The sequence below is a fragment of the Achromobacter sp. 18P8.1.1 genome, assembly GCF_057799415.1.
Map to the genome: position 1 here is coordinate 1 of NZ_JBYOKH010000044.1, position 56190 is coordinate 56190.

A 56190-nucleotide genomic window follows, 5' to 3' on the forward strand; every position below is an offset into this window, starting at 1 on the left:
CCAGCAGGGGGCCGGCCGGGGCGGCGGCCGCCCCCTCCACGCTGATCGAGCGCGGGCGCTACCTGGCGCTGGCGGGCAACTGCATGGCCTGCCACACCAGCCGCGGCGGCAAGGCGTTGGCCGGCGGCACGCCGATCCCGACGCCGTTCGGCACCGTGTACGGGCCGAACATCACGCCGGACGACAAGACGGGCATCGGCACCTGGACCGCCGACGATTTCTGGCAGGCCCTGCACAACGGCAAGTCCAAAGACGGCACCTTGCTGTATCCGGCCTTCCCGTACACCGAATACACGCGCGTCACGCGCGCCGATGCCGACGCCCTTTATGCCTACCTGCGCAGCGTGGCGCCCGTCAGCCAGCCCAACCGCCCACCCGAACTCGACTTCCCCTACGACCAGCGCGCCTTGCTGGCCGCGTGGCGCGCGCTGTACTTCAAGCCGGGCGTCCAAGAGCCCGACGCGGGCCAGTCGGTGCAGTGGAACCGCGGGCGCTACCTGGTGGAAGGGCTGGGGCATTGCGCCGCCTGCCATACCCCGCGCAACAGCCTGGGGGCGACGCGTTCGTCCGAATCGCTGACGGGTGGCGTCATTCCCGTGCTGGACTGGTATGCGCCGCCGCTCACCAACGACATGCAGACGGGCATGGGGCGCTGGACGGCGGCCGATATTGCAGCTTTGCTCAAGACCGGCATTTCGGCGCATTCCAGCGCCAGCGGCCCGATGGCCGAAGTGGTGCTGGGCAGCACGCAGCATCTGACGGACGACGACGCGATGGCGATCGGCGTGTACATCAAATCGCTGCCGGCCACGCCGGCCTCCACGCAGCGGCAGAAGGTGGCGGCGGCGCCAGCCGCGATGGAGCTGGGCAGCAAGATCTACGAACAGCAGTGCGCGCAATGCCATCAGGCCAAGGGCGAGGGCAGCGGCACCGCCTGGCCCGCGCTGGCGGGCAATCCCACGGTCACGGCGCCGTCGCCGGTCAACGTGATACGCATGGTGCTCGACGGCGGCTATGCGCCGGCAACGGCCGCCAATCCCCGGCCGCACGGCATGCCGCCGTTCGGGCAGATCCTGAACGACAACGATATCGCCATGCTGGTGTCCTACTTGCGCAATAGCTGGGGCAACGAGGCCGGCGGCGTCACCGCGCTGGAGGTCAAGCGGGCGCGGGCGGCATCCACGTTGAATTGACGCCGGGCTAGCTAGATCGGGCGGCGCGCGCGCAAGCTTGCCGCGCCAGTTCGCCCAGCACGCGGATAGCGGTGTCGTGAGCGGCGTCCCAGGGGTGGCCATAGTTCAGGCGCAAGGCGCTGGCGAACTGGCCGCTTGCCGAAAATATCGGGCCCGGCGCGACGCTGATGCCGCGCGTCAGCGCATCGCGGTGCAAGGCCAGCGCGTCCACCGCGGCGGGCAGTTCCAACCACAGGAAGAATCCTCCTTGCGGACGCGTCACGCGCGTGCCGGCCGGGAACTCTCGCGCAATCGCGTCGGCCATGCGCTCCTGCTGCGCCTGCAACGTTTCGCGCAGGCGGCGCAGATGGCGGTCGTAGCCGCCTTGTTCCAGGTATTCGGCGATGGCGCCTTGTGCGGGGCCGGAGGCGGACAGGGTGGAGGTCAGCTTCAGCCGCTGCACGCGCTGCGCATAGCGGCCGGCGGAGGCCCAGCCGATGCGGTAGCCGGGCGCCAAGCACTTCGAGAACGACGAGCAGTGCAGCACCAGCCCCTGCTTGTCGTAGGCCTTGGCGGGCACGGGCCGCGCGGCGCCGAAATACAGTTCGCCGTAGACGTCGTCTTCGACCAGCGGGATGTCGTGGCGCGCCAGCAATTCGACCAGTTGCCGCTTCTTGTCGTCGGGCATCAGGCTGCCCAGCGGGTTCTGGAACTGCGTCATCAGCCAGCACGCTTTGGGCGCATGCCGCTGGATGGCGGTTTCCATCGCGTCCAGGTCGATGCCGGTGCGCGGGTGGGTCTGCACTTCCAGCGCCTTCAGCCCCAGCCGCTCCAGCGCCTGCAAGGCGCCATAGAACGTGGGCGCTTCCACGATGACGGTGTCGCCCGGCTGCGTGACCGCTTGCAGGCACAGGTTCAAGGCCTCCAGCGCGCCGTTGGTCACGACGATATCGCTGGCGGGCACATTGATGCCGCCGATCAGGTAACGCAGCGCGATCTGGCGGCGCAGGCCGGGATTGCCGGGGCTCAGGTCTTCGACGGTATCCAGCGGGTTGTGGCGTTTCAGGTGTGAGGCCATCGCTTGCGCCAGCCGCGGCAGCGGAAACAGCAGGGGCGAGGGGAAGGCAGAGCCGAGCGGCGTCACGTCGCGGTTGCGCACGGAACCCAGGATGTCGAAGATGCGTTCGCTGATTGCCAGCTCGGTGGAGTCACCGCCGGGGCACGACGCCCCGGGTTCAGGCGGCAGGGATTCCGCGGGGGCGTGGACGTAGTAGCCCGAACGCGGCTGGGCGCGAATGAGGCCCTGGGCTTCAAGCAGGTAGTACGCCTGGAATACGGTGGAGGGGCTGACGCCGCGCGCGGCGCAGGCGTCGCGCACGGACGGCAGCTTGTCGCCCACGCGCATCACGCCGTCGCGGATCGACTTGGCGATCTCGGCGGCAAGTGTTTCGTACAGGCTCACGGTGCCGCGTGGCGACGCGCGTTCATTTGCTGCTTTGCAGGATCGCCATGGCTTGGCGTTCCATGAACTCGCCCAGCGTATCGATCCCGCGCAGCTTGAGTATCGTGTTGCGCACGGCGGCCTCGACCAGCACCGCCAAATTGCGGCCGGCGGCCACTTGCAGCATCACCTTGCGCACGGGCAGGCCCAGCATGTCTTGCGTGATGTCCTGCAGGGGCAGGCGTTCGAACTTGTCTTGCGCGGTGGCGCGCACCAGATGCACGATCAGCTTCAGTCGCATCTTCCGGCGCACCGAGGTCTCGCCGAAGATGGTGCGGATGTCCAGCAAGCCCAGGCCGCGCACTTCCAGCAGGTTCTGCAGCAGCTGCGGGCAGTGGCCTTCGATCATGTTGGGGGCGGTGCGCGAGAACTCCACGGCATCGTCGGCCACCAGGCCGTGTCCGCGCGAAATCAGTTCCAGCGCCAATTCGCTTTTGCCCAGGCCAGATTCACCGGTGATCAGCACGCCCAGGCCCAGCACGTCCAGGAAGACGCCGTGCACGGTGGTGGTGGGCGCAAGCTTCTTGCCCAGGTAGATGCGCAGCAGGTCGATCAGCTGTGCGGCCGCGACCGGGGTGGACAAGAGCGGCACCTGATGCTGGTCGCATTGGTCGATCAGGTCCTGCGGCGGCGTCAGGCCGTCGGCCAGCAGGATGGCGGGCACGCCGCCAATCAGCAGCTCGTCCATGTGGTGCATGCGGCGACGCAGGTCGAACCGCGTGTAGTACGCCAGTTCTTCCTGCCCGAACACCTGGATGCGCGACGGGTGGATCAGGTTCAAGTGGCCGACGAGGTCGGCCGCCGCCATGCCGTCATCGGGAATCGCGCGGTCAGCGGCGCCTTGGCCCGAGATCCAGTTGAAGGGGATTTTGTCGGCGTTGTCGTCGACGAGTTCCTGCACCGTGAGCATGGCAGCGTTTCCGCGGAGGGGTCAGAGTTGGCCGGTCGTGAGCATCTTGTGGACGATGGCCGGGTCGGCCTCCGTAGCCAGGGCCTCGCGCAATGCCTTGTTGGACATGAGTTGAGCGAGTTCGGCCAGGATGTCCAAGTGCTGCTGGGTGGCCGTTTCCGGCACCAGCAGGCAGAGCAGCATCGACACCGGTTGCCCGTCGGGCGCGTCGAAGGTGATGGGCTGCGCCAGGCGGATGAATGCCGCCAGCGCCTGCTCCAACCCCTTCACGCGGCCGTGGGGAACGGCTACGCCCTGCCCAAGGGCAGTGGAGCCAAGACGTTCCCGGGCAAACAGGCTGTCGAACACGAGCGCGCGTGCCAAGCCATGGTTGTTTTCAAAAAGAAGGCCAGCTTGTTCGAACGCCCGTTTCTTGCTCGTGGCGAGCATATCGAGCACGACGTTGCCGGCGGGTAGGATGCGCGACAAATGATTCATCGGATCATTATATGGTTATATGACGCAGTGCAATAAATTGGCCTTGCGCCGCGCCCATTGCGTGGGCGGACGACGGCACGGCAAGAGCGACAGCATAGACTGATCACGCGGGATTGTGGGCATTCCAGGGGGCAACGCGGTGTCCAAATGGCCGGATTCGGCCCGAAATGCCGGAAAACGACAACGCGCCTGCGATTCGCCGGAACAACCGGGAATTCGGGGACAAAGCTTCGTGGGGAGTGACGCGGGAGGGGTAGTGCGGGGAGTTTGCCGATGCCCCGGCTGGACTGACGTCTAGCGGGACACCGGGACTTAGGCAGGATTTTTACAATCGCTGTTTAGCTTGATCGCTCAGGGCGAGTGATCATGAAGCGCATTACTGCTGGGGTGGCGAGAGGCTCGCCGCTTGCCGCTTCACGGACTCCGCTGAGTGACTTCGTACCTTGTCCTTGTGCTTGATGACCTGACGGTCGACTTTGTCAGCAAGAAGGTCTATGGCTGCATAGAGGTTTTCATCGGTTGCTTCACAATGAATGTCCTTACCGCTTAGACGCATGGTGATTTCGGCTCTATGCCGCAGGGGCTCTACTGAGAGCATGACCTGGGTATCGATGACGTGATCGAAATGCCGCAGCACTCGCGCCAATTTGTTCATGACATATTCCCGGATTGCCGGGGTGACGTCGAGGTGACGACCGCAGATGCTCAGGTTCATAGTGTGCTCTCCTTCTAAAAGAGAAAAAAGGGTGCGCAAAATGCGCGGTGAGGTCGTTAGGCGTTCTCCTTGATTGGGTGGCTTCGTTAAGTACTAGTGTATAGACTCGGGCCGATAAAACAAGCTGACCTAGCGCAAGAACATGGCATTTTTATGGCGGAGTCCTTGCCCCTTGCCCGAGAGAGGGCTAGGGGTCTTCCCCAGGTGCCTGTTACATGCGGAAGTGCTCGCCCAGATAGACGCGGCGCACGGCCGGATCGCCCACGATTTCGTCGGGGTGGCCGTCGGTCAGCACCTTGCCTTCGCTGATGATGTAGGCGCGGTCGCAGATGCCCAGCGTTTCGCGCACGTTGTGGTCGGTGATCAGGACGCCGATGCCGCGGCCCTTCAGGAACCGCACAATGCGCTGGATTTCGATGACGGCGATGGGGTCGACGCCGGCAAAGGGCTCGTCCAGCAGGATGAAGCGCGGGCTGGTGGCCAGCGCACGCGCAATTTCGACGCGGCGGCGTTCGCCGCCCGACAGCGAGATGGCGGCATTGCTGCGGATGTGGCCGATCTGGAGCTCTTCCAGCAAGGACTCCATCTGCTCGTTGATCTTGGGCGTGGACAGCGGGCGGCCGTCCTCGCCGACCTGCAATTCAAGCACGGCCCGGATGTTCTGTTCCACCGTCAGGCGGCGGAACACCGAGGCGTCCTGGGGCAGGTACGACAGGCCCATGCGCGCGCGCTTGTGGATCGGCATAGCGGTGATGACCGAGCCGTCGATTTCGATGCGGCCGGCGTCCGCGGGCACCAGGCCCACGATCATGTAGAAGCTGGTGGTCTTGCCGGCGCCGTTGGGGCCCAGAAGGCCCACGACTTCGCCGCTGACCACGGACAGGGAGACGTCCTGCACCACGGTCCGGCCGTTATAGGTCTTGCGCAAACCGGTTGCGCGCAGGCTGCCCTGCTTGACCCCCGAGGGGGTGGAGGTCACGGGGGTCGGCACAGAAGGTTGGTTCATCGTGGCTGCGAGTGGTGTTGCGTGGGGAGCGGCTTAGCGCCCTTTCTTGGCGGCTTGCTGCTTGCGGCATTCGGCGACTGCCGCGTCCGACTTGGCGCGCGGTTCGGCAACCGAGCGGACCCGGCCTCCCGCTGCAGCGGAATTGGGGCCACCCTGGGCCTCGTACGTGCCGGTTTTCTCGTTGTAGCGTACCCGTTCGCCGCGAATGGTGTCGAACGGTTTCCCACAGACGTAACGGATGACGACGGCTTGGCCGATCAGGTCAAAGGTGCTCTTGGTGCCGTCGTATTCGGCGCGCAGGCCCTTGCCTTCGATCAGTTCGAAGGTCTCGGGGCGCTCCTGGCGGATGGTCACGACCTTGCCCTTGTTGGCGGTGGCCGTGCCGTATTGGCCGCCCTGGGCGTCCTCGTGCATTTCCAGCGTGTCGGAGGTCAGGGTCATCAGGCCGCGCGTCATGTTGACGTTGCCCGTGAAGACGCTTTGCTTCTTCACGTCGTCGTAGTGCAGGGTGTCCGACAGGATCAGCGTGCTGGGCTCCTCGGCGGGGGTTGCCGCCTTGCTGGCGCCGGCCGCGGGCTTGGCGGCGGCATCCTGCGCGTGCACCGGCGCAAGCACCGATGCCGTCAGCAGGACGGCGCCAATCAGGCGGGTCGTCGGGGCAAGGAGAATCCGGAGGTCGGTCATGGTTTCTTCTGGTCAGGGTTGTTGGCGGGTATCTCGGTCCGGCGCTGTTGCTTGCCTTCGGAACCGGCGATCTCGACGTCCGTCGACGCGGATACCTGCAATTGGCGTGTTTTGTTGTTGTAGTGCATGCCCTTGCCGTTCATGCGCGAACGGCCTTTGATGACTTCGGCGGGCAGGTCGGTAAAGACCACGTCATCATCGGGCAGGATAATCAACTGCTGGCTGCGCACGTCCAGCATGTCGTTGTTGGCGTCGGGCTGGCGATGCACGTGGGCGTCGCCGTTCATGACGATGCGCTTGCCGCCTTGCTCCATCACGGCGGTCTTCGAGACGCCCACCGTGATCGGGTTGGCTTCGCGCTGGCCCACCGCGCGGGGCGCGGTGATGTGGTACGAATCATCGTCCGGGAAGTGCTCGGCGTACTCGCCTTCCAGGCGGTTGATGGGGCGCCCCGACGGGTCGGTACGCAGCATCACGAAATTGCGCGACCACGCGTCCATCTCGTGCGTGAGGCGCCGCGGCGGGTCCACCTGGATGGCGCGCTGCGCGTAATCGGCCGCCCACCACGAACTGGTGACCAGCACCAGCAGGAGGAACAGCGCGATCAGTGAGGGGAAACGTTCTTTCATCAGGTTCGCCGCAAAGGCGTATGCGTATTCAAGAGGATCATTGGATGGCGCCCGGGCCTAGCAGGCCTGGGGCCGCCAGGAACGCGCCCAGGCGTCCTTGCGAGGCCAGCAGCAGGTCGCAGCATTCGCGCACCGCGCCGCTGCCGCCGGATTGCGTCGATACCCAATGCGCCGCCTGGCTGACGTAGCCCGGGGCGTTGGGCACGCTGGCGGCGAAGCCCGCGCGCTGCATGGCCGGCAGGTCGATGATGTCATCGCCCATATAGCCGGTCTGGTTCAGTTGGACACCCAGGCGCTGCGCAAGTTCTGCTAGGGCGGCGCCTTTGTCGCGCACGCCCTGCGTGACTTCCGCAATGCCCAGCTCCGCGGCGCGGCGCGCCACGATGGGGCCAGAGCGGCCGGTCATCAGCGCCACCGTCAGCCCGCCTTCCATCAGCAGGCGCAGGCCGTGGCCGTCCAGTGCGTTGAAGCGCTTCTGCAGTTCGCCGCTTTCGCCATAGTAAAGGCTGCCGTCGGTGAGTACGCCGTCGACGTCGAACACCATCAGGCGCACGGCCGCGGCGCGGTCGCGCACGGTGGCGGGGATACGGGCAAGGACCAGCGCTTCGGCCGGGTGAGTCACGGAAGCAGGAAGATTCATAGTCATACCACTTTAGCGGCCATCAGATCGTGCATGTGCAAGGCGCCGAGCAGCGCGCCGTCATTGTCCAGCACCAGCATATGGTTGAGCCGTTGTTCGTCCATTTGCTGGGCGGCCTCGACGGCAAGCGCGTCGGGGTTGATGCTGCGTGGCGACCGGGTCATGCCCGCCTCCACGGTCAGACTGCGGATATCGCCGTGCCGGGCGATCAGGCGGCGCAAGTCGCCGTCGGTGAAGATGCCCAGCGGGCGGTGCTGCGCGTCGGTCACGACCGTCATGCCCATGCCCTTGGCGGACATGACTTCCAGCGCCTGGGACACGGGGGTGCCGGCCAGTACGATCGGCAGGGCGCTGCCGTGGCGCATCACGTCGCGCACGTGGGTGAGCAGGCGGCGGCCGAGGGCGCCGCCCGGATGCGACCGCGCGAAATCCTGCGGGCCGAAGCCGCGGGCTTCCAGGCAGGCGACCGCCAGGGCATCGCCCAGGGCGAGCGCGGCCGTGGTGCTGGCGGTGGGCGCCAGGTTCAGCGGGCAGGCCTCCTGGGCCACGCTGCCGTCCAGGTGCACGTCGGCCAGCAGCGCCAGTTCCGATTGGGGGTTGCCGGTGATCGCCACCAGCTTGGCGCCCATGCGGCGCGCCACGGGCAGGATGGTCAGGAGTTCCTGCCCAGCGCCCGAATACGAGATGGCGATGACCACGTCATCCTGCGTGATCATGCCCAGGTCACCATGGACGGCCTCAGCGGCATGCACGAAAAAGGCGGGCGTGCCGGTCGAGGCGAACGTCGCCGCGATCTTGCGGGCGATATGGCCCGTCTTGCCGATGCCGGTGACGACCACGCGTCCGCGGCACGCCAGCAGCAGGGCGACGACCTGGGTGAAGGTGTCGTCCAGTCGCGCGGACAGGTCCAGCAGACCCTGACTTTCGATTTGCAGCGTTCTGCGCGCAGATGCCAGCGCGGTGTCGGACGATGTGGTGGGATGATCAGTCATGCGGCGATTTTAATATCAGTATGCGGGTTTGCCCCCGGCAGGGGCGTATGGCATCCTGGCGGCTGTTTTCAACGGCTTTCAATCCTTCTATCCAGGCCCGCTCCATGTCCAGCATTTCCAGCCCCGTCCTTGGCACGCCCCTGTCCCCCTTGGCCACCCGAGTCATGCTGCTCGGATCAGGCGAATTGGGCAAAGAGGTCATCATTGCCCTGCAGAGGCTGGGCGTGGAAGTCATTGCGGTGGACCGGTACGCCGACGCGCCGGGCCATCAGGTGGCGCATCGGGCACACGTGGTTTCGATGACCGACGCGGACGCCCTGAAGAAGATCATCGAACAGGAACGGCCGCACGTTATTGTCCCCGAAATCGAGGCCATTGCCACCAGTTTGCTGGTGGAACTGGAAGCCGCCGGCGTGGCGCGCGTCACCCCGACCGCCCGCGCCGCCCAGCTGACCATGAACCGCGAGGGCATCCGCCGCCTGGCGGCCGAGACCCTGGGCCTGCCTACCTCGCCCTACAAGTTTGTCGATACCGAGGCGGAATTGCGCGCCGCTATCGATGGCGGCATCGGCTACCCCTGCGTCATCAAGCCGGTCATGTCCTCGTCGGGCAAGGGCCAATCCGTGATCAAAAGCGCGGATGACGTGGCGCAATCCTGGCGCTACGCCCAGGAAGGCGGCCGGGTTGGAGGGGGCCGCGCCATCGTCGAAGGCTTCATCCGCTTCGACTACGAAATCACGCTGCTGACCGTGCGCGCCCGCGGCGCCGACGGCAAGATCGAGACCCGTTATTGCGAACCCATCGGCCACAAGCAGGTCGACGGCGACTACGTCGAAAGCTGGCAGCCACACCCCATGTCGCCCGCCGCGCTGGCCCGCGCCCGGGAAATCGCCCTGGCGGTTACGTCCGACCTGGGCGGGCTGGGCATCTTTGGCGTCGAGCTCTTCGTGGCCGGCGACCAGGTCTGGTTCTCGGAAGTCAGCCCGCGTCCACACGACACCGGCATGGTCACCATGATCACGCAGGCCCAGAACGAGTTCGAACTGCATGCCCGCGCGCTGCTGGGGCTGCCGGTGGACACCACCCTGCGCCAGCCGGGCGCCAGCAGCGTCATCTATGGCGGGGTGGACGCCGCCGCGGTCACGTTCCACAACGTGGCCGAAGCGCTGACCGAATCCGGCACTGACATCCGTCTCTTCGGCAAGCCGGAATCCTTCGTGAAACGCCGCATGGGCGTGGGCCTGGCCGTTGCCGAGGACGTGGCGACCGCGCGCGCCAAGGCCAAGCGCGTATCCGCCGCCGTGTCGGTCAAGGCCGGCTGACGGCGGCGGGCCTGGCCCGTCCCCTTTAATTGCTGCCGGGGGCGCCGTCCTCCTTTACAGCCACCCGCCTCACAAGCCGGTGGCTGTCTGCATTGGGGCGCCTGCGGCGGTCATATCCGGTGGGTAACTTAGCCAGTGCGGCCCGCGGGGCGGGCTTGCGCCATTACCCCTGCGGGCAGTGTGGTTTGCGCTTTCTCACAGTTTGTTCGATAATTTCAGGAATTACTGAAAACGGTGTAACTGTGTATATCAGCCAAGCCGCTGTCCTGACCTGCTGGCGTCGATACTCATGGTTCTTACCCCCCAAAACGAACGTTTCGTGCTGCACTTTGGCGAAATGGGCAGCCGTTGGGGCGTGAACCGCACCGTCGGTCAGATCTACGCCTTGTTGTTCCTGCACCCTGAACCGTTGAACGCGGACGACATTGCCGAAACCCTCGGGTTTTCGCGTTCGAACGTCAGCCTGGGCTTGAAAGAGCTGCAGTCCTGGCGGCTGGTCAAGCTGATCCATCAAGTGGGCGACCGCCGCGACTACTTCGAGACGCCTAAAGACGTCTGGGAGATCTTCCGCATCCTGATGGAAGAAAAGCGCAAACGCGAAATCAATCCCACCCTTACCCTGCTGCGCGACACCCTGCTCGAGACCCCCTCGGGCCCCAACGACGCCTACGCGCAGCAGCGCATGACCGAAATGCTGGAGCTCATCGAACTGTCTTCCGGATGGTTCGATGAGGTTCAACGCCTGCCCCCGGAGACCGTACAAAAGCTCATGCGACTGGGTTCGCAAGTGCAGAAAGTGCTGGGCTTCGCCGGCAAATTGCGGGGCAAGAGCTAAATCCCCATGCGCCCCGATTTTTCAGGAAACCTCTATGAAGTTGTATCCATCGCCCGTAACATGGCGCGAGAGACGGCCTGGGAACCATGCCGGTTGCCGCGGCACCTCAACTGCTTGGGAGCGCCCCAATGATTGATCTCGACGTCGTAAATCTGTCGCGATTCCAGTTTGCCGCGACCGCGCTTTACCACTTCCTGTTCGTCCCTCTCACGCTTGGCCTGTCGTTCATCCTGGCCATCATGGAAAGCGTGTACGTCATGACCGGCCGCCCCATCTGGAAGCGGATGACCATGTTCTGGGGCACGCTTTTCGGCATCAACTTCGCACTCGGTGTCGCGACCGGCGTGGTGATGGAATTCCAGTTCGGTATGAACTGGTCCTACTACAGCCACTATGTGGGCGACATCTTCGGCGCGCCGCTTGCGCTTGAAGGGCTGATGGCCTTCTTCCTGGAAGCCACCTTCGTCGGCCTGTTCTTCTTCGGCTGGAACCGCATGTCCAAGGTCAGCCACCTGGTGGTGACCTGGCTGGTGGCGTTCGGCACGAACTTCTCGGCGCTGTGGATCCTGATCGCCAACGGCTGGATGCAGAACCCGGTGGGCGCGATCTTCAATCCCGACACCATGCGCATGGAGATGACCGACTTCGCGGCGGTGATCTTCAACCCGGTGGCCCAAGCCAAGTTCGTGCACACGGTCAGCGCGGGCTACGTTGCCGGCGCCATGTTCGTGATGTCGATCAGCGCCTGGTACCTGCTGAAAGGCCGTCATACCGACCTGGCCAAGCGTTCGATGGCGGTGGCCGCCAGCTTCGGCCTGGCCGGCGCGCTGTCGGTCGTGGTGCTGGGCGACGAAAGCGGCTACCTCACGACCGAACATCAGAAGATGAAGATCGCGGCCATGGAGTCCATGTGGCACACGGAACCCGCGCCCGCATCCTTCAACCTGATCGCGATCCCCAACCAGGCCGAGCGCAAGAACGACTTCGCCATCGAGATCCCGTACGTCATGGGCATCATCGGCACGCGTTCCCTGACCACGCCGCTGCTGGGCATCGACGACCTGATCCTGCGTGCCGAGAACCGCATCCGCGACGGCATGGTGGCCTACGAGGCCTTGCAGAAGATCCGCGCCAACCCCAAGGACACGGATGCGCGCATGACCTTCGACAAGACCTGGCCGGACCTGGGCTACGCCTTGCTCGTCAAGCGCTACCAGGAAGACATGAGCAAGGTCACCGAGGCCGACATCAAGAAGGCCGCGGTAGACACCGTGCCCAATGTGGCGCCGCTGTTCTGGGCGTTCCGCATCATGGTGGCGGTGGGCATGTACCTGATCCTGTTCTTCGGCGTGGCCTTCTGGCTGGCGTCGCGCGGCCGGCTGGACAGCCGCCGCGGCCTGCTCAAGGTGGCGCTGTGGAGCCTGCCGCTGCCGTGGGTCGCCATTGAAAGCGGCTGGTTCGTGGCCGAATACGGCCGCCAGCCCTGGGTGATCGAAGGCGTGCTGCCGACGTACTACGCCGCATCCGGGCTGACGATTGCCGACCTGGCGATCAGCCTGGCTATCTTCCTGGTGCTGTACACGGTCCTCTTGATCATCGGCGTGAAGGTGATGTTGCACGCCATCAAGGCGGGTCCGAAATCCGATGGGCCGGTGGCGGGCAACGCCGCCGCCGATCCTGTGCGCGCCGCCGTGCGCGCCTGAGGAGGAGAAGCAGATGGATACCCTTATTCCTTTTGACTATGGCACCTTGCGCGTGATCTGGTGGGCGCTGCTGGGCGCCTTGCTGATCGGCTTTGCCGTCATGGACGGCTTCGACCTGGGCGTGGCCGCCTTGCTGCCGGTGGTGGCCAAGACCGACGCCGAGCGCCGCGTGGTGATCAACGTGGTGGGCCCGGTGTGGGAGGGCAACCAGGTCTGGCTGATCACGGCGGGCGGCGCGATCTTTGCCGCCTGGCCGCTGTTGTATGCCGCGTCGTTCTCCGGGTTCTACCTGGCGATGATGCTGGCGCTGATCGCGCTGATCCTGCGTCCCGTGGGCTTCAAGTACCGCAGCAAGATGGAAGGCACGCGCTGGCGCAACAGCTGGGACGGTGTGCTGTGCTTTTCGGGCGTCGTGGCCTCGCTGGTGTTTGGTGTGGCGGTCGGCAACATCATTCTTGGCGTGCCCTTCACGTTCCAGGGCTCGGCGCTGCGCATGGTGTACGAAGGGCATTTCTACCAGTTGTTCACGCCGTTCGCCCTGCTGTGCGGGGTGCTGAGCGTGGTGATGCTGGCCATGCACGGTGCGGTGCTGCTGGCCTGGCGCACGGAGGACCCGATTTCGTCCCGGGCCCGCAATTGGGGGCGCCTGCTGGCCTTGCTGACGGTGGCGCTGTTTGTGGCGGGTGGATTCTGGGTGGCGGGCGGCTTGAGTGGGCACGTCATTACCAGCGCGGTTGACATGAAGGGCCCGTCGGACCCCATGCTCAAGACCGTGACCGTGCAGGCAGGCGCCTGGATGGCCAACTACGCGAAATGGCCGCTGATGTGGATCGCGCCCGCGTTGGGCGTGACCGGTGCGGTGCTGGTGCTGCTGCTGTTGAGCGTCCGGGCGCACGTCCTGTCGTTCCTGGCGTCCGCGCTGTCGATCACCGGCGTCATCCTGACGGTGGGCTTCTCGCTGTTCCCGTTCCTGATGCCGTCGTCGACCAATCCCCAAGCCGGCCTGACCGTCTGGGACGCGTCGTCCAGCCACCTGACGCTGTGGATCATGGTGATCGCGGTGGCCATCTTCCTGCCGATCGTGACGCTCTACACCGCGTGGGTGTATCGCGTGATGCGCGGCAAGGTCACCCATGATTCCGTGGGCGACACGCCCAACTCTTACTGATAAAGGAGCCTCCACCATGTGGTATTTCTCGTGGATACTCGGCTTGGGTCTGGCGTGTGCGTTCGCTATCCTCAATGCAATGTGGTTCGAGCTGCGTGAAGGGCATTCGCATGACCCGCGCGCCAGCCGTAGCGACGAGTGAGCGGCAGCGCTAGCACCCTCGAGCACGACCCGTCCGCCAGCCTGCAGAAACCGCCGCGCGAACAGTCGCGGTGGCTGATGGCGCTTGCCAAGGCGGCGAGGGTTCCGCTGATGGTGGCGGGCGCTGCGCCGCTGGTCAGCGGCGCCTTGCTGGTCGTGCAGGCCTGGCTGCTGGCCAGCGTGCTGGATGCGGCGATCGTCCGCCAGGCGCCGCGCCAGGAATTGCTGGCAAGCATCCTGGGTATCGCCGGGTTGATGCTGCTGCGCGCATGCATCACCTGGGCGGGTGAACGCGCCGGGGCGGACGCGGCCGAACGCATCAAGCGCCATGTGCGCCAGTCGCTGTTTTCCCGGTTGGTCGCAAACGGCCCCTATTGGAGCCGCAGCAAGGCGTCTGGCGAACTGGCCAGCGCAGTCGTGGACCAGGTCGAGGCGCTGGACGGCTTTTTCGCCAAGTACCTGCCTGCGATGGCCGCTGCCGCCATGCTGCCCGTGGCGTTTTCCGTGTTGCTGTTGCCCGTGGACGTGATCGCGGGCCTGGTGCTGCTGATCACCGCGCCGCTGATTCCGCTGTTCATGGCGCTGGTGGGGTGGGGCGCGCAAGGCGCCAGCCGCCGTCATCTGCGTGCGTTCGCCCGCCTGTCCGGCTTCTTCGCCGATCGCTTGCGCGGGCTGTCCACCCTGAAGCTGTATGGCCGCGCCGAAGCCGAGGCGGCTTCCGTGGTGGCCGCCAGCGACGCGCTGCGCCAGCGCACGATGTCGGTGCTGCGTATCGCCTTCCTGTCGTCCGCCGTGCTGGAGTTCTTCGCCGCGCTGGGCGTGGCAGGCGTGGCCGTATATATCGGGCTGACCTATCTGGGGTTCCTGGATGTGCGGTGGTCGCCCCTGACCTTGCAGGCGGGCCTGTTCTGTCTGCTGATGGCGCCTGAAGTCTATGCTCCGCTGCGCCAGTTCGCCGCGCACTATCACGACCGCGCCACGGCACTTGCCGCCGTCACGCAGATCGCGGTGCTCTTCGATGGCCTGCCGCAAGACGACGCCGCCGAGCCGACGCCCACTGGGCGCGGAACCGTCGTGCCGCCGGCGTCGGAAGCCGGCGCGCCCGTCGAGGTGACGGGCCTGCGCGTGACGGCGCCGGGGCGTGGGCAGCTGGTGCTGGCCGACGCCGCGTTGCGGCTGGTGCCGGGCGAACAAGTGGCATTGATGGGCCCCAGCGGCATCGGCAAGTCCACGCTTATTGAAGCCATTGCGCGGTTGCGGCCATTCGATGGCGACGTGCGCATCGACGGCGTGCCGCTGGGCGATTGGGACGAAGCCGCCTTGCGCCAGCGCGTGGCGCTGATCGGGCAGAAGCCGCAATTGCTGGCCGGGTCGATCGCCGACAACATCCGGCTCGGCCGGCCAGGCGCATCCGACACCGATCTGCGGGAAGCCGCCCGGCGCGCCTGTGTGCTGGAGTTTTCGGACGCGCTGCCGCAAGGCCTGGACACGCTGCTGGGCAGCCGGGGCCATGGCCTGTCGGGCGGACAGGCACAGCGCGTGGCGTTGGCACGCCTGTTTCTGCGGGACCCCGGGCTGATCCTGCTGGACGAGCCCACGGCGCACCTGGACGAGGCGACCCAGGCCCGGGTGCTGGATGAAATCCTGGAATTCTCCGCAGGCCGCACCTTGCTGCTTGCGACGCATGCACCCGTGGTGGCGGCCCGCTTCGGCCGCGTGCTGCGAGTAGCGGGCGGGAAAGTGGAAGACGCATGAAGAATCTGTTGTTGCTGCTGCCGCTGTACGCACGCCGGAAAAGCGGGCTTTTACTCGCATTGTTCTGTGCGCTGGCCACGGTGGCCGCGGGCGTCGGCTTGCTGGGTGTGTCGGGCTGGTTTCTGACGGGCGCAGCCCTGGCGGGGGCGGGCGGGGTCTTCAACCTGTTCGCGCCTTCCGCGCTGGTGCGCGGCTTGTCCTTTCTGCGCATTGTGTCGCGCTATGCCGACCGCGTGGTGGGCCACTCGGCCACGTTGCGCCTGCTGGCGGATCTGCGCGCCACGGTGTTCGGGGCGCTGATCCGGCTGACGCCGCGCCAGTTGGCGAAGTATCGCAGCGGCGATCTGGTGGCGCGCATGACGGGCGACGTCGACGCGCTGGATACGGTCTTCCTGTTCGTGCTGGCGCCGTTGGCCACCGCGATCCTGGGCGGCGCCGTGCTGACGGCGGTGCTGGGCATGTGGGTGCCTGCCGCCGCGCTGGCGTTTGCGCTGGCGTTGCTGACGGCCTGTGTGCTGGTGCCGGCATGGTTGCTGCGGGCCGCGCGCAAGCCGGGCGCCGCCGCCCAGGAAAGTGCGGCCGGCCTGCGTGCGGCTACGCTGGACGCGGTGGATGGTCACGCCGACATGGTGGCGTTGCATGCGCAGGCGCCCACCGCCGCGCATTTCGAACGGCTTTGCGAAGCCAGCGCGCTGGCGCGCCGCAGCCAGGCCCGGGTGGCGGCCCGCGGGCAATGGTTCCTGCAAGTCGCGGCCGGCGTTTCGGTGTTGGCATTACTGTGGTTCGGATTGGGGACGCATGAAGCGGGGCAGATCGAGGGACCCGTGCTGGTGGGTCTGCTGCTGGCCGTCATCGGCATTTTCGAAGTGGCGGGGCCCATCATGCGCGGCGCGTCCCGCATGGGGTCGGCCATGTCGGCGGCGGCGCGGATCCGCGAGGTGACGCAAGCCCAGCCCGACATGCAGGACGCGGCCACGGTACGCGCCTTGCCGTCCGCCGGCGCGCTGGAGTTGGACGGGGTGGTGTTCCGCTATCCGGCCCGGGCGGAGGGTGCGCGCCCGGTCGTCCTGGACGGCATCGACCTGCGGGTGGAGCCCGGCGAACGCGTTGCCATCGTGGGGGCCAGCGGGCAGGGCAAGTCCACGCTGCTGCATCTGATCCTGCGCCTGGAAGACCCGCAAGCGGGACACGTGCGCTTTGGTGGCTGCGACGCGCGCGATTGCGCGCAGGCGGACTGGCACCGGCGCATTGCCTTGCTGTCCCAGGACGCGCCCGTTTTCCTGGGCACCTTGCGCACCAATCTGCTGATCGGGGACCCGCAGGCCGACGATGCGGCCCTGTGGGGCGCGTTGGACGCGGCCAGGCTGGGCGATTTCGTGCGCGGCCTGCCCGACGGGCTGGACACCTGGGCGGGCGAGACCGGTTCGCAACTGTCGGCGGGCCAGGCGCGCCGCCTGTGCCTGGCGCGGGCGCTGCTGTCGCCGGCGGCGGTCATCGTGCTGGACGAACCTACGGCCGGCCTGGATGCCGCAGCGCAAGCCGACTTCTTCAACGACCTGGAACGCGCGGTGCGGGGACGCACCGTGGTGCTGGCGACGCACGCGGCGTTGCCCCCCGGCGCGGTCGACCGCTGCTATGAATTGCGCGGCGCGCAATTACATGACTTGTCACCGGCGGCAATCCTGGATTAAGCGCGGTGGCAAGGTTATAGTTCGCCTTGCTTCAATTCTTCAGGGCCGCCTTCCATGCAGACCGACAACGCCGAGTACATCCGGCGCACCATCCGCAGCGTTCCGGACTGGCCCCAACCCGGTGTCGTGTTCCGCGACATCACGCCGGTTCTGCAAGACCCGCGCGCGTTCCGGGTGTTGATCGATCTGTTCGTCTACCGCTATATGCGCCAGCGCCTTGACCTGGTAGCAGGCGTGGACGCGCGCGGCTTCATCGTGGGCAGCGTGCTGGCCTATGAACTGAATCTGGGTTTCGTGCCGGTGCGCAAGAAGGGCAAGCTGCCTTACCGCACCGTAGCCGAGGAATACTCGCTGGAATACGGCAATGCCGCCGTCGAGATGCACACGGATTCCGTGCGCACGGGCCAACGCGTGTTGCTGGTCGATGACCTGATCGCCACGGGCGGCACCATGCTGGCCGCGATCAAGCTGCTGCAGCGCCTGGGCGCGAACGTGGTCGAAGCGGCCGCCATCATCGATTTGCCCGACCTGGGCGGCTCGGCCAAGGTGGCCGCCACCGGCACGCCGCTCTATACGGTCTGTCAGTACGGCGACGCAACGCCGTAAGCGACCCCGATTGCAGGGCGTAGGATGGGTGGAGCGCGAGGGTTCTTAAGCAAGAACGCGGGTGCTCAGCGCGCGAAACCCATCAAGCAGCCTGTGCGTTGTAGCTGACGCTGCCAAGAACCCACCGCTGCTTGATGGGTTTCGCGCGCTGAAGGTCGGAGTTCTTGGCACCGAACCCTCGCGCTCCACCCATCCTACGAATCCGATAAGCGGGGCTGGATGAAGTCCAGGAACGCCTTGGTCTTGGCGGGCAGCATGCGCGAGGGCAGCAACGCGAACAGGGGCAGGGGCGTCAGGCTCCAGTCGGGCAGCACCCGCACCAGCCCTGCCTGCTTGATGGCGCGTTCCATTGCATCGAATACCAGCAGCGGCGTGATGCCCAGGCCCTGGCCGGCCAGGCGTCCCAGCATGCCCACATTGTTCGCCGACAGGCGACCGGACACTTGCACGCGTTCCACCTTGTCGCCCGAATGGAGCATCCAGAAGGATGATTCTTCGCGCATGGTCGGCCGCAGGCATTCGTGGTGCGTCAGGTCGGCAGGCACCCGCGGTTCGCCGTGGCGGGCCAGATAGTCGGGCGAGGCATACAGTTGGTGCGCCATCAGCACGATCTTGCGCGAGATCAGGCTGGAATCCGGCTGCTGGCCGAAACGCAGGATCAGGTCGAACGGATTGCTGATGGGGTCGATCGGGCGCATGCTCAGATCGAAATCGCATTCGATGTCCGGATGCTGCTCGCGGAATTCGCTGATGACGGCGGGCAGGAACAGCTGGGCGAGGCTCGTGGGCAGCGAGATGCGCAGGCGGCCCTTGGGCTGCACCGCCATGTCCAACAGCTGGTCGTGCGCAATGCGCGCTTCTTCCACAATGTGCCGGCAGCGTTCGAAATAGATGGCGCCGGCTTCAGTCAGGTCGATCTTGCGCGTGCTGCGGTTCAACAGGCGCATGCCGACGCTGCGTTCCAGTTCGCTGACGCGGCGCGAGAGCGTGGAGGTTGGAATATTCAAGGCTTCCGCCGCGTGGCTGAAGTTCTTGCGCTTGGCGACTTCGACAAAAAGCGCGATGTCGTTAAGCTGGATATCCATAGTGCCCTCTAAACTCAAATTTCCATTTCTGGCAGATTTGTATGATAAATGGAATTATTGTCCCGCCAGCAGAAATGTCTATTTATCCACACGGAACATCCCATGCCTTGGGTGGTGGGCACATGTTCCGTCACCCAGCTTGCTTGTAGCTGAATGCCTGCAAGGCTTGCGCTACCTTGCTCTACCAGGGGACTGCGCAATAATCGCGCAGATTGCATCGGATACATCGTGCAATTGTCCCATCGGTGAAAATATGTTCACCAAAATAAGGGTTTTTACTAGGCGCCAATCGCCAGATACTTCGTCCCAGCAATCAAACAGTCACATCGCACCTGCCAGCCTGGCAGAAGACGGTGTGCAAGGTTTAGGATGGAGTCATCACAATGAAAGCCCTAGCAACTGCACTTATGGTTACCGCAACCCTGGTTGGCATGACCGCCGCCCACGCCGATGGCAAGACGCGTGAACAGGTTCAACAAGAACTGCAAGCCGCCAAGGCGGCAGGCCAGGTCACGTTCGGTGAACTGGACTACCCGCCCGCCACCGCGACGCAAACCAGCATGACGCGCGACCAGGTTCAGCAAGAACTGCAAAGCGCCAAGGCCGCCGGCCAGGTCACGACCGCTGAACTGGACTACCCGCCGCGCGCCGCCGTGTCGCAATCGGGCGGCAAGACGCGCGAACAAGTCCGCCAGGAATTGGCCGAAGCCAAGGCCCGCGGCGAATACACCTTCGGTGAACTGGACTACCCGCCCAAGGGCAAGTAAGTCTCGCCCCGGGATGGTCACGAGAAACCCCTTGAGACGCCGAGGGGTTTTTTATTGCCCGCAAGGCAGTGCGGGCGGCGACACAGTGTGGCGTTTTTGCCGCAAAACTGTGCGCTCGCGTCAACAAGTGTTGTCGATGAATCCAGGCTGCCGAGCGGGCCGAACGCATCGGTTGTTCGATTTGCGAGCAAAGATTCATATTTATTTTCAAGGCGTTAACGCAGGTTTCCCGGCAAGGCGAAGGGTCGGCCGCGCGCGATTATCCCAACCATGGAAAGTAGTTCGTCGAAATCCGTGTTACTTCGGGTTGCCGCAAGCCGGACACTAGATTCAGTGCAGACGCCGCCTGCTGGTTCGCAGCGGCACGCGAAGGCCCCGTCGTTCGGACGGCGCGTTTGCGGCTGCCTTTCATCTCGCCATTTTGGGGACTTATATGAAGAAGACGCTATTGGCCGTCGCGTTGCTGGCAGGCTTTGCCGGCGCCGCGCAAGCCGCCGACTCCGTAACGCTGTACGGCTTGATCGACGCCGGTGTCGGCTACGAGCAGGTGAAGTTCAATGGGGTGTCGCAAAGCCGCTTCGGCGGTGTGCAGGGCGTGAGCAGCGGTTCGCGCTTCGGCCTGCGCGGCACGGAAGATCTGGGCGACGGCCTGCGCGCCGTGTTCACGCTGGAAGGCGGTTTCGGTCCCATGAACGGCAATTCGCTGCAGAACGGCCGCCTGTTCGGCCGTCAAGCCACCGTGGGCCTGGACAGCGATTCCTGGGGCCGCCTGGAATTCGGCCGTCAGACGAACCTGGCGTCGAAATACTTCGGTTCGATCGACCCGTTCTCGATCAGCTACAACACCGCCAACATGGGTACCACGTTCGGCAGCGCCAACACGATGCGCCTGGACAACATGGTCCTGTACCAAACCCCGAGCCTGAACGGCTTCAAGGTAGGCGTGGGCTACTCGTTCAGCGCGGACGACACGCTGACGGAGAAGACTAGCTCGACGGGCGTGGTCACTCCGGGTCAAACCGGCTTCGCTACCGGCAACAACAACCGCGTTCTGACGGCCGGTGTTCAATATGTCAACGGTCCGGTGAATCTGGCGGCCGCGTACGACCGATTCGACCCGACCAATGATCGCGCTGGCGGCAAGAATGCCGCACGCATCCAGGAATACATCATCGGCGGTTCGTACGACTTTGAAGTCGTGAAGCTGGCTGCTGCTTTCGGCCAGACCCGCGACGGCTGGTTCGTGGGCCAGAACATGGGCACCACGCCCGCCGGCATGAACAACCTGGGTTCGTTCAAGCTGGCTGACGGCTTCCGCGCCAACTCGTACCTGATCGGCGCCACCGTGCCGCTGGGTCGCCACGCCATCTTCGGTTCGTGGCAGCGTGCGACGCCGGGCAACGACAAGCTGACGGGCGACGACGCCACGTTCAACGTGTACAGCCTGGGCTACACCTACGACTTCACCAAGCGCACCAACCTGTACGCGTACGCCTCCTACGGCGACAACTACGCGTTCCAGCACGATGCGCGCGACACCGCCGTCGCGATGGGTATTCGTCACCGGTTCTAAGCGGCAACGCGCCCGGTCGGACCTTGCTGAATGCGCGGCTTATCTCCGTGAGCCGCCGAGTGACAGCGAGCCCCCCCTACATGGGTCCGGTCGATCGCGCTTGACGGTCAGAAGGGAAGGGCCTCCGCAAGGAGGCCCTCTCGCATTGGGGCGGCGGTGGGATGCCTGGCGCCGCTGCTACAGGAACAGCTTGTAGGCGGGGTTGTCGGTCTCGTTCCAATGCGGATAGCCGAGTTCGGCCACGAACGTGCGGAACTGCTTCTTGTCGGCCGCCGGCACCTGGATGCCGATCAGGATGCGGCCGTAGTCGGCGCCCTGGTTGCGGTAATGGAACAGGCTGATGTTCCAGTCCGGGTTCATCGCGTTCAGGAAGCGCATGAGCGCGCCCGGGCGTTCCGGGAACTCAAAGCGGTAGAGCAATTCGTCGCGCGCCAGCGCCGAACGCCCGCCCACCATGTGGCGCAGGTGGGTCTTGGCCATTTCGTCGTGCGTCAGGTCCAGCGTGTCGAACCCGTGGCGGCGGAAGTTCGCGGCAATCTTGTCCGGTTCGGTGGCGGACGACACCTGGATGCCGACAAAGACGTGGGCGCGGTCCGCATCCGAAATGCGGTAGTTGAATTCCGTCACGCTGCGTTCACCCACCAGTTCACAGAAGCGGCGGAAGCTGCCGCGCTGTTCGGGCATGGTCACGGCGAAGACGGCTTCGCGCATTTCGCCCACTTCGGCGCGTTCGGCCACGAAGCGCAGGCGATCGAAGTTCATGTTGGCGCCGCAGGCGATGGCCACCAGCGTCTTGCCCTTCAGATGGTGTTCGGCCGCGTACTGCTTGGCGCCGGCAACCGCCATGGCGCCTGCCGGTTCCAGCACGCTGCGGGTGTCCTGAAAGACGTCCTTGATCGCCGCGCAGATCGAATCCGTGTCCACCACGACGAAGTCGTCGACGTACTTGCGGGTCAGCTTGAAGGTTTCAGCGCCCACCATCTTGACGGCGGTACCGTCCGAGAACAGGCCCACGTCGTTCAGTTGCACGCGTCGGCCGGCGCGCACGCTGCGCAGCATGGCGTCGGAGTCCTCGGTCTGCACGCCGATGATCTTGATCTCGGGCCGCAACTGCTTGATGTAGGCGGCCACGCCGGAGATCAGGCCGCCGCCGCCGATGGCGACGAAGATGGCGTCGATCGGGCCCGGATGCTGGCGCAGGATCTCCATGCCCACCGTGCCCTGGCCGGCGATCACGTCGGGGTCGTCGAAGGGGTGGACGAAGGTCAGCTTTTCTTTCTTTTCCAGAATCTGCGCGTGCGCATAGGCGTCGGTGAAGCTCTCGCCCGCCAGCACGACCTCGCCGCCCAGCCGGCGCACCGCGTCGATCTTTACCTGCGGGCTGGTCGTGGGCATGACGATGACGGCGCGGCAACCCAGGCGGCTCGCGGCCAGCGCCACGCCCTGGGCGTGGTTGCCGGCCGAGGCCGCGATGACGCCGCGATTGCGCACGGCGGGCGTCAGGTTGGCCATCTTGTTGTAGGCCCCGCGCAGCTTGAAGCTGAAAACCGCCTGCGTGTCCTCGCGCTTGAGCAGAACCGTGTTCGAGATCCGCTGGGACAGCTGGGGCGCTATTTCCAGCGGCGACTCGACCGCGACGTCATAAACCTTGGAAGTCAGGATGCGTTTCAGATAATCAGTGGACATGGACCGCGCGTAGGGACAAGAGTGGGGACGTGGGCACGATTATTGCAGGGAAAGGCCCCAATCGTTTCCGACCTGGGTACTCTTGCGCGCGGCTACACTCGCTCATCATGGAAGAAAGCCTCTTATCTGCTGTTCACTGGCTCCTGGGGATGCTGGCACTGCCCTCGGTGGGCTTGTCGGCCATCTTCACGGTGTCGCTCGTTTCCGCCACGCTGCTGCCGCTGGGCTCCGAACCCGCGGTGTTCGGCTACATCAAGCTGTCGCCGGACATGTTCTGGCCGGCCGTCCTGGTGGCCACCGCCGGCAATACCGTGGGCGGCGCAATCAGCTACTGGATGGGCCTGGGTGCCGAAAAAGCGGTCGAACGCTGGAAAGAGGCGAAGGCCCCCACGCCGCACCCGCAAAGCGGGCTTGCTGCCCCCCAAGGGGGCGTTCTCCCCTTGGGGCGGCCCGGCGGGGAGAATCATCCCCACCCGCACCCCGACGCCACCGAAGGCGGCCGCATGCGCGGGCGGTGGAACGAGCGCGCGCACGACTGGATCCACCGGATGGGTCCGCCGGCGCTGCTGCTGTCCTGGTTGCCCGCAGTCGGCGACCCGCTGTGCGCGGTAGCCGGTTGGCTGCGCTTGCCCTTCTGGCCATGCGTCGTCTATATGGCGATCGGAAAATTCCTGCGCTATCTGGTCATGACCGCCGGCCTGCTGTGGTTCTTTCCCGGCCAACTCTGACACTGACACCACACTTAAATGGGGACGGATAATCGCCGTTTCCTGCTGCTTTTGGCCGGCTTCCTAGGGGTATTTGGGGTCAAGTCCGCCCGATGGCATAAAATAATTTTTTATGGGCCCCTCTTGCCGCCATGAACGCCCCACTCGCTAGCCACATCTTGAACGGGGCGATGCCGCCCGCAGCACCCGCGCGATTGCGCGAAATTCCCTACAACTACACGTCGTTTTCCGACCGCGAGATTGTCGGCCGGTTGCTGGGCGAAGACGCCTGGAGCCTGCTCGGCGACCTGCGCGGAGAACGCCGTACCGGCCGCTCCGCCCGGATGCTGTACGAAGTGCTCGGCGACATCTGGGTCGTGCGCCGCAACCCGTACCTGCAGGACGACCTGCTGGACAATCCCAAGCGCCGCAAGCAGCTCATCGACGCCTTGCATCACCGCTTGGGCGAGATCGATCGCCGCCGCGAGCCGGGCTCCCCCACCGAGGAAGGCCACGATCCGCATCGCGACGAAAAAGTCGTCGGCCTGCTGGGCCGCGCCCGGTCCGCCATTGCCGCGTTCGAAGGCGAGTTCGACCAGACCGCCATGATGCGCAAGCAGGCGCAGAAGGTGCTGGGCCGCATTACGGCGCGCGACAACATCAAGTTCGACGGCCTGTCGCGCGTATCCCACGTGACCGACGCCACCGACTGGCGCGTGGAGTACCCCTTCGTGGTGCTGACGCCGGACTCCGAAGACGAGATCGCCGCGCTGGTCACCGCCTGTATCGAGCTGGGCCTGACCATCGTTCCGCGCGGGGGCGGCACCGGCTATACGGGCGGCGCCATCCCGCTGACGTGGAAGTCGGCCGTCATCAATACCGAAAAATTCGACAAGCTGGGTAAGGTCGAGTCCTGTATTTTGCCCGGGCTCACGGAGCCCGTGGCCGTCATCCATGCCGGCGCCGGCGTGGTGACCAAGCGGGTGTCCGAAGCGGCCGAGGCCGCCGGCTTCGTGTTCGCCGTGGACCCGACCTCGGCCGAAGCGTCGTGCGTGGGCGGCAACATCGCCATGAACGCGGGCGGCAAGAAGGCCGTGCTGTGGGGCACCGCGCTGGATAACCTGGCCTGGTGGCGCATGGTCGATCCGGACGGCAACTGGCTGGAAGTCACCCGCCTGGAACACAACATGGGCAAGATCCATGATGTGGAGATGGCCCGCTTCGAACTCAAGTGGTTCGACGGCAAGGGCAAGCCCGGCGAGCGCCTGCTCAAGACCGAAACGCTGGAAATCAAAGGCCGCGTGTTCCGCAAGGAAGGGCTGGGCAAGGACGTCACGGACAAGTTCCTGGCCGGCCTGCCGGGCATCCAGAAGGAAGGCTGCGATGGCCTGATCACGTCCGCGCGCTGGGTGCTGCACCGCATGCCGCGTCACACGCGCACGGTCTGTATGGAATTCTTCGGGCAGGCGCGCGACGCCATCCCGTCGATCGTCGAGGTCAAGGGTTACCTGGACGGCGAAGGCCGTGCCCGCGGCGCCATCCTGGCCGGCCTGGAGCATCTGGACGAACGCTACCTGCGTGCGGTGGGCTACGCCACCAAGAGCAAGCGGGGCGTGCTGCCCAAGATGGTCCTGATCGGCGATATCGTGGGCGACGACGATGACGCGGTGGCCGCTGCCGCCAGCGAAGTCGTGCGCCTGGCCAACACGCGCCACGGTGAAGGCTTTGTGGCCGTCAGCCCCGAGGCGCGCAAGAAGTTCTGGCTGGACCGCTCGCGCACCGCCGCGATCGCGCGCCACACCAACGCCTTCAAGATCAACGAAGACGTCGTGATTCCGCTGCCGCGCATGGGCGAATACACGGATCACATCGAACGCATCAACATCGAACTCTCCACCAGCAACAAGTTGAAGCTGCTGGGCGCGCTGGACGCGTACCTGTGCACACCGCTGCCGGTGGGGAAGGCGGACGACGCCGACATCGACGGCACCCGCGCCGAAGTGCTGGCCGAGCGCACGCGTCAGGCGCTGGAACTGCTGGGCGCCACGCGCCAGCGCTGGCAATGGCTGCTGGACAACCTGGACCTGCCGCTGGCCCAGGCGCTGCCGGAACTGCAGGCGCTGGGGCTGGGCGACGTGCATGCCGCGCTCTCCGAGCGCCTGGCCGCGCAACCCGGCGCCCGCGTGTTCGACATCGTGCAGGACCGCACGATCCGCGTGTCCTGGAAGGTGGAAGTGCTGCCCGGGCTGCAGCGCGCGTTTTCGGGCGCGGCCTACAAGAAGATCGTCGATGAGCTGGTCGCCATCCATGGCCGCGTGCTGAAAAGCCGCGTGTTCGTGGCGCTGCACATGCATGCCGGCGACGGCAACGTGCACACCAACATCCCGGTCAACTCGGACGACTACGAGATGCTGCGCGAGGCCCATCAGGCCGTCGACCGCATCATGCAGATTGCCCGCGACCTGGATGGCGTGATCTCGGGCGAACACGGCATCGGCCTGACCAAGTACGAATTCCTGACCGAAGCCGAACTGGCGCCGTTCCAGGACTACAAGCGCCGCGTCGACCCCAACGGCCACTTCAACGCCGGCAAGCTGATGCCGGGCGCTGACTTGCGCCATGCCTGGACGCCCAGCTTCAACCTGATGGGCCACGAGTCGCTGATCATGCAGCAAAGCGACATCGGCGCCATCTCGGATTCCATCAAGGACTGCCTGCGCTGCGGCAAGTGCAAGCCCGTGTGCGCCACCCACGTGCCGCGTGCGAACCTGCTGTATTCGCCGCGCAACAAGATCTTGGCCACGTCGCTGCTGGTGGAAGCCTTCTTGTACGAAGAGCAGACCCGTCGCGGCGTCAGCCTGAAGCACTGGGAAGAATTCGAAGACGTGGCCGACCACTGCACCGTCTGCCACAAGTGCTACAACCCCTGTCCGGTCGACATCGATTTCGGCGACGTGTCGATGAACATGCGCGCCGTGCTGCGCCGCATGGGACGCAAGTCGTTCAACCCGGGCACGGCCAGCGCCATGTTCTTCCTGAACGCCAAGGACCCGGCCACCATCAACGCCACCCGCAAGGCGATGGTGGGCGTGGGCTACAAGGTCCAGCGCGCCGCGCACGACCTGTTTTCGGGCCTGGTGAAGAAGCAGACGGCCAAGCCGCCCGCCACCGTGGGCAAGCCGCCGCTGCGCGAGCAGATCGTGCACTTCGTGAACAAGAAGATGCCGGGCGGGCTGCCCAAGCAGGCCGCGCGCAAGCTGCTGGACATCGAAGACGCGAACTACGTGCCGATCATCCGGGACCCCAAGGGCACCACCGCCGATACGGAAGCGGTGTTCTACTTCCCGGGTTGCGGCTCCGAGCGCCTGTTCTCGCAGGTCGGCCTGGCTACGCAGGCCATGCTGTGGCATGCGGGCGTGCAGACCGTGCTGCCGCCGGGCTACCTGTGCTGCGGCTATCCCCAGCGCGGCAACGGCATGACGGACAAGGCCGAACAGATCATCACCGACAACCGGGTGCTGTTCCATCGCGTCGCCAACACGCTGAACTACCTGGACATCAAGACGGTGGTGGTCAGCTGCGGCACCTGTTACGACCAGCTGTCGGGCTATGAATTCGACAAGATCTTCCCCGGCTGCCGCCTGATCGATATCCACGAGTACCTGCTTGAAAAGGGCATCAAGCTGGAAGGCGCCAAGGGCGTGCGCTACATGTATCACGACCCTTGCCACACGCCGATGAAGCTGCAGGAGCCCATGAAGACGGTGCGCGCCCTGGTGGGCGACGACGCCATCAAGAGCGACCGCTGCTGCGGCGAATCGGGCACTCTGGCGGTGAGCCGGCCGGACATCTCCACGCAGGTGCGTTTCCGCAAGCAGGAAGAGCTGCTCAAGGGAGATGCCGCGCTGCGCAGCGACGGCTTTGCCGGCGACGTGAAGGTGCTGACCTCGTGCCCGTCGTGCCTGCAAGGCCTGTCGCGCTATGAAGGCGACACCGGCATGGACGCAGACTACATCGTGGTCGAGATGGCGCGCCACATCCTGGGCGAAGGCTGGATGGAAGAATACGTGAAGCGCGCCAACGCGGGCGGCATCGAGCGCGTTCTGGTGTAGGCGTCACGCCGCTTTCACACCCCCTGCGCCACGCGGTGGCGCAGGGCGGACGATCCCTTTTTTCCCCATTTCGCCGACTCTTGAAGTCGGCGAAATTGCTCCCATCATTGGTCCTGAGGCGATCAGACCTGCGGTCGCACTAGCCGCGATTGCGTCGTGTCCTGATCTGTCCCTTTCCACTCGGGAGACCAACATGAGCAACTTTCCATTCAGCGATAGCGGCTTCGCGTCGGCCTTCGACGCCATTCAGGAACATATGGGGCGCGTCTTGCGCAGCGCCGGCGTGCCGGCGGCCTTGCGCGCCACCCCGCAAGCCTTGTTCCCCCCGGTGAATGTCGGGGTGTCTGGCGACTCGGTCGAAGTGGTCGCCTTTGTGCCAGGCATGCAGCCTGACGACCTGAACGTCACGCTCGAAAAGCGTGTGTTGACCATCAGCGGCGAACGAACCCCGCCGGCATTGCCGGAGAACGCCCGCTATTACGCGCGAGAACGGGCAGTCGGCCGGTATACGCGGGTGATCGAGCTGCCTGCCGACGTGGATCCAGACCAGGTGCAGGCGCGCTACACGGACGGCTGCCTGGCCATCTCGATCAAGCGCAAGGAGTCGTCCAAGCCGCGGGTCGTACCCGTGCAGTAAGTTCCGCCAACCGCATAAGGAGTACCGATCATGAATGAACGTAAAGATCTCACCGTGACCGCGGACGACTCGGCCAAGCGCGAAGACAGGGCAGTCACCGTGCCCGCCGTGGACGTCTATGAAGACCCGCAAGCCATCACGCTGGTGGCGGACCTGCCCGGCGTGTCCAAAGAACGGCTGCACATCAACGTGGAGTCTGACGTGCTGGTGATCGAAGGCGAGGCATCTGTTGCGACGCCGGGAGATCTGCAACTGGTGTTGGGCGAACTGCGCGCGCCTGTGTTCCGGCGCGCGTTCCGGCTTGGCCAGGAGTTCGACCGGGCGCAGATCAACGCCAGTCTGAAGCAGGGCGTCCTGACGCTTCGCATTCCGCGTGCGCGCGAGGCGCAGGCCCGGCGCATCCCCGTCACGGCGGACTGACGCCGGCGTCTCGCCGGCAGGCACAAAAAAAGCCGCGGCCCCAAAGGGCTGCGGCTTTTTTCCTAGGCCGGTCGGGCAGCGGCGCGATCACTCCAGCTTGATGTTCGCCTTCTTGATCACGTCGGCCCAGGCGCTGCGTTCCTGCTCGGCATAGGCCTTGAAATCCTGCGCCGACATCGGCATCGGGATCACGCCCATGTCCAGCATCTTCTGCGACACGGCCGGGGTCTTGAGCGTGGCGTCCAGGTCGGCCGACAGCTTCTTGACCACCGCTTCCGGCACGCCGGCGGGGCCCACCAGGCCCTGCCAGGCGTAGGCCGTGAAGTTGGCCACGCCTTGCTCGGCCATCGTCGGGGTGTCGGGCAGCACCGATACGCGCTCGGGCGTGGCGGCTGCCAGGACGCGCAGCTTGCCGGCCTTCACGTTGGGCAGGCCCGAGGCCAGGTCGATGAACATCACGTCCACCTGTCCGCCCAGCAGGTCCTGGATGGCGGGGGCGGCGCCCTTGTAGGGCACGTGCAGCAGGTTGGCGCCCGTGCGCTGCTTGAAGAGTTCCAGCGCCAGGTGGTGGGGCGAGCCCGCGCCGGCGGAGGCTGCCGTCAGCTTGCCGGGTTCCTTCTTGGCGGCGGCCAGCACGTCGTCGACCGTCTTGTAGGGCGAGTTGACGTTCACGGCGAGCAGCAGCGGGAACTTGGCGATGCCGCCGATGTAGGTGAACTTGGCCGGGTCGTAAGACAGCTTGGCGTACAGCGACGAGTTGAACGCCAGCGTGCCGGAATCGGCCGTGCCGATCATGTAGCCGGTGGGTTCGGATTGCGCGATGGCGGTGGCGCCGATGATGGTGGCGGCGCCGGGGCGGTTTTCGACCACGATGGTTTGGCCCAGGGGCTTTTCCAGGCCGCTGGCAACCGTGCGGGCGACGACGTCGGTGCCGCCGCCGGCCGGGTAGGGCACGATCCAGCGGATGGGCTGCGTGGGCCAGGATTGCGCGGAAGCGGTGGCGGCGGCCAGCGACAGGGCGGCCAGCGCCACTAGGCGCCGTGCGGGGTTCTGCATGGGGTGTCTCCTCGTGCGGGGTCTGTATTGAGCGCGACGTCGGCGGCGTCGTGTCTTGCGCCGTCGGTCTGCGTCGCTATTTTTGCGACGCTATTATGCCTCGCGCGCCCGCCCGAATGGGGACCTTGTGCCCCCCGGTTTTCCCGCAGTGCACCACGCCGCCGGCTACTGCGGATCGGGGTAGGTGCGCGCGCCGAAGATGGCCGTGCCGATGCGCACTTCGGTGGAGCCTTCTTCGATCGCCAGTTCGAAGTCGCCGCTCATGCCCATCGACAGGCGGTCCAGCGAGATCCCGGCGATGTCCTCGTCCCGCAAGCGGTCGCGCAGCTGGCGCAGGGCGGAAAAGCACGCGCGCACCGCCTCGGGATCGGGGGAATTCACGGCCAGCGTCATCAATCCTTTCACCTTCAAGGTGGGGAATTCGGTGGCGATGCGGCGCAGGAAGGCAGGCACGTCTTCGGCGGCCATGCCGAATTTGCTGGGTTCGGTCGAGGTTTTCACCTGCACCAGCACGTCCAGCGTCCGGCCTTCGTTCAGCAGCCGGCGGTGCAGGGCTTCGGCCAGGTCGGGGCGGTCCAGCGACTGGACTTCGGTCGCGTCGCGGGCGGCGTCCTTCGATTTATTGGTCTGCAGGTGCCCGATCAGCACCCATTCCAGGCCTTGGCCCGCCAGCGCCGCGGCCTTCTGGCGGATCTCTTGCGTCTTGTTTTCGCCGAACCGGTTCAGGCCCAGCGCCATGGCTTCGCGGATCGCGTCCACATCGAAGGTCTTGCTGACAGGCAGCAGGACGACGCTGCCGGGCGCGCGTCCGGCGCGCGCGCACGCGTCGGCGATGCGTTGCTGAATCTGGGCAAGGCGCCCGGCCATGGTGTCTTCGACGGTCATGCAGCTCTCTTGCTGGAACAGGATGTCCCATAGTGTAGGACTCTTGCAGGATCGTTTCGCCACACTGGCCGCTTTCGCCGTTGACCCTGCGTAATCGCCAGGCTTAGAATTTACCGAGATTTGTTTATATTTCAATGTTCTATGCCCTCCCGGCGCCGCCCCTCGGGCGACACGGTCTCCCACCTTTCCAGTCCCCCGCCATGTCCAGCGCTGCGCCAGAATACGCCTTTGCCACGCCTTTCCTGAATCCCCCCGCATCCCCCATCCGATCGCTCATGCCCTACGCCATGCGGCCGGGCACGATTTCGCTTGCGGGCGGCTACCCCGCGCAAGAGCTGTTCGATGTGGAGGGCCTGTCGATCGCGTCGACGCAGGTCCTGGCCCGCCTGGGTGCCTGCCTGCAATATTCCAACATCGACGGCCAGGTCAGCCTGCGCCACGAACTGGCGCGCCTGTCCGCCGCGCGCGGCCTGCAGTGCAACGCCGACACGGAACTGATGGTGACGGGCGGATCGCAGCAGGCGCTGGCGCTGCTGACCCGCGTGATGCTGCAACCCGGCGACCATGCCATCATCGAGTCGCCCGCGTTCCCGAATTCCGTCCAGGCGCTGCGCTATACGGGCGCCACGGTGCATACGGTGCCCTCCGGCCCCGACGGCATCGATGTGGACGCGCTGGATGAACTGGCGGCCCGCATCAAACCCAAGATGGTCTGCGTGGTCGCGTCGTTCTCGAATCCTTGCGGCGCCACGCTGACGCGCCAGCGCCGCCTGCGCCTGCTTGAGTTGGCGGTCAAGCACCGTTTCCTGATCGTGGAAGACGACCCGTACAGCGAACTGCGTTTTGCCGGCGAAGCGGTGCCGCCCATCGCGGCCCTCGCCGAAGGCGAAGCCCGCCACTGGGCGGTGTACCTGGCCAGCATGTCCAAGACCATGGCGCCCGCGCTGCGCATCGGCTGGCTGGTCGCGCCGCCCGAGATCCGCCGCCGCTGTGTTGGCGCGAAGGCGGCCGACGACATGGCCTCGTCCGCATGGATCCAGGAAACGGTGGCGCAGTACCTGGCCAACGGCCGCTATGAAGAGCACGTGCCGCGCATCCGCGCCGCCTACGGCCTGCGCTGCGACGCGATGGCCGAGTCCCTGGCCCGCGAGCTCAACGGCCGCATCAGCTTCAGCAAGCCCGAAGGCGGTATGTTCTTCTGGGCGCGTCTGACGGGTGAGGTGGACGCCACGCGCCTGTTGCCGTACGCCATCGAGCACGAAGTGGTCTACGTGCCGGGCAAGGCCTTCTACGCCAATGCCGACCAGGCCGATCTCTTCGCCATGCGCATGTCGTTTGCCACCATGAACGAAAGCCAGATCGCCCAGGGCATGGTCCGGCTGGGCCGCGCGCTGGAAGCTTGCGAAGCCAACGAACCCGTCTCGATCTCGCTGGCGGCGTGATCGTGGCTTGACCGCGGCCAAGCCCGGCCGCGCAAGCCTTGGTTATGCTGGGAACCTGTCCGCCGGCGCCCGCATCCGGGTGTGGGCGGATATACCTAAATAAGCGCTTGTTATTTGGCGCGGGCGCTTCATGTCTATAAGCTTCTCGCCTCGGCGCGTCCCCGCGCCCGGCATAACAGGAATCCAGGTCATGAACATTGCAAAAGGGTTGGTGGGCGCGGCGCTCTTGATGGCGGCGGCGCAAGGCGCGCAGGCGGCAACACTGGACGTCGTGCGCCAGCGCGGCGCGGTGGCGTGCGGCACGACCACGGGCTTCGCGGGCTTCTCGGCGCCCGATGCGCAAGGCAAATGGCAAGGGCTGGACGTGGATCTCTGCCGCGCCATCGCCGCGGCGGTCTTTGGCGATGCCGACAAGATCAAGGTCGTGCCGCTGAATTCGCAGCAACGCTTCACTGCGCTGCAATCCGGCGAAGTGGACGTGCTGACGCGCAACACCACCGTGACGCAGCAGCGCGACACCGCGCTGGGCATCATCCACGCCGGCATCAACTTCTACGACGGCCAGGGTTTCCTGGTGCCGAAGTCGCTGGGCGTGAAGAGCGCCAAAGAGATCAACGGCGCCACGATCTGCCTGCAGACCGGCACGTCCAACGAGAACACGCTGGCCGACTGGGCGCGCGCCAACAACGTGACGTACAAGCCGGTGGTGATCGAGACGTTCAACGAAGTGGTCAACGCGTTCGCCGCGGGCCGCTGCGACGTCTTTTCCACGGACGCATCGGGCCTGGCTTCCATCCGCATCTCGAAACTGCAGAATCCCGACGACTACGTCGTGCTGCCCGAGATCATCTCGAAAGAGCCGCTGGGCCCCTTCGTGCGCCAGGGTGACGACACGTGGCTGAACATCGTGCGCTGGTCGCTGTCGGCGATGATCGAAGCGGAAGAATACGGCGTGACGTCCAAGAACGTGGACGAACAGGCCAAGAGCGCCAACCCCAACATCAAGCGCATCCTGGGCGTCACGCCCGGCGGCGGCGCCAACCTGGGGCTGGACGAAAAGTGGGCCTACAACATCGTCAAGCAGGTGGGCAACTACGGCGAGAGCTTCGAGCGCAACGTGGGCCAAGGCAGCCCGCTGAAGATCAAGCGCGGCCTGAATGCGCAATGGACGCAGGGCGGTTTGATGTACGCGTTGCCGATCCGTTGAATACAAGGCACGGCCAATATCGGTAGGATGGTGAAGCGCGCGGATTCGTCGGCAAGGATCGCCGCCGATCGCGCGCAACCCATCATCCCCGCCGGTACACCTGCGCGATCTTCACGAAGGCGCTGCGCAATTCGCGTGTGCCGCCCTGAAGGATCACGGGCCGTCCCCGGTGGGTGAACACCACCAGCCGTTTCGAGAACAGCATGGGCACGAAACGCGCGTAGCGCACGTCTTCCCACGCGACTTCGCGGCGCGTGAACCAGGTCTGGCGCAGGCCGCGGTCATCGATGGTGGTGATCGACGTCTGCATGTGCCAGGACACGAACAGCAGCCCCACGAAGCACAGCACCACCACCACCGCCAGCACGGTATCGAACGGCTGCGCGGGCGCGCGGATGGCGGTCGTCACCACCTGCACGCCCAGCACCGCCAGGATCACCCAGGCCAGGATGCGTACCCAGTCGGGCCATGCCTGGCCCGACAGCGGCAGCGGGCCGATCTCGCGCAGGAGCGCGGCCCGGTCTTGCTCGGCGGGGGCGGTGTCAGGCGAGGTCATGCGGCCCGTTTGGCGGCGATTGCGTTGCCGGCACGGCTGGAACCCTTGCGGTTCAGGTGGGCCGACATCCATTGGCCGATATCGACCACGGCGTCGAAGTCCACGCCGGTGTCGATGTCCAGCCCGCGCAGCATGTACAGCACGTCTTCGGTGGCGACGTTGCCGGTGGCGCCCTTGGCGTAGGGGCAGCCGCCCAGGCCGGCGACCGAGGTGTGGAAGATGGAAATGCCGGTTTCCAGCGCGGCCAGGATGTTGGCCAGCGCCTGGCCGTAGGTGTCGTGGAAGTGGCCGGACACGCGAGCCGGGTCGACCACGCGCGTCACCGCCGCCATTACGTCGCGCACGCGTTGCGGCGTGCCCACGCCGATGGTGTCGGCCACGTCGATCTCATCGACCTGCATCGCCAGGTAGCGTTGCGCCACGTCCACCACCGATTCCACGGGAACGTCGCCCTGGTACGGGCACCCCAGCGCGCAGCTGATGCTGCCGCGCACGCGGATGCCGGCTTCGCGCGCGGCTTGCACCACCGGTTCGAAGCGGGCGATGGATTCGGCGATGGAACAGTTGATGTTCTTTTGCGAGAACGCTTCGCTGGCGGCGCCGAAAATCACGATCTCGTCCGCGCCGGCGGCCAGTGCGCCTTCAAAGCCCTTCATGTTCGGCGTCAGCACCGAATAGATCGTGCCGGGACGGCGTTCGATGCGTGCCATCACGTCTGCGCCGTCGGCCATCTGCGGCACCCACTTGGGCGACACGAACGAGGCGGCTTCCACATTGGGGAAGCCCGCCGCGGCCAGGCGGTTGACCAGTTCCACCTTGATGTCGGTGGGCACGAATTCCTTTTCATTCTGCAGACCGTCGCGAGGCGACACCTCGACGATCTTCACGCGGGAGGGCAAAGCCATGTCTCTTCCTGGTTCGGTATTGGGTGACGCAGCGCGCAAGGCTGCGGCGCTTGCGCCAATATTAGCGCCATCGCGCGGCACTTCGCTTGCACGGGGCGGGGGAATGCGGCCCTACTTCAGGCGCTGATAACGGCCGTCGTCCAGACGGGCGAGGCGGCCCTGCAATTCCAGTTCCACCAGCTGCGCTTGCAGGTCGCCGGTGTCGAGCGTCAAGCGCGCCTGCAGGGTATCGAGATGCAGCGGGTCGAAGCCCAGCGCCTCGAGCACGGGGTGGGCGGGCAGCGACGCTTCGGGCCGGGGGGCGCCGCGCACGCCGGGCATCGGGCCGCCGCCCAGCTCGTCGGTAATGTCGGCGGCCGTCTCCACCAGCTTGGCGCCTTGGCGAATCAACGCATGGCAGCCGCGCGACAGCGGCGAATGGATGGAACCGGGGATGGCGAACACCTCGCGTCCGCTTTCGCCCGCCAGCCGCGCCGTGATGAGCGACCCGCTTTGCTTGGCGGCTTCCACCACCAGCACGCCGCGCGCCAGTCCGGCCACGATGCGGTTGCGTTTGGGGAAGTGCGGGGGCAGGGCGCCCGTGCCCAGCGGAAACTCGGAAACCAGCGCGCCCTGCGCGGCGATGCGGTGCGCCAGATCGCGGTGGCGGGCGGGGTAGATGCGGTCGATGCCGGTGCCCATGACCGCCACCGTGCCCGCCCCGTCCGGGCCGGCGTCCAGCGCGCCTTCATGCGCCGCCGCATCGATGCCCAGCGCCAGTCCGCTGACGACGCGCCAGCCGTGCGTGGCCAGATGGCGGGCGAAGGCGCGGGCGTTTTCCTGGCCCCCGGGCGTGGCGTTGCGGGCGCCCACGACGGCCAGCGATGGGCCTTGCAGATAGGCCGGGTCGCCCGCCACATACAGCAGGATGGGCGGGTCGGCGATGGTCAGCAGGCTTTGCGGATAAGTCGGGTCGGCCAGCGTCAGGATGTGCCGGCCGGGGGCGCTGACCCATTCCAGCGCGCTGTCCACCTGGGCCGCCATGTCCTCAGGCATGGGCGCGGCCAACTGGCGCGCCAGCGCTTCGGGAACCTGGCGGACCAGCGCCGTGGCGCGCTGCGCGTAGATCTGTTCGGGCAGGCCGAGCGCGCCCAGCAGCATGCAGGCGGTGGCGGAACCGATGTTGGGTTCCAGGGACAGCCGCAGCCAGGCGGACAGTTCGGCGGAAGAATGCGTAAGCGGCATGGGGCAAGCGCGTGAAGCGTCGACGGGTGCGTGAGTGTCGCATGCGGGGCAGGCGACGCCGGGCGAGCGGGACAATACGCTCACACCATGCCCCCCGACGAGCGTCGCAATAAGTGGGGACGCAGCAATGCTCGCAATGCTCGACTTAGCCGAAAACTATTAGAAATCAAGACTCTAATGAATTAAACTCTTAGGTAAGCATTCAATCACTGGCGACACCCCTGCAATGGCTTTACTTCCTATCCTTCGCTACCCGGACCCGCGCTTGCACAAAAAGGCAAAGCCGGTAGCCGAAGTCGACGACCGCATCCGTCAACTGGTGCGCGACATGGCCGAGACCATGTATGACGCGCCGGGCGTCGGCTTGGCCGCGACCCAGGTGGACGTGCACGAGCGCGTCGTCGTGATCGACGTGTCCGAAGACAGCAATCAGCTGCTGACCTTGATCAACCCCGAGATCACCTGGCGCAGCGACGACCACAAGATCTACGAAGAAGGCTGTCTGTCCGTGCCCGGCGTCTACGACGAGGTCGAACGCGCCTCGCGTATCCGCTGCAAGGCGCTGGACATCGACGGCAAGCCTTTTGAATTCGAAGCCGACGGCCTGCTGGCCGTGTGCGTGCAGCACGAACTCGACCACCTGGAAGGCAAGGTCTTCGTCGAATACCTGTCCAACCTGAAGCAGAACCGCATCAAGACCAAGCTGAAGAAGGCCGAGCGCGAAGCGCTGCGCGACTGACGGGAATTCCCTCGTCCTACCCGCCGAGGGGCGGCTCCGGCGGACCGGCAAAGCCGGATCCGCGGCGCCCCGGAATCCACTTTCATTCTTAGTTCTTCATCTCATGCGCCTAGTCTTTGCCGGCACGCCGGAATTCGCCCGTATCGCCTTCGACGCCTTGCGGGCCGCGGGCCACGACATCGCGCTCGTCATGACGCAGCCCGACCGTCCTGCCGGGCGCGGGCTGAAGCTCACGCCCAGTCCGGTCAAGCAGGCCGCGCTGGACGCGGGCATTCCCGTCGCCCAGCCGCGCAGCCTGCGCCTGGACGGCCGCTATCCCGATGAAGCCGCCGAGGCTCGTGCGCTGCTGGAGCAAGTCGCGCCCGACGTCATGGTGGTGGCGGCCTACGGCCTGATCCTGCCGCAATGGGTGCTGGACCTGCCGCGCCTGGGTTGCCTGAATATCCACGCCAGCCTGTTGCCGCGCTGGCGCGGCGCCGCGCCCATCCAGCGCGCGATCGAAGCCGGCGATGCGCAGACCGGCGTGACCATCATGCAGATGGACGAGGGCCTGGACACGGGCGACATGCTGCTGGAACGCGTGGTGCCCATCACGGGCGACACCAACGCGGCGCAATTGCACGACGCGCTGGCGCTGGCTGGCGGCGAAGCCATCGTCCAGGCATTGAATGCGCTGGACCAAGGCGGACTTTCGCCCACCAAGCAGCCGGAAGCCGGCGTGACCTACGCGGCCAAGCTGGACAAGGCCGAAGCCGCCCTGGATTGCACCCAGCCGGCCGAACTGCTGGAACGCCGCGTGCGCGCATTCAACCCGGTGCCCGGCGCCAGCATCCGCCTGCCCGGCTTGCCCGATCCGGTGAAGGTCTGGCGCGCGCAGGCACTGGCGACGCCCACCACGGCGGAACCCGGCCGCGTGCTGCGCGCCGATGCGTCAGGCATCGATATCGCCACGGGCAACGGCGTGCTGCGGCTGCTTGAATTGCAGAAAGCCGGCGGCAAGCGCCAGCCGGTGGACGTGTTCGTGCGCGGCTGGCAGCCGGACTAAGGCTTTACGGCTGGCGGCCGGCCAGCAAGTCCAGGTAGGCGCCCGACAGCAACTGGGTGGGCGCCACGCCCAGCCCGTCCATCAGGGTGCGGGCTTCTTCCATGCCGGCCGCGGCGCTTTCGCCGTCGCGCAGCACCACTTCCAATTCCAGGAATTCCCCCAGGCCTTCCACCCGGTCCAGATGGATGCGGGTGCGTCCGGCTATGAACACCGTCCGCTGCTTCTTCACGCGGCCGATCGCGCCGTAAGCGTGCGTGAGGGCTTCCCGCAAGGTGTCAGGCGAATCGGTTGGCGAGATGACGTAGAAGCTTTCCTTCGGGCCTGTATCGTCGGCGCGCTGGTAGAAGATCAGTTCGCCCGTGCCGTCGGCGAATGCGCGCAGCTTCAGCCGCCCATGCGTGCAGGTGAAGAAGGTGTCGTCCTGGGCGATGGAGACGGGCTCCTGCCCGGACAGCGCGGCGGCCAGGGGCTCGATGGCCGCCAGGCTGTCGACTTGCGCCTTGATTTCCACGTTGCGGGCCATGGGGCGTCCTTCGGTGTGGATCAATACAGCGTGCTGGCCGCGCGCGCAGGTTGTTCGCGGTCGTAGGTGGCGCCGTCGAAGGTACCGGCGGTGAGGTCGGACAGGATGCGGCCGACGCTGGGCAGCGCGCTGCGCGGCACCTGCGTCTCCGGGTCCCACAGGCGTGAGCGCAGCAGGGCGCGCGAGCATTGGAAGTAGACCGTCTGCACGTCGACGATCAGCACGGAGCGCGGCAGCTTGCCGTCCACTTCGAAGCGCGCCAGCAGGGCGGGTTCCACGCTGATGCGCGCCGTGCCGTTCACGCGCAGGGTCTCGCCCACACCCGGCACCAGGAACAGCAGCGCCACGCGGGGATCGGCCAGGATGTTCAGCAGGCTGTCGATGCGGTTGTTGCCGCGGCGGTCGGGCAGCAGCAGCGTCTTTTCGTCTTCGACCACGACGAAGCCGGCGGGGTCGCCGCGCGGCGAGGCATCCAGCCGGCCGGGGCCCGACGTGGCCAGCACCGCGAACGGCGCGGCTTCGATGAAGGCGCGATAGTGCGGATGCACGTGATCCACCTCCTTCTTCAGCGAGGCTTCGCCGGGCGAGCCATACAGCGCCTGCAAGGCGGCGGCGTCAGTGACAAGGTGGGCGGGATCGGTGTGCATGGCGGAGGTCCGGGTTCAGGCCAGGATGGCGGGCAGGTCGTCGACGGCCAGGAAGATCGCGTCGGGGCCGCGTTCGCGCAGGGCATCTACATGGTTATAACCCCAGGCGACCGAACCCACTTGCACGCCTGCTTTACGGGCGGCGTCGATGTCGCGCATTTCGTCGCCCACCAGCAGGAAGCGTTCGGGGGCAACTTCGTGCCGGCGCATCAGGCGGTCGATCTTGGCGGCCTTGCCGAACAGGTCGGTGCCGCATTCGTAGTCGTCGAACAAGGCGCTAGCGTCCGGGCCCAACACGCGCTGCACGTTTTCAATGGAGTTCGAACTGATCACCGCCAGACGCAGCCCGGCGGCCTTCAGGCGCGCCAGCACGTCGGGGATGCCGTCGAACAGATGCACACTGGGATCGATGTCCTGCATCAGCGTGCGCACGTGCGACATGATCGCCGGCAGCTTCCACAGCGGGATGCCCAGGTACTTCAGGATTTCGGAGGCCTCGCGGTGGCGCAGGTTTTCGCGTTCCGACAAGTCGATTTTGCGAAAGCCGTACTTGTCGGCCACGGTGTTCAGGATGGAATTGAACCAGGGCATGGTGTCCGCCAGGGTTCCGTCAAAATCAAAAGCTGCGATGTCGTATTTCAAGTAAGGATCCATTAGCCGGCTGAGACGGGGCTACAAGCCGTTGGGGTGAAGCAGATAGTGCACGACCGGTGCCAGCGCTTCAAGCGGCGGGGCGCTGGCCACGACGCGTGCGGCGTTCGTCCACGGGTAGTCCAGCGCCAGCAGCCAGCCGAAGACGGCGGCCATGTCGCCCGGGGGCAGCGTCACCATGGTTTCGATCGTGATGGTCAGGTCGGTGGCGCGGTAGGGTTCGGACTGGAATTTCCAGTCGTACCGGCCACAGCCCACGCGCACGTTGCCCGTGGCCTTTTCGGTCATGGCCACGATCCAGTCGCATTGGTAATCGGGCAGGCGGGCGCCCGACTCCGGCCGCGACAGGTAGAACGTGTAGACGTTGTCGTAGGTCTGGCCGAACTTGCGCACCAGCGTATCGGCGATCGCGGCCAGACCATGCGATTCAGGCGGGAAGGCGATGGCCTGCGTGCGCAGGGCCATCTTCAGCACGGCGTCGTCGGCGAACGCGCGCGCCATGTAGTGCGGGCGGTTCTCGTCCTTGGCGTGGAAATAGTCGCGCAACACGGACTCGGTGGAGGAAGGGGACAACGAATCGAGGATCATTGCGTAGGCTTCCGTTGAGGGCATGAGAGGGCGGTTTTACGCCTTGATGGGGTCGAACCACTTCGAGACATTGGGCGCTTCGTAGATCGCGTAGCGGTCCAGCAGGACGGCGGGGTCTTCTTCCACGACCAGCATGTCGCGGTGCTGGGGGCGGATAAACGCTTCGTCGACGGCATGGTCCACGAACTGCACCAGCGCATCGTAGTATCCCGCGATGTTCAGCAGGCCGCAGGGCTTCTGATGCATGTTCAGCTGCGCCCACGTCCAGACTTCGAAGAATTCCTCCAGCGTGCCGGCGCCGCCCGGCAGCGCGATGAATCCGTCGGCCTTCTGGATCATCATGGCCTTGCGCTCGTGCATATTCTGCACCAGATGGAGTTCGGTCAGGCCCAGGTGCGCCTGTTCCTTCTTTTGCAGCATCTCGGGAATCACGCCGATCACGCGGCCGCCGCCGGCCAGCACCTCATTGGCGATGACGCCCATGATGCCGACGACCGATCCGCCATACACCAGGCCCAGGTCCCGTTTGACCAATTCGCGGGCCAGCACGCGGGCCTGCTCGATGTAGTCCGGGCGGGTGCCGGGGTTCGAGCCGCAATACACGCAAATGTTCTTCAGAGTCATAAAAGGTCGGAGATTGCCTGTCCCGTTACAGATTGCGTCACGGGCATTTCGGGAAGCCGATAGTTTACGCAAGGTTTGCGCAGGGTTCCCGTGGCCCGTGCGGCATGGCTAATCGGGGGCAGGAGCAATGTTTGGACACAGCAAGATTGCCCATGATCGGTAGACTGAGTTGTTCGGTACGACTGGAAATCCAGCGTCGTAGTGCATTCACTAACCCGAGGAGCTAACGATATGGAACAAGCAACCCAAAACACCCAGAAGGCAAACCGTCCTTTCGACATGGACGTGAAGGCCATCCGTGCCAAGGCGCGCCAGGATATTGAATCGGGGGCTGTCACCGATAGCTACCGCGCGGACCGGCAGACGGTGCTGAAGCTGCTGAATGAAGCGTTGGCCACCGAGATCGTCTGTGTGCTGCGCTATAAGCGCCACTTCTTCATGGCCCGCGGCTTGAATGCGGAGCCGGTGGCAGCGGAGTTCGCCGAACACGCCATGCAGGAACAAGAGCACGCGGACCGCCTGGCCGAGCGCATCGTGCAACTGGGCGGCGAACCGAACCTGTCGCCCAAGGGCCTCCTGGAGCGCAGCCATTCGGAATACGTGGAAGGCGCCACGCTTGAAGAGATGATCAAGGAAAACCTGATCGCCGAGCGCATCGCCATCGACAGCTACCGGCAGATGATCGATTACCTGGGCGAACAGGACTCCACCACGCGCCGCATGCTGGAAGAGATCCTGGCGGTGGAAGAGGAACACGCCGACGACATGTCGGACCTTCTGGTCAAGCCGTAAGCAAGACGGCATAAAAAAACCCGGCCTCGCGAGGCCGGGTTTTCTCGTTGCAGTGGCGCCCAGCGCCTAGCTGCATCGATCAGATCGCGTCGCCCCAGAGGTCATACTCGTCCGAATCGGTGACGCGCACGCGCACCATGTCGCCCGCCTTCAGGGGCTTGTCCGAGCTGACGTAGACACAGCCGTCGATTTCCGGCGCGTCGGCGCTGCTGCGGCCCACGGCGCCGTCTTCGTCCACTTCGTCGATCAGCACGTCGATCTCGCGGCCGACCTTGCGGGCCAGGCGCGCGGTCGAGATCCCCTGCTGCAATTCCATGAAGCGTTCCCAGCGGTCCTGCTTCACGTCGTCCGGCACGGGGTTGTCCAGCAGGTTCGCGGGCGCGCCTTCCACCGGCGAATACTGGAAGCAGCCCACGCGGTCCAGCTGCGCTTCCTGCATCCAGTCCAGCAGGTACTGGAAATCTTCCTCGGTTTCGCCGGGGAAGCCGACGATGAAGGTCGAACGGATGGTCAGGTCGGGGCAGATCTCGCGCCAACGCTTGATGCGGGCCAGGGTCTTGTCTTCGAAGGCCGGACGCTTCATGGCCTTCAGGATGCGCGGGCTGGCATGCTGGAACGGGATGTCCAGGTACGGCAGGATCTTGCCTTCCGCCATCAGCGGGATCACTTCGTCCACGTGCGGGTACGGGTACACGTAGTGCAGGCGCGTCCAGACGCCCATTTCGGACAAGGCCAGACAGAGCTCGGTCATGCGGGTCTTGACCGGGCGGCCGTTCCAGAAACCGCTGCGGAACTTCACGTCCACGCCATAGGCGCTGGTGTCTTGCGAGATCACCAGCATTTCCTTCACGCCGGCCTTGACCAGGCGCTCGGCCTCGCTCAGCACATCGCCTACCGGACGGCTGACCAGGTCGCCGCGCATCGACGGGATGATGCAGAAGCTGCAGCGGTGATTGCAGCCTTCGGAAATCTTCAGGTAGGCGTAGTGGCGCGGCGTGAGCTTGACGCCTTGCGGCGGCACCAGGTCCAGGTAGGGATTGTGGTCTTGCTTGGGCGGGGCGGCGTCGTGCACGGCGCGCACCACTTCTTCATATTGCTGGGGACCGGTCACCGACAGCACGCTGGGGTGCACCTTGCGGATCACCGCTTCCTCAACGCCCATACAGCCGGTGACGATGACCTTGCCGTTCTCGGCCAGCGCTTCGCCGATGGCTTCCAGCGATTCCGCCTTGGCGCTGTCGATGAATCCACAGGTGTTGACGACGACGACGTCCGCATCGTTGTATTCGGGCGTGACTTCGTATCCTTCGGTGCGCAATTGGGTCAGGATGCGTTCGGAGTCCACCAGGGCTTTCGGACAGCCCAGCGACACGAAGCCCACACGCGGCGCGCGACCCGGATTAGCGTCCTGGGCGGCTGCCGTGATGGCCTCCAGCGTCGAGTTGCTGCCATTGCTGGCGGAAGTGCCGGCGCCTTTGCCGGGCCGGGATTGCTCAAGAATTTCCAATCTGGTTCACCGTAGGTTCGCGCACCGGCTCATGCGGTGCGGCGGGGTATTCGTCAAATGTTCGGGTTCAGGCGGGTTTGCCTGGTTGGCGGGGCGGCAGGTCGCGCAGCGTTTCCGGGTGGAGGATGGCCACTTGCAGCAGGGTCTGCGCAGCGCCGGACGGATTACGCCGGCCCTGCTCCCAATCCTGCAAGGTGCGCACGCTGACGCCCAGCAATTCCGCGAAATCCGCTTGCGGCAAACCAACGCGGCTGCGCGCTTCGCTGATATGCGACGCCTGCCACCGGGCGGGAAGCGCCGGCGGTGCTACTTTCTTCATGACTCGTTCAATTTACGGGCAGCGCGACCGCTCACCATCGCCTGGGTTCATGCGATGCGCGGGGCAGCCACTGCGGGGAAGCGGGGAATTATACGGCAATGCCGTAGGGGACGATAGAGAAAGGGCTCCGCGGTGTGGCGTAGGCTGGACGCTGTCCATGGGACGTCTTTGCAACGCCGGGGGCGTTAATACGGGAAATGGTCCGGTACTGGTGCGTCCCTTATTAAGGGTGGTATGGGTATGATAAGGTAATACTTAACAATACCTTCTTCTGGAGACTGCCATGCCCGCCGTCGCCGCTCGCCCTGTTGCAGTCAAGATCAACGATGACATCAAGACACGATTGAAACGCTTGGCGGAGTCGCGTCATCGCACTGCCCATTGGCTGATGCGCGAGGCGATCACGCAGTACGTCGAACGCGAAGAAAAGCGCGACGCCTTTCGGCAAGACACGCTCGAGGCCTGGAAGGAATATCGCAGCACGGGCCTGCACGCCACGGCGCAAGAGGTGGATGCATGGCTGGCCAGTTGGGGCGCTGATGAAGAACTGCCCGCTCCGCCGTGTCGCAAGCCGTAGTCAGATACGCGCCAAACGCCATCCGCGATTTGGAACGTTTGCGCGAGTTCCTGCGGCCCGTGAATCCTGCTGCAGCGAGACGCGCCGGTGAAACCATCATCCAGGCCATGCGTGTGCTTGGCCTGCAACCGCAGATCGGCCGGCCTATCGAAGATATGCCAGACGCATTCCGCGAGTGGGTGATTGATTTCGGAGACAGCGGCTATGTCGCGCGTTATCGAATCGATCCGGGCGCCGTCACCATTCTTGCCTTTCGCCACCAAAAAGAGCTCGGCTATTGAAAGCCTGGGCGCCCTGATCCCTTTTGCCCTTTACGGCGCCCCGCGTCGGTATAGCGCCAGCGTTCCCGCCAGGCCGATCATCAGGCTGCCGCAGACGCGGTTCAGCCAGCTCAGGCCCGATCCCTGGAAGGCGCGCACCAGTTGGGCGCCCAGCGTGGCGTAGACCAGCATGGTCAGGATATTGATGGTGGCCAGCACGCAGGCGACGATGGCGTACTGGGTCAGCAGCGGCGCTTGCGGGTCGATGAATTGGGGCAGGAACGCCGACATGAACAGCAGCGCCTTGGGATTGGTCAGCGCCACCATGAAGCTGCGTAACCCCAGCGTCAGGCCCGCGGGCCGGTCCGCGGCGGATGCGGCCGACGGCAGGACCAGCGCCGCGTCCGAGCGCAGCATCTTCCAGCCCAGGTAGGCCAGATAGGCCGCGCCCACCCACTTGATAAGTTGGAAAGCGACTTCGGAGGCCGCCAGCACCACGCCCAGGCCGGACGCCACGCAGCCCACCAGGATCAGGTCGGCCAGCACCGCGCCGGCCATGCCCCAGCCTGCGGCGCGCACGCCGTGGCGCGAGCCGTTGTTCAGGGCCAGCAGGGTCGTCGGGCCGGGTGTCACGATGGCGACGGCCGAAGCCAGGATGAACAGCAGCAGCGTGGCAGTAGTCATAAGAAAAGCGCTCCCAGGGAGAGGCCAGTTTGACGCGCACGCCGCCATTCGTCCAGGTCCGGCTACCATATCGGTCCTATCCTCTGAATTCCCACCATGTCCACGCGTTCCGACTCCCCCCATCTGGCTCCCCCGCTTTCCTCCGTTCTTCTTTCCAGCGCGGGGGTGGTCGAGGGCGTGCTGGACGGCCGTTCCCTGACGGACGCGCTGACGGACGTGAGTTCCGCCCTGCGCCCGGCCACCCAGGCCGTGTCCTTCCATGCCATGCGTTATCTGGGCTGGGCCGATGCCGTGGGCCGTGAACTGGTCCAGCGCTACCCCAGCGTGCTGTTCGAATCGCTGCTCCTGGTATCCCTGACCTTGCTGAAAGAAGAGGGCGATGCCGCCGCCGCGTTGCCCGGCATGCCGGTGTACGCGCCGCATACGGTCGTGGACCAGGCCGTGACGGCTGCCTCCAATACCCGCGTGCTGGCGTCCTTCAAGGGCATGCTCAACGCCTGCCTGCGCCGCTTCCTGCGCGAGCGCGCGGCGCTGGAAGCCGCGGTGGCCGACAGCCCCGAGGCCCAGTGGAACCATCCTGGCTGGTGGGTCAAGCAGCTGGGCGTGGCCTATCCGCAGCAATGGCGCGAGATCCTGGCCTCGGCCAATGTGCCCGCCCCGCTGACCTTGCGCGTCAACCGCCGCCGCGCCAGCCGCGAACAGGTGCTGGCCGCCTTCCAGGAAGCCGGCCTGTCGGCCGAACCCGTGGGTCAGGCCGGCCTGGTGATGAGCAGCCCCAAGCCGGTGACCCAGTTGCCCGGCTTTGCCGAAGGCTGGTGGTCGGTGCAGGACGCCGGCGCGCAGTTGGCGGCTGAATTGCTGGCGCCGGCCGACGGCATGCGCGTGCTGGACGCCTGCTCGGCGCCTGGCGGCAAGACTGCCCACCTGCTGGAACTGGCCGACATCGATCTGCTGGCCCTGGATGCCGACGGCGAGCGCCTCGAGCGCGTGGAACAGAACCTGGACCGCCTGGGTCTGGCAAGCAATCGCGTCCAGATGAAAGCGGCTGATGCGTCGGACCTGGACGCCTGGTGGGACGGCAAGCCCTTTGATGCCGTGCTGGCGGACGTGCCCTGCACGGCCTCGGGCATCGTGCGCCGCCACCCGGACATTCGCTGGCTGCGCCGCGAAAACGACGTGCGCCGCACCGCCACGCTACAGGCCAAGATTCTGGATTCCCTGTGGCAGACCGTGGCGCCCGGCGGCCGCCTGCTCTATGTGACGTGCTCGGTCTTCCCGATCGAGGGCGCCCGCCAGGCCCTGGAGTTCCTGCAACGCCACCCCGAGGCCCAGCGGCTGGACGCGCCGGGCCAATTGCTGCCAGTTGCGGTCGATGCAACACCGGCAGCCCAACATGACGGGTTTTTCTACGCCTTGTTTGCCAAGCAGTCCTGAATCACCAAGAATAGGGGCATGACGGTGTTTCGGTGTCGTATGTCCATTATTTCGCGTTTATTTCTTGGGTTGTTGCTGGTATCTGCCTTGCTTTCCCTGGTGCCGGGCGGCGAGGTATATGGCGCTGAACCGAAGGTCGTACGGGTCGATCCGGTCGTGCGCAACGGCCGCCTCGAGATCGATGCCGACATCGAATTCGAACTGAACCAGCAGTTGCGGGACGCTGCCCAGCGCGGCGTCCCCTTGTATTTCACGGCCGATCTCACCATGACGCGGGAACGCTGGTGGTGGTTCGACAAGTCCCTGGTGGATACGTCCCGCACGTGGCGGGTCGTCTACAACGCATTGACCCGGCAATGGCGCGCGGGGGTGGGCGAACTGTCCTTCCCGGTGGCGTCGCTGGACGACGCCATGAGCGTCATCCGCCACATCCGCAATTGGCCGGTGGCGGACGCCGGCGAATTCGACGAAGGGGTGCTTTACGGCGGCCAGCTCCGGCTGCGCCTGGACACCTCGCTCTTGCCCCGCCCGTTCCAGGTGAACGCCTTGAATAGCAGCTCGTGGGCGCAGGGGACTCCCTGGATGGACTTCTCGTTCACGCTGAGCGGCAAGGAGAAAGATCCCTCATGAGGCTGTTGCTCCGGCTGGCCCTGATGGTGGGTGCCGTAAGCGGCCTGGCGTTGCTGGGTTTGCTGGCATGGTCCACGGGCAATGCCTCGCGCTTTGCGCGCTACTACGACACATTGCTGGTCCTGAACGGCATATTCGCCCTGGCGCTGTTCATCTGGGTGGTCGCGCTGACGGTGCGGCTGGCGCGCCAGATCCGGCGCCGGCAATTCGGCGCGCGCCTCACGGCGCGGTTTTCGCTGGCTTTCGCCTTGATCGGCGTGGTGCCCGGGGCCCTGATCTACACCGTGTCGGTGCAGTTCATGTCGCGCTCCATCGAATCCTGGTTCAACGTGCGGGTCGATACGGCGTTGGAAGCGGGCCTGAACCTGGGCCGCGCCGCATTGGACTCCCTGCTGGCCGACCTGGACGCCCGCGCGCGCTCCATGGCCATGGAGCTGAACCGCAGCACCGACAGCGGCGTGACGCTGGCCCTGACCCGGCTGCGCGAGACCAATGGCGTGCAAGAGGCCATGGTGTTCACGGGCAGCGGGCGCATGGTGGCGTTTTCCACCAGCCAATATGGCCAGTTGATGCCGGCGATGCCGCCGTCTACCGTCATGAACCAGTTGAGGCTGGCGCGCGGCTATTCCGCGGCCGAAGCCGATGACCCCATTACGGCGGGCGCCGAAGGCGGGCTGCATCTGCGCGTGGTGATTCCGCTGACCGGGCCTGACCGCTACGACAACCTGCTGGGCGCGGCCTCCGAACCGCGCTGGCTGCAACTGCTGCAGCCCGTGCCCGAGCAGATCGCGCACAACGCCAATCTGGTGCAGCAGGGCTTTCGCGACTATCAAGAGCTGGCGCTGTCCCGCCTGGGGCTGCGCAAGCTCTATGGCATTACGCTGACGCTGGCGCTGCTGCTGGCCGCGTTCGGCGCGATCGCGGTGGCGTTGTCCCTGTCCAAGCGGCTGGTGCGGCCGTTGCTGAGCCTGGCCGGCGGCACGCAGGCCGTGGGCGTGGGCGACTACCGGCCGCTGCCCGAACCGCCTGAACGCGACGAAGTCGGCCAACTGACGCGGTCGTTCAACGCCATGACGCGGCAACTGGACGAGGCCCGGCGCATGGTGGAAAGCAACCGCCAGCAGCTGGAACGCTCCAACGTCTATCTGGAAAGCGTGCTGTCCAACCTGTCCTCCGGCGTGTTGGTATTCGACGAGTCGTTCCGCGTCACCACGGTCAACCAGGGCGCCCAGACCATCCTGGGCGTGGACCTGCGTTCGGTGATCGGCCGCCCGCTGGAAACCGTGGACGGCATGCTGGAGTTCGCCAATATCGTGCGCCAGGCGTTTTCCACCCACGCGGCCGTGGGATCGGAGCGCCAGCACTGGCAGCAGCAGTTCGAGATCAGCCCGGCCCAGGGCGACGCGCCCGCCGCGCCGCAGCCGCTGACCCTGCTGGCGCGCGGCACCCACCTGCGAGTGGACGGGCGCGGCAACGGCTATCTGGTGGTGTTCGATGACATCACCGAAGTGATTTCGGCCAACCGGACCGTGGCCTGGGGCGAAGTGGCGCGCCGGCTGGCCCACGAGATCAAGAACCCGCTGACGCCGATCCAGCTGTCTGCCGAACGTCTGGCCATGAAGCTGGAAGGCAAGCTGCAGCCTGCCGAAGCGCAGATCGTCGAGCGCTCCACCAACACCATCGTCAACCAGGTGGCGTCGCTCAAGCAGATGGTGGACGACTTCCGCGAATACGCCCGCACGCCGCCGGCCGTCATGCAGCGCATCGATTTCAACGCGCTGGTGGCCGACGTGCTGTCGCTTTATGGCTGGGAGCCGGAGGGCGGTTCGTCCCGGCTGACCGGCAAGGCGTTGAACCTGGACGTGAACCTGGGGGCGGATTTGCCGGCGATTGAGGGCGATCCCACGCAGCTGCGCCAGGTGATCCACAACCTGATGTCCAACGCCCGCGACGCCATCGCCGAGTTGGGCGGAGAAGGCCGGGTCAGCGTCACGACCCAGCTGATGCGCAGCGAACAGCCCGACCGGGCCGATCAGCAGGCACTGAGATTTACCGTTGCCGACACCGGGCCGGGCTTCCCGCCGCAGGTGATGCAGCGTGCGTTCGAGCCCTACGTAACCACCAAGTCCCACGGGACTGGGTTAGGATTGGCAATCGTACGCAAGATTGTGGAAGAGCATGGCGGACGGATCGACCTTGCCAACCGCAAGGAAGGAGGCGCGCGGATTTCCATCTTGTTGACCCGGTTGGCTCCCGGGGCAGATACTATGGACGCGACCGCGCAAGAAAAGGATAATGCGGCTACGCAATAGGTGGATGCTTTATGGCCAGAATTCTGGTGGTTGACGACGAAGTCGGTATACGCGAGCTTTTGTCGGAGATCCTTTACGACGAAGGACACACGGTCGAATTGGCCGAAAACGCGGCGCAAGCGCGCGCCGCACGCCTTCGCATGCGTCCTGATCTGGTGTTGCTGGACATCTGGATGCCCGACACCGATGGCGTAAGTTTGCTGAAAGAGTGGGGTTCGCAAGGCCTGCTCGACATGCCCGTCATCATGATGAGCGGCCACGCCACCATCGATACGGCGGTCGAGGCCACGCGCATCGGCGCCATGGATTTCCTGGAAAAGCCCATCACGTTGCAACGTCTGCTGAAGACCGTTGCGGCCGGATTGGCGCGCGGGCGCGCCCCGCATCCGGCACCTGCCGCCGCGCATCCGGCCGCCGCCAGCGCTACTGTCGCGCTGGAAGACGAGCTGGATCCCCCGGTCTTGACGGTGGCGCCCGCCAATGAAGTGCCGGTCACGTCCAACGGCCAACTGGGCAGCATTTCGCTGGACCAGCCGCTGCGTGAAGCGCGCGACGAATTCGAGCGCATCTATTTTGAATACCACCTGGTCCGCGAAAGCCACAGCATGACGCGCGTGTCCGAACGCACCGGGCTGGAACGTACTCACCTCTACCGCAAGCTCAAGCAATTGGGCATCGAGTCGGCGCGCAAGCGCAGCACATGAAAATCCTGATCATGGGCGCTGGTCGCGTAGGCACCAGCGTGGCCGAAAACCTGGTGTCCGAAGAAAACGACATCACCGTGGTGGACTCCGATCCCACGCAGCTTCAATATCTGCAAGAACACTTCGACCTGCGCGTCGTCCATGGCGACGGCTCGCAGGTGTCGGTGCTGGAAGCGGCCGGCGCCGCCGACACCGACTTGCTCATTGCCTGTGCGGCCTCCGACACCGCCAATATGGTGGCGTGCAAGATCGCCCGCCAGCTGTTCAACATCCCCCGCCGCATCGCCCGCATCCGTTCGGCCGAGTTCCCGGAACACCCGGAACTGATGAGCGAAGACGGCTTCTGCATCGACGCCCTGATCAGCCCCGAACGCAGCGTCACCACCTATCTGCACAGCCTGATCGAGTTCCCGGAGGCCTTGCAGGTCGTGGAATTCGCCGAAGGCCGCGTTTGCGTCGTGACTGTTCGGGTGGGGCACGGAAGCCCGATGGCGCATTCTCCCGTCGACAAGCTGCGCGACGTATGGCCCGACGTCAAGGCGCGGGTGATCGACGTGCTGCGCGGCGGGCGTCCGCTACGGGCCGGCAGCGGCACGGTCATCGCCCCGGGCGATGAGGTCGTGCTGGTGGTGGATTCGCGCGACGCGCGCCGGGCCGTGCGCCAGCTGCGTGAGGCCGAACGCGCTGTGCGCCGCGTGATGATCGCGGGCGGCGGCAATATCGGCCTGCGCCTGGCGCGCCAGCTGGCCGAAGAAAAGTACAGCGTCCGCATCATCGAACGCGACCTGAAGCGCTGCGAATACCTGGCGACCCAGTTGCCCGACAGCGTGCTGGTCCTGCACGGCAGCGGCACCGACGAAGCCTTGCTGGAACGCGAGAACATCGAAGACATGGACACGTGGCTGGCGCTGACCAGCGACGACGAAGACAACATCATGTCCTCGCTGCTGGCCAAGCGCCTGGGCGCTCGCAAGGTGATCGCGCTGATCAACCGCCAGGCGTATGGCGAATTGATGCAGGGCAGCCATATCGATATCGCCGTGTCGCCGTCGCAGGCGACGATGAGCGAACTGCTGCGCCACGTGCGCCGGGGCGACGTGGCCGCCGTGCATCGCCTGCGCCAGGGCGTGGCCGAGGCGCTGGAAGCTATCGCCCACGGCGACCGCTCGACCTCCAAGGTGGTGGGCCGGCCGGTCGGGCAGATCAGCCTGCCCAAGGGCGCCAGCATCGGCGCGCTGGTCCGCGGCGACGAAATCATCCTGCCGGACGCCGACACCGTGATCGAAACGGACGACCACGTGATCGTCTTCGTGCCCTCGCGCCGGCAGATGCCGCGCGTGGAAAAGCTGTTCCAAGTCTCGGCGTCGTTCTTCTGATGTCCACCCTTTCCCTGCTCCGCCGTGGGCATTGCGCCGCCGGATAGGCTCCCATGAAGCGCGTTCTGGGCACCCTCTATATCCTGGGCCTGACCATGGTGATGTTCGCCCTCACCATGCTGATTCCGCTCATCGTCGCCTATGTCGGCGGCGACGCGGCGCGTGAGGCCTTCCTGAACGGCTTCCTGATTTCGGTGGGCATCGGGGGCGGGCTGGCCGCCTTGACCCGGCGCAGCCGCTGCGAACTGCGCGCGCGCGACGGTTTTGTGCTGGTCTCGGCCGTCTGGGCCGGGCTGCCGCTGCTGGCGGCCATTCCGTTGATGCTGTATTTCCACGGGGCCGGACTGCCGCTGTCTTTCACCGGCGCCTATTTCGAAGCCATGTCGGGGCTGACGACCACCGGCGCCACGGTCCTGACCAATCTGGACGCCTTGCCCGCGTCGATCAACCTGTGGCGCGCCACGCTGATCTGGATCGGCGGCATGGGCATCCTGGTGCTGGCGGTGGCGATTCTGCCCCTGCTGGGGGTGGGCGGCCACCAGGTCGTGCGGGCCGAAACGCCGGGTCCCATGAAAGACGAGCGGCTGACGCCGCGCATCGCCAGCACGGCCAAGGCCCTGTACGCGGTGTATTTCGTGTTTTCGATCCTGTGTTTCCTGGCTTACCGGGCCGTGGGGCTGTCCTGGTTCGAGGCCTGGTGCCACATGGCCACCACGATGGGGCTGGGCGGGTTTTCGACGTGGGACGACGGGTTCGCCCATTTCGACTCGGTGGCCGTGGAGATGGTGGCCATGGTGTTCATGCTGATCGCCGGCATCAACTTCGCCACGCACTTCAACGCGTTCCGCCAGCGCAGCGTGCGCGCCTATTGGCGCTGCCCGGAAGCCGTGCCTTACCTGGTCGTCGTCCTGGGCGTCGGGCTCGTTATTTCGGTGTTCCTGTACGTGAAGGGTGTCTATGGCTCGCCGCTGGAGGCCCTGCGCTACGGCATGTTCAACACCATTTCCATGGCCACCACCACCGGGTATGCCAATACCGACTTTGCGCAGTGGCCCCTGTTCGCGCCGCTGACCATGCTGCTGCTGTCGGGATTCGCGACGTCTGCCGGGTCGACGGGGGGCGGGATCAAGATGATCCGCGCCATCCTGCTGGTCAAACAGGCGAAGAACGAGCTTGTAACAATGTTGCACCCGCATGCGGTCAGTCCGGTGCGCATCAACGGCCGAGCAGTGGAAAGCCGGACCATGTCTTCCGTGCTGGCCTTCATGCTGTTCTACGGGCTCTCTATCGCGGTTTTCACCAGCTTGCTGCTGCTCTCCGGACTGGACCCCATCACGGCGTTCTCGGCCGTTTTCGCCAGCGTCAACAACACCGGGCCAGGCCTGGGACCCGTGGGCCCCATGGGCAACTTCGCGGTGCTGTCCGATTTCCAGATCTGGGTCTGCACCTTTGCCATGCTGATCGGCCGCCTGGAACTCTTAACCGTCCTGGTGCTGTTCACGCCCATTTTCTGGCGCAAATAAGGGCCATCGGGTCGGAAAAATCCTAAGGGATAACCCTAATAAGGGTTATCCCACCCCATCTCGAAAACCGCTTCCCGACTGCCATTGCGGCCGCCATCGGCCCGCAACCCGCGCCGTTTCTATGTTGTAAGCGCTTGCTCACTTCTCTTCAGAGGGCAAAACCGATTGCATCGCGATGTTGCACACAAATGTCACGATTTTCAATCGTTTTGCCACAAACCTGCGGCTATCATGCGTTCACAAGTCGCCGTCTAGTGCCCCCCGGGAAGTTACCGGGCTTCAAGGTCGAACGGCGCGTCCCTCATCAAACATTCAAAGGAGTCCGAGATGGAACAGATCCCGTTCATTTCGTCGGCCCCCAACACCTTGGGCATCGAACTCGAGCTGCAACTGATCGACCCCCGTAGTTTTGATTTGACTGCAGCCTCTGATGAGCTGCTGGCCCAAATGGCCAACCATCCCATTGCCGACCGCGTTAAACCGGAAATCACGCGGTCCATGATCGAACTGAACTCCTCGGTGCATGAGCACCCCATGGGCCTCTTGGCCGAAATGCGCGAGATGCGCGACGCCCTGGTCGAAGCGGCCGACGCAGTCGGCGTATCGGTCGCCGGCGGCGGCGCCCACCCTTTCATGCGCTGGCAAGAGCGCTCCATCTCGGACACCCCGCGCTTCCAGTACCTGGCCGAAATGTACGGTTACCTGGCGCGTCAATTTACGGTTTTCGGCCAACACATCCATTTGGGCGTGAAGAGCGGCGACGATTCCATCAAACTGTTGCGCCGCCTGTCGCCCTATGTGCCGCACTTCATTGCGTTGTCGGCCTCGTCCCCGTATTGCGAAGGCGTCGACACCCTGTTTTCGTGCTCGCGTCTGAACGCGGTGAACAGTTTCCCGCTGGCCGGCCACATGCCGCCCGAGGTCAAGGACTGGTACCAGTTCGAGGCGCACCTGTCGCAGTTGCGCGCCTACGGCCTGGCCGAAAGCATCAAGGACCTGTACTGGGATATTCGCCCGAAGCCGGAGTTCGGCACGGTCGAGATCCGCGTCTGCGATACCCCCTTGACGGTCGAGCGCGCCTGCCAGATCGCGGCCTTCGCACAGGCGCTGGCGGTCTTGCTGATGCGCGAGGATGACCCCAGCGACAACGCCTGGCTGTCCTATCGCAGCAACCACTTCCAGGCTTGCCGTTTCGGCCTGCAGGGCAGCTATGTCACGCCGGAGGGCCAGCGTATGCGCCTGATGGACCATCTGCGCGCCTTGTTCCAGCGGCTGATGCCGGTGGCCGAAGAACTGGGCACGGGCGACATGATCGCCGCGCTGCGCGACGAAGCCATGCGCAGCGGCAACGACGCCCGTTGGCTGCGCAGCCAGTTCCATCGCCTGCGCGATCTGCCGCTGGTGGTGGACGCCATGACGCACGCCTGGCGCGGCGAGGCGGCTGCGGCCGCCCCGGCGGAACCCACGGCGGTGCTGCGCCGGCGCATCCGCGCCAATTCAGAGCCTATGCAGCCGCTGTCGGCCTCTGAACCCGGGGTCAGCGTGCCCCTGCCGGAACGCCTGCACTAAGCGGCTCGCCGCGGGCCCCTGGTTTCAGGGGTTCCCGCGGTGCCGGCCGCCGATCGCGCTGACGGACAGCCGGGTTTCCCCGGCCACCGTGCGGTGTGCAGCGGCGCGCCAGGCGTGGCCGTAGGCCACTTCAATCGTCAATGCAATCAGGCCGTCCGGCCGGCGTTGCGTTTCCAGCGCGGCGCACAGCCGGTCGCGCCAGTCGCGGCCGACCAGTCCGCCGCGGCGTCCCTCGGCGGGGTTGCCGCCCAGCGCACGCACGTCCGCCAGCAGCTTTTCAGGGCTGCGATAGGTCAGGGTCAGCAGTTCCTGGTCCATGACCGGGTCCGCAAAGCCGTTTTCCACCAGCAAGTCGCCAAAGTCATGCATGTCCACGAAGGACGGCGTGGCGGTCACGAGGCCGGCATCGGTCAGGGCCTGGCGCAGTTCGCGCAGGGTGGCCGGCCCCAGACAGGAGAACATCGCCAGTCCGCCCACCTTCAGGATGCGGCGCCATTCGGCCAGCACGGCGTGCGGGGCACGGTGCCAATGCATGGCCAGGTTGGACCACACCAGTTCCAGCGATTCGGGGGCGAGGCCCGTATCCGCCAGGTCTGCATGGATGAAGGCGGGGGCAGCCGGACCGCGGCGGGCCAGCTTGCCGATCCAGGCGCCCAGGCCCGCGGGCGCATGGCGCTTCCTGGCCTGTTCCAGCAGCGGGTCGCAGTTGTCCAGACCGGTGTAGCTGGCATCCGGATAGCGCTCGCGCAGCAGCGGCAGGTTGTCGCCCGCGCCACAGCCCGCGTCCAGCATCGCCTGAGGCTGCACGCGGATGTATTGCAGGCGGCCGAGCATGCGGCGGGCCACTTCCCCATAGAGGAATTGCGCGTCGGACAAGTCGCCGCGGCGGGCGAACTGCCGGGGCACGTCGGCGCTGACGAGGGGAAGGGAGGGAAGCGGTGCGGATTCTGGCAGGGACATTTCGGTCGCGCCCGCGTCTTCGCCGCGGGGCGGAACATGATTTCATGAGGGATGGCACACATTATTGCGCATCCCGGCGGCCGGGTCCGATTGTCCCTACAGGGCATGGGGCGGCGGCTGTGGTCCCAGATCGGCTGCGATTGCCCGCTATGCGGCGCGCGGGTGGCGGGCGCGCGGCTATGCCGCGGCTGCGAAGGTGACATCACTGCCACGCCGGGGGAGCGGCCCCGGTGCTTCCGCTGCGGGCTGAGGCTGCCCGCCACCGCGTCGGCTTGTCCGGCCTGCCTGGGTACGCCACGGGCGTATGGGCGGACGATGGCCGCCTTCGATTACACGCCGCCTGCCGACGCCCTGATCCAGATGCTGAAGACCCGTCTGCGCCTGAGCATGGCGCCTGTTTTGGCGCGTTTGTTGGCCGCCGCGATCCGGCGCGAAGGGGAGCTGCCCGCCGGCGTCCTGCTGGTGCCGGTGCCCGCCAGCCGCGCGTCGCTACGGCTGCGGGGCATGAACCCGGCAG

At 65.7% G+C, this 56190-nt stretch carries 55 protein-coding genes; 30 read left to right on the forward strand and 25 right to left on the reverse strand.

Translation table 11 applies throughout. The features are described from left to right. Nucleotides 1-1193 (forward strand): c-type cytochrome (locus AC27VE_RS23170; RefSeq protein ID WP_488705096.1); only part of this gene is annotated, 1193 nt, incomplete at its 5' end. 7 nt (nt 1194-1200) lie between these two features. Here AC27VE_RS23170 and AC27VE_RS23175 read toward each other — a convergent pair. The 9 genes from AC27VE_RS23175 to AC27VE_RS23215 all read right to left on the reverse strand — a co-directional run bounded on the left by AC27VE_RS23175 (nt 1201) and on the right by AC27VE_RS23215 (nt 8726). Continuing rightward, entirely contained in the window at nt 1201-2634 is a 1434-nt protein-coding gene (locus tag AC27VE_RS23175) for an aminotransferase-like domain-containing protein (protein WP_488705097.1), read from the reverse strand. A 22-nt stretch (nt 2635-2656) separates the two neighbouring features. Next, nucleotides 2657-3583 (reverse strand): HPr(Ser) kinase/phosphatase, encoded by a 927-nt coding sequence (gene hprK / locus AC27VE_RS23180; RefSeq protein WP_008166849.1) that lies wholly within the window; start codon nt 3581-3583, stop codon nt 2657-2659. A 21-nt stretch (nt 3584-3604) separates the two neighbouring features. Next, nucleotides 3605-4060, reverse strand: a complete 456-nt coding sequence (locus AC27VE_RS23185; protein ID WP_006224727.1) for a PTS sugar transporter subunit IIA — start codon at nt 4058-4060, stop codon at nt 3605-3607. A gap of 376 nt (nt 4061-4436) precedes the next feature. Further along, nucleotides 4437-4775, reverse strand: coding sequence for a ribosome hibernation-promoting factor, HPF/YfiA family (gene hpf / locus AC27VE_RS23190; protein ID WP_006216296.1), 339 nt, complete (start codon nt 4773-4775; stop codon nt 4437-4439). Nucleotides 4776-4986: 211 nt separating this feature from the next. Beyond that, the gene (lptB, locus tag AC27VE_RS23195) at nt 4987-5781 is read right to left on the reverse strand and encodes an LPS export ABC transporter ATP-binding protein (protein WP_454678035.1); all 795 of its coding nucleotides are present in this window, start codon (nt 5779-5781) and stop codon (nt 4987-4989) included. Nucleotides 5782-5814: 33 nt separating this feature from the next. After that, the gene (gene lptA / locus AC27VE_RS23200) at nt 5815-6465 is read right to left on the reverse strand and encodes a lipopolysaccharide transport periplasmic protein LptA (RefSeq protein WP_006224725.1); all 651 of its coding nucleotides are present in this window, start codon (nt 6463-6465) and stop codon (nt 5815-5817) included. Further along, entirely contained in the window at nt 6462-7094 is a 633-nt protein-coding gene (gene lptC / locus AC27VE_RS23205; protein WP_006224724.1) for an LPS export ABC transporter periplasmic protein LptC, read from the reverse strand. Before lptC ends, lptA begins: the two co-directional genes overlap by 4 nt. A 37-nt stretch (nt 7095-7131) precedes the next feature. Beyond that, on the reverse strand, nt 7132-7740 hold the full coding sequence (locus AC27VE_RS23210; protein WP_315140251.1) for a KdsC family phosphatase: 609 nt from the start codon (nt 7738-7740) through the stop codon (nt 7132-7134). Beyond that, on the reverse strand, nt 7737-8726 hold the full coding sequence (locus AC27VE_RS23215) for a KpsF/GutQ family sugar-phosphate isomerase (RefSeq protein WP_006224722.1): 990 nt from the start codon (nt 8724-8726) through the stop codon (nt 7737-7739). Before AC27VE_RS23215 ends, AC27VE_RS23210 begins: the two co-directional genes overlap by 4 nt. A gap of 104 nt (nt 8727-8830) precedes the next feature. On the opposite strand from AC27VE_RS23215, the gene purT reads away from it, so the two are divergent. The 8 genes from purT to AC27VE_RS23255 all read left to right on the forward strand — a co-directional run bounded on the left by purT (nt 8831) and on the right by AC27VE_RS23255 (nt 17947). After that, the gene (gene purT, locus AC27VE_RS23220; RefSeq protein WP_488705098.1) at nt 8831-10048 is read left to right on the forward strand and encodes a formate-dependent phosphoribosylglycinamide formyltransferase; all 1218 of its coding nucleotides are present in this window, start codon (nt 8831-8833) and stop codon (nt 10046-10048) included. Nucleotides 10049-10337: 289 nt separating this feature from the next. Next, on the forward strand, nt 10338-10883 hold the full coding sequence (locus AC27VE_RS23225; RefSeq protein ID WP_088588701.1) for a GbsR/MarR family transcriptional regulator: 546 nt from the start codon (nt 10338-10340) through the stop codon (nt 10881-10883). Between the two features lie 128 nt (nt 10884-11011). Next, nucleotides 11012-12586: a cytochrome ubiquinol oxidase subunit I gene (locus tag AC27VE_RS23230; RefSeq protein ID WP_006224719.1), complete on the forward strand. Its 1575-nt coding sequence runs from the start codon at nt 11012-11014 to the stop codon at nt 12584-12586. 13 nt (nt 12587-12599) lie between these two features. Continuing rightward, on the forward strand, nt 12600-13754 hold the full coding sequence (gene cydB / locus AC27VE_RS23235; protein ID WP_427962251.1) for a cytochrome d ubiquinol oxidase subunit II: 1155 nt from the start codon (nt 12600-12602) through the stop codon (nt 13752-13754). A gap of 16 nt (nt 13755-13770) precedes the next feature. Continuing rightward, complete coding sequence (gene cydX / locus AC27VE_RS23240; protein WP_006224717.1) at nt 13771-13896, forward strand: cytochrome bd-I oxidase subunit CydX; 126 nt, start codon at nt 13771-13773, stop codon at nt 13894-13896. Between the two features lie 77 nt (nt 13897-13973). Continuing rightward, nucleotides 13974-15650 (forward strand): thiol reductant ABC exporter subunit CydD, encoded by a 1677-nt coding sequence (cydD, locus tag AC27VE_RS23245; RefSeq protein ID WP_488705112.1) that lies wholly within the window; start codon nt 13974-13976, stop codon nt 15648-15650. Further along, nucleotides 15647-17341 carry a thiol reductant ABC exporter subunit CydC gene (cydC, locus tag AC27VE_RS23250; RefSeq protein ID WP_488705099.1) on the forward strand — a complete coding sequence of 565 codons (1695 nt, stop codon included), beginning with the start codon at nt 15647-15649 and terminating at the stop codon, nt 17339-17341. The genes cydD and cydC overlap by 4 nt, the downstream gene beginning before the upstream one ends. Nucleotides 17342-17395: 54 nt before the next feature. After that, nucleotides 17396-17947, forward strand: coding sequence for an adenine phosphoribosyltransferase (locus tag AC27VE_RS23255; RefSeq protein ID WP_088588704.1), 552 nt, complete (start codon nt 17396-17398; stop codon nt 17945-17947). Nucleotides 17948-18141: 194 nt separating this feature from the next. On the opposite strand, the gene AC27VE_RS23260 is transcribed toward AC27VE_RS23255, so the two are convergent. Continuing rightward, nucleotides 18142-19032, reverse strand: a complete 891-nt coding sequence (locus AC27VE_RS23260) for a LysR family transcriptional regulator (RefSeq protein ID WP_006224713.1) — start codon at nt 19030-19032, stop codon at nt 18142-18144. Nucleotides 19033-19415: 383 nt separating this feature from the next. Here AC27VE_RS23260 and AC27VE_RS23265 point away from each other — a divergent pair, with 383 nt between their 5' ends. Further along, the gene (locus AC27VE_RS23265; RefSeq protein ID WP_088588705.1) at nt 19416-19799 is read left to right on the forward strand and encodes a DUF4148 domain-containing protein; all 384 of its coding nucleotides are present in this window, start codon (nt 19416-19418) and stop codon (nt 19797-19799) included. Between the two features lie 433 nt (nt 19800-20232). Then, on the forward strand, nt 20233-21372 hold the full coding sequence (locus tag AC27VE_RS23270) for a porin (RefSeq protein WP_088588709.1): 1140 nt from the start codon (nt 20233-20235) through the stop codon (nt 21370-21372). Nucleotides 21373-21549: 177 nt separating this feature from the next. On the opposite strand, the gene ilvA is transcribed toward AC27VE_RS23270, so the two are convergent. After that, entirely contained in the window at nt 21550-23058 is a 1509-nt protein-coding gene (gene ilvA / locus AC27VE_RS23275) for a threonine ammonia-lyase, biosynthetic (RefSeq protein WP_006224710.1), read from the reverse strand. Between the two features lie 107 nt (nt 23059-23165). On the opposite strand from ilvA, the gene AC27VE_RS23280 reads away from it, so the two are divergent. The 4 genes from AC27VE_RS23280 to AC27VE_RS23295 all read left to right on the forward strand — a co-directional run bounded on the left by AC27VE_RS23280 (nt 23166) and on the right by AC27VE_RS23295 (nt 28934). After that, nucleotides 23166-23786, forward strand: a complete 621-nt coding sequence (locus AC27VE_RS23280; RefSeq protein ID WP_488705100.1) for a YqaA family protein — start codon at nt 23166-23168, stop codon at nt 23784-23786. 131 nt (nt 23787-23917) lie between these two features. Continuing rightward, the gene (locus tag AC27VE_RS23285; RefSeq protein WP_488705101.1) at nt 23918-27877 is read left to right on the forward strand and encodes a DUF3683 domain-containing protein; all 3960 of its coding nucleotides are present in this window, start codon (nt 23918-23920) and stop codon (nt 27875-27877) included. Between the two features lie 193 nt (nt 27878-28070). Next, nucleotides 28071-28514, forward strand: coding sequence for an Hsp20/alpha crystallin family protein (locus AC27VE_RS23290; protein ID WP_488705102.1), 444 nt, complete (start codon nt 28071-28073; stop codon nt 28512-28514). 30 nt (nt 28515-28544) lie between these two features. Further along, the gene (locus tag AC27VE_RS23295; RefSeq protein WP_088588713.1) at nt 28545-28934 is read left to right on the forward strand and encodes an Hsp20/alpha crystallin family protein; all 390 of its coding nucleotides are present in this window, start codon (nt 28545-28547) and stop codon (nt 28932-28934) included. 87 nt (nt 28935-29021) lie between these two features. On the opposite strand, the gene AC27VE_RS23300 is transcribed toward AC27VE_RS23295, so the two are convergent. After that, nucleotides 29022-29990, reverse strand: coding sequence for a Bug family tripartite tricarboxylate transporter substrate binding protein (locus AC27VE_RS23300; protein WP_315140224.1), 969 nt, complete (start codon nt 29988-29990; stop codon nt 29022-29024). A gap of 165 nt (nt 29991-30155) precedes the next feature. Continuing rightward, nucleotides 30156-30875 carry a YggS family pyridoxal phosphate-dependent enzyme gene (locus AC27VE_RS23305; RefSeq protein WP_427962240.1) on the reverse strand — a complete coding sequence of 240 codons (720 nt, stop codon included), beginning with the start codon at nt 30873-30875 and terminating at the stop codon, nt 30156-30158. Between the two features lie 200 nt (nt 30876-31075). Between AC27VE_RS23305 and AC27VE_RS23310 the strand changes: the two genes are divergently transcribed. Together AC27VE_RS23310 and AC27VE_RS23315 are read left to right on the forward strand one after the other, a co-directional pair. Continuing rightward, entirely contained in the window at nt 31076-32317 is a 1242-nt protein-coding gene (locus tag AC27VE_RS23310; protein WP_488705103.1) for an aminotransferase-like domain-containing protein, read from the forward strand. Between the two features lie 190 nt (nt 32318-32507). Further along, the gene (locus AC27VE_RS23315; protein ID WP_006224702.1) at nt 32508-33524 is read left to right on the forward strand and encodes an amino acid ABC transporter substrate-binding protein; all 1017 of its coding nucleotides are present in this window, start codon (nt 32508-32510) and stop codon (nt 33522-33524) included. An 82-nt stretch (nt 33525-33606) separates the two neighbouring features. Here the strand turns inward: AC27VE_RS23315 and AC27VE_RS23320 are convergent, their stop codons facing one another. The 3 genes from AC27VE_RS23320 to dprA all read right to left on the reverse strand — a co-directional run bounded on the left by AC27VE_RS23320 (nt 33607) and on the right by dprA (nt 36209). Further along, on the reverse strand, nt 33607-34080 hold the full coding sequence (locus AC27VE_RS23320; protein ID WP_006224701.1) for a hypothetical protein: 474 nt from the start codon (nt 34078-34080) through the stop codon (nt 33607-33609). Then, a complete protein-coding gene (locus AC27VE_RS23325) occupies nt 34077-34985 on the reverse strand; it encodes a hydroxymethylglutaryl-CoA lyase (protein ID WP_006224700.1) in 909 nt (302 codons plus the stop codon). Before AC27VE_RS23325 ends, AC27VE_RS23320 begins: the two co-directional genes overlap by 4 nt. A gap of 111 nt (nt 34986-35096) precedes the next feature. Continuing rightward, nucleotides 35097-36209: a DNA-processing protein DprA gene (gene dprA, locus AC27VE_RS23330; protein ID WP_488705104.1), complete on the reverse strand. Its 1113-nt coding sequence runs from the start codon at nt 36207-36209 to the stop codon at nt 35097-35099. Between the two features lie 226 nt (nt 36210-36435). On the opposite strand from dprA, the gene def reads away from it, so the two are divergent. Both def and fmt read left to right on the forward strand, forming a co-directional pair. Next, complete coding sequence (gene def, locus AC27VE_RS23335) at nt 36436-36948, forward strand: peptide deformylase (RefSeq protein ID WP_006224698.1); 513 nt, start codon at nt 36436-36438, stop codon at nt 36946-36948. 103 nt (nt 36949-37051) lie between these two features. Beyond that, nucleotides 37052-37993 (forward strand): methionyl-tRNA formyltransferase, encoded by a 942-nt coding sequence (gene fmt / locus AC27VE_RS23340; protein ID WP_088588716.1) that lies wholly within the window; start codon nt 37052-37054, stop codon nt 37991-37993. A 4-nt stretch (nt 37994-37997) separates the two neighbouring features. Here fmt and AC27VE_RS23345 read toward each other — a convergent pair whose 3' ends face one another. Genes AC27VE_RS23345 through AC27VE_RS23365 form a run of 5 tightly spaced genes read right to left on the reverse strand, consistent with a single transcriptional unit; the run spans nt 37998 to nt 41026 of the window. Next, a complete protein-coding gene (locus tag AC27VE_RS23345) occupies nt 37998-38516 on the reverse strand; it encodes a class IV adenylate cyclase (protein WP_488705105.1) in 519 nt (172 codons plus the stop codon). A 20-nt stretch (nt 38517-38536) separates the two neighbouring features. After that, the gene (locus AC27VE_RS23350) at nt 38537-39163 is read right to left on the reverse strand and encodes a pyridoxamine 5'-phosphate oxidase family protein (protein WP_488705106.1); all 627 of its coding nucleotides are present in this window, start codon (nt 39161-39163) and stop codon (nt 38537-38539) included. 15 nt (nt 39164-39178) lie between these two features. Continuing rightward, a complete protein-coding gene (locus AC27VE_RS23355; protein ID WP_315140204.1) occupies nt 39179-39805 on the reverse strand; it encodes an HAD hydrolase-like protein in 627 nt (208 codons plus the stop codon). A 30-nt stretch (nt 39806-39835) separates the two neighbouring features. Then, the gene (locus AC27VE_RS23360; RefSeq protein ID WP_488705107.1) at nt 39836-40402 is read right to left on the reverse strand and encodes a hypothetical protein; all 567 of its coding nucleotides are present in this window, start codon (nt 40400-40402) and stop codon (nt 39836-39838) included. A gap of 36 nt (nt 40403-40438) precedes the next feature. Continuing rightward, nucleotides 40439-41026 carry an LOG family protein gene (locus AC27VE_RS23365; protein ID WP_006224692.1) on the reverse strand — a complete coding sequence of 196 codons (588 nt, stop codon included), beginning with the start codon at nt 41024-41026 and terminating at the stop codon, nt 40439-40441. Between the two features lie 231 nt (nt 41027-41257). Here AC27VE_RS23365 and AC27VE_RS23370 point away from each other — a divergent pair, with 231 nt between their 5' ends. Beyond that, nucleotides 41258-41818 (forward strand): ferritin-like domain-containing protein, encoded by a 561-nt coding sequence (locus AC27VE_RS23370; protein ID WP_006224691.1) that lies wholly within the window; start codon nt 41258-41260, stop codon nt 41816-41818. Nucleotides 41819-41897: 79 nt separating this feature from the next. On the opposite strand, the gene rimO is transcribed toward AC27VE_RS23370, so the two are convergent. Together rimO and AC27VE_RS23380 are read right to left on the reverse strand one after the other, a co-directional pair. Then, the gene (gene rimO, locus AC27VE_RS23375) at nt 41898-43244 is read right to left on the reverse strand and encodes a 30S ribosomal protein S12 methylthiotransferase RimO (protein WP_280029974.1); all 1347 of its coding nucleotides are present in this window, start codon (nt 43242-43244) and stop codon (nt 41898-41900) included. Nucleotides 43245-43392: 148 nt separating this feature from the next. Beyond that, nucleotides 43393-43644 carry a helix-turn-helix domain-containing protein gene (locus AC27VE_RS23380; protein ID WP_006224689.1) on the reverse strand — a complete coding sequence of 84 codons (252 nt, stop codon included), beginning with the start codon at nt 43642-43644 and terminating at the stop codon, nt 43393-43395. A 283-nt stretch (nt 43645-43927) separates the two neighbouring features. On the opposite strand from AC27VE_RS23380, the gene AC27VE_RS23385 reads away from it, so the two are divergent. Both AC27VE_RS23385 and AC27VE_RS23390 read left to right on the forward strand, forming a co-directional pair. Beyond that, nucleotides 43928-44221, forward strand: coding sequence for a CopG family ribbon-helix-helix protein (locus AC27VE_RS23385; RefSeq protein ID WP_088588720.1), 294 nt, complete (start codon nt 43928-43930; stop codon nt 44219-44221). Next, a complete protein-coding gene (locus tag AC27VE_RS23390) occupies nt 44206-44502 on the forward strand; it encodes a type II toxin-antitoxin system RelE/ParE family toxin (protein ID WP_280029962.1) in 297 nt (98 codons plus the stop codon). The genes AC27VE_RS23385 and AC27VE_RS23390 overlap by 16 nt, the downstream gene beginning before the upstream one ends. Before the next feature lie 30 nt (nt 44503-44532). Here AC27VE_RS23390 and AC27VE_RS23395 read toward each other — a convergent pair whose 3' ends face one another. Then, nucleotides 44533-45165 carry a LysE family translocator gene (locus tag AC27VE_RS23395; protein ID WP_488705108.1) on the reverse strand — a complete coding sequence of 211 codons (633 nt, stop codon included), beginning with the start codon at nt 45163-45165 and terminating at the stop codon, nt 44533-44535. 96 nt (nt 45166-45261) lie between these two features. Here AC27VE_RS23395 and rsmB point away from each other — a divergent pair, with 96 nt between their 5' ends. The 7 genes from rsmB to AC27VE_RS23430 all read left to right on the forward strand — a co-directional run bounded on the left by rsmB (nt 45262) and on the right by AC27VE_RS23430 (nt 54713). Beyond that, nucleotides 45262-46599 carry a 16S rRNA (cytosine(967)-C(5))-methyltransferase RsmB gene (gene rsmB / locus AC27VE_RS23400; protein WP_488705109.1) on the forward strand — a complete coding sequence of 446 codons (1338 nt, stop codon included), beginning with the start codon at nt 45262-45264 and terminating at the stop codon, nt 46597-46599. Nucleotides 46600-46638: 39 nt separating this feature from the next. After that, nucleotides 46639-47229, forward strand: a complete 591-nt coding sequence (locus AC27VE_RS23405; RefSeq protein WP_088588724.1) for a DUF4390 domain-containing protein — start codon at nt 46639-46641, stop codon at nt 47227-47229. Further along, nucleotides 47226-49541, forward strand: a complete 2316-nt coding sequence (locus AC27VE_RS23410; RefSeq protein WP_488705110.1) for a sensor histidine kinase — start codon at nt 47226-47228, stop codon at nt 49539-49541. Before AC27VE_RS23405 ends, AC27VE_RS23410 begins: the two co-directional genes overlap by 4 nt. 11 nt (nt 49542-49552) lie before the next feature. Beyond that, on the forward strand, nt 49553-50245 hold the full coding sequence (locus tag AC27VE_RS23415; protein ID WP_088588726.1) for a response regulator: 693 nt from the start codon (nt 49553-49555) through the stop codon (nt 50243-50245). After that, on the forward strand, nt 50242-51621 hold the full coding sequence (gene trkA / locus AC27VE_RS23420; protein ID WP_088588727.1) for a Trk system potassium transporter TrkA: 1380 nt from the start codon (nt 50242-50244) through the stop codon (nt 51619-51621). The genes AC27VE_RS23415 and trkA overlap by 4 nt, the downstream gene beginning before the upstream one ends. A gap of 53 nt (nt 51622-51674) precedes the next feature. Next, nucleotides 51675-53144 (forward strand): TrkH family potassium uptake protein, encoded by a 1470-nt coding sequence (locus tag AC27VE_RS23425; protein ID WP_088588728.1) that lies wholly within the window; start codon nt 51675-51677, stop codon nt 53142-53144. Between the two features lie 327 nt (nt 53145-53471). Then, nucleotides 53472-54713 carry a YbdK family carboxylate-amine ligase gene (locus AC27VE_RS23430; RefSeq protein WP_088588729.1) on the forward strand — a complete coding sequence of 414 codons (1242 nt, stop codon included), beginning with the start codon at nt 53472-53474 and terminating at the stop codon, nt 54711-54713. 24 nt (nt 54714-54737) lie between these two features. Here AC27VE_RS23430 and AC27VE_RS23435 read toward each other — a convergent pair whose 3' ends face one another. Further along, nucleotides 54738-55673, reverse strand: coding sequence for a methyltransferase domain-containing protein (locus tag AC27VE_RS23435; RefSeq protein WP_488705111.1), 936 nt, complete (start codon nt 55671-55673; stop codon nt 54738-54740). A gap of 105 nt (nt 55674-55778) precedes the next feature. On the opposite strand from AC27VE_RS23435, the gene AC27VE_RS23440 reads away from it, so the two are divergent. Then, nucleotides 55779-56190: ComFC family protein (locus AC27VE_RS23440; RefSeq protein WP_488705113.1), on the forward strand; the 412-nt coding region annotated here is incomplete at its 3' end.

Coding starts and splice junctions, on each gene's coding strand:
- hprK (WP_008166849.1), bottom strand. CDS start 3,583: ATGCTCACGGTGCAGGAACTCGTCGACGACAACGCCGACAAAATCCCC.
- AC27VE_RS23185 (WP_006224727.1), bottom strand. CDS start 4,060: ATGAATCATTTGTCGCGCATCCTACCCGCCGGCAACGTCGTGCTCGAT.
- hpf (WP_006216296.1), bottom strand. CDS start 4,775: ATGAACCTGAGCATCTGCGGTCGTCACCTCGACGTCACCCCGGCAATC.
- lptB (WP_454678035.1), bottom strand. CDS start 5,781: ATGAACCAACCTTCTGTGCCGACCCCCGTGACCTCCACCCCCTCGGGG.
- lptA (WP_006224725.1), bottom strand. CDS start 6,465: ATGACCGACCTCCGGATTCTCCTTGCCCCGACGACCCGCCTGATTGGC.
- lptC (WP_006224724.1), bottom strand. CDS start 7,094: ATGAAAGAACGTTTCCCCTCACTGATCGCGCTGTTCCTCCTGCTGGTG.
- AC27VE_RS23210 (WP_315140251.1), bottom strand. CDS start 7,740: ATGACTATGAATCTTCCTGCTTCCGTGACTCACCCGGCCGAAGCGCTG.
- AC27VE_RS23215 (WP_006224722.1), bottom strand. CDS start 8,726: ATGACTGATCATCCCACCACATCGTCCGACACCGCGCTGGCATCTGCG.
- purT (WP_488705098.1), top strand. CDS start 8,831: ATGTCCAGCATTTCCAGCCCCGTCCTTGGCACGCCCCTGTCCCCCTTG.
- AC27VE_RS23225 (WP_088588701.1), top strand. CDS start 10,338: ATGGTTCTTACCCCCCAAAACGAACGTTTCGTGCTGCACTTTGGCGAA.
- AC27VE_RS23230 (WP_006224719.1), top strand. CDS start 11,012: ATGATTGATCTCGACGTCGTAAATCTGTCGCGATTCCAGTTTGCCGCG.
- cydB (WP_427962251.1), top strand. CDS start 12,600: ATGGATACCCTTATTCCTTTTGACTATGGCACCTTGCGCGTGATCTGG.
- cydX (WP_006224717.1), top strand. CDS start 13,771: ATGTGGTATTTCTCGTGGATACTCGGCTTGGGTCTGGCGTGTGCGTTC.
- cydD (WP_488705112.1), top strand. CDS start 13,974: ATGGCGCTTGCCAAGGCGGCGAGGGTTCCGCTGATGGTGGCGGGCGCT.
- cydC (WP_488705099.1), top strand. CDS start 15,647: ATGAAGAATCTGTTGTTGCTGCTGCCGCTGTACGCACGCCGGAAAAGC.
- AC27VE_RS23255 (WP_088588704.1), top strand. CDS start 17,396: ATGCAGACCGACAACGCCGAGTACATCCGGCGCACCATCCGCAGCGTT.
- AC27VE_RS23260 (WP_006224713.1), bottom strand. CDS start 19,032: ATGGATATCCAGCTTAACGACATCGCGCTTTTTGTCGAAGTCGCCAAG.
- AC27VE_RS23265 (WP_088588705.1), top strand. CDS start 19,416: ATGAAAGCCCTAGCAACTGCACTTATGGTTACCGCAACCCTGGTTGGC.
- AC27VE_RS23270 (WP_088588709.1), top strand. CDS start 20,233: ATGAAGAAGACGCTATTGGCCGTCGCGTTGCTGGCAGGCTTTGCCGGC.
- ilvA (WP_006224710.1), bottom strand. CDS start 23,058: ATGTCCACTGATTATCTGAAACGCATCCTGACTTCCAAGGTTTATGAC.
- AC27VE_RS23280 (WP_488705100.1), top strand. CDS start 23,166: ATGGAAGAAAGCCTCTTATCTGCTGTTCACTGGCTCCTGGGGATGCTG.
- AC27VE_RS23285 (WP_488705101.1), top strand. CDS start 23,918: ATGAACGCCCCACTCGCTAGCCACATCTTGAACGGGGCGATGCCGCCC.
- AC27VE_RS23290 (WP_488705102.1), top strand. CDS start 28,071: ATGAGCAACTTTCCATTCAGCGATAGCGGCTTCGCGTCGGCCTTCGAC.
- AC27VE_RS23295 (WP_088588713.1), top strand. CDS start 28,545: ATGAATGAACGTAAAGATCTCACCGTGACCGCGGACGACTCGGCCAAG.
- AC27VE_RS23300 (WP_315140224.1), bottom strand. CDS start 29,990: ATGCAGAACCCCGCACGGCGCCTAGTGGCGCTGGCCGCCCTGTCGCTG.
- AC27VE_RS23305 (WP_427962240.1), bottom strand. CDS start 30,875: ATGACCGTCGAAGACACCATGGCCGGGCGCCTTGCCCAGATTCAGCAA.
- AC27VE_RS23310 (WP_488705103.1), top strand. CDS start 31,076: ATGTCCAGCGCTGCGCCAGAATACGCCTTTGCCACGCCTTTCCTGAAT.
- AC27VE_RS23315 (WP_006224702.1), top strand. CDS start 32,508: ATGAACATTGCAAAAGGGTTGGTGGGCGCGGCGCTCTTGATGGCGGCG.
- AC27VE_RS23320 (WP_006224701.1), bottom strand. CDS start 34,080: ATGACCTCGCCTGACACCGCCCCCGCCGAGCAAGACCGGGCCGCGCTC.
- AC27VE_RS23325 (WP_006224700.1), bottom strand. CDS start 34,985: ATGGCTTTGCCCTCCCGCGTGAAGATCGTCGAGGTGTCGCCTCGCGAC.
- dprA (WP_488705104.1), bottom strand. CDS start 36,209: ATGCCGCTTACGCATTCTTCCGCCGAACTGTCCGCCTGGCTGCGGCTG.
- def (WP_006224698.1), top strand. CDS start 36,436: ATGGCTTTACTTCCTATCCTTCGCTACCCGGACCCGCGCTTGCACAAA.
- fmt (WP_088588716.1), top strand. CDS start 37,052: ATGCGCCTAGTCTTTGCCGGCACGCCGGAATTCGCCCGTATCGCCTTC.
- AC27VE_RS23345 (WP_488705105.1), bottom strand. CDS start 38,516: ATGGCCCGCAACGTGGAAATCAAGGCGCAAGTCGACAGCCTGGCGGCC.
- AC27VE_RS23350 (WP_488705106.1), bottom strand. CDS start 39,163: ATGCACACCGATCCCGCCCACCTTGTCACTGACGCCGCCGCCTTGCAG.
- AC27VE_RS23360 (WP_488705107.1), bottom strand. CDS start 40,402: ATGATCCTCGATTCGTTGTCCCCTTCCTCCACCGAGTCCGTGTTGCGC.
- AC27VE_RS23365 (WP_006224692.1), bottom strand. CDS start 41,026: ATGACTCTGAAGAACATTTGCGTGTATTGCGGCTCGAACCCCGGCACC.
- AC27VE_RS23370 (WP_006224691.1), top strand. CDS start 41,258: ATGGAACAAGCAACCCAAAACACCCAGAAGGCAAACCGTCCTTTCGAC.
- AC27VE_RS23380 (WP_006224689.1), bottom strand. CDS start 43,644: ATGAAGAAAGTAGCACCGCCGGCGCTTCCCGCCCGGTGGCAGGCGTCG.
- AC27VE_RS23385 (WP_088588720.1), top strand. CDS start 43,928: ATGCCCGCCGTCGCCGCTCGCCCTGTTGCAGTCAAGATCAACGATGAC.
- AC27VE_RS23395 (WP_488705108.1), bottom strand. CDS start 45,165: ATGACTACTGCCACGCTGCTGCTGTTCATCCTGGCTTCGGCCGTCGCC.
- rsmB (WP_488705109.1), top strand. CDS start 45,262: ATGTCCACGCGTTCCGACTCCCCCCATCTGGCTCCCCCGCTTTCCTCC.
- AC27VE_RS23405 (WP_088588724.1), top strand. CDS start 46,639: ATGTCCATTATTTCGCGTTTATTTCTTGGGTTGTTGCTGGTATCTGCC.
- AC27VE_RS23410 (WP_488705110.1), top strand. CDS start 47,226: ATGAGGCTGTTGCTCCGGCTGGCCCTGATGGTGGGTGCCGTAAGCGGC.
- AC27VE_RS23415 (WP_088588726.1), top strand. CDS start 49,553: ATGGCCAGAATTCTGGTGGTTGACGACGAAGTCGGTATACGCGAGCTT.
- trkA (WP_088588727.1), top strand. CDS start 50,242: ATGAAAATCCTGATCATGGGCGCTGGTCGCGTAGGCACCAGCGTGGCC.
- AC27VE_RS23425 (WP_088588728.1), top strand. CDS start 51,675: ATGAAGCGCGTTCTGGGCACCCTCTATATCCTGGGCCTGACCATGGTG.
- AC27VE_RS23430 (WP_088588729.1), top strand. CDS start 53,472: ATGGAACAGATCCCGTTCATTTCGTCGGCCCCCAACACCTTGGGCATC.
- AC27VE_RS23435 (WP_488705111.1), bottom strand. CDS start 55,673: ATGTCCCTGCCAGAATCCGCACCGCTTCCCTCCCTTCCCCTCGTCAGC.